Genomic DNA, 52,672 nt, shown 5'->3' with positions numbered 1-52,672 from the left:
CCCCCCCGCCCGTGCGCCACCCGCGCCTCTGGCGCCGCCCCTCACCGAGCGCGCGTGTGGCAGCGCGAGCGCGCGTGGAGTGCGGCACGCGCACACGTCGGGAGACGCGCGCTCGCTGCTCGCGCCGCGCGGTCACCGGCCGTACAGATACCTGGCACGCTCGCCGCTCGCGTCCCGCCGTCGCCGGCGGCTTGGGTGCTTGCCGTACTGCACTCGTCGAGCGCGCGTGCTGCGGCGCGAGCGCGCGCGGTGTGCGGTACGCGCCCGCGTCGGGACACGCGCGCTCGGGCATCGGCTGGGCGCCCGCCGGCCCGGTAGGGCCAGGCTCTGGCTCGAGGCGGGGGCAGCGGTGTCCCGTGGGGCGGCGCGTGTGCGGGGGGCGCGTGCTGGTGCCGGCGGCCCGTGGATGGCGGCGAGGGTGCCGGGGCCCGCGCTGGCAGGGTGCGCGGATGGACGACGACGCGATGGCGACTCTGGTACGTCGGGGCGTGATGCGCGCGCGGAACGCACGGGACGCCGGGATCGACCCGAGGATCCTGCGCGAAGCCGCGCGTCAGGGGAGAGCGGTGCGCGTCCGTCGGGATGCCTATGTCGACGCGGGCGCATGGGAAGCGCTGCCGGCGGCGGACCGGTACCGCCTGACCGTGCTCGCGTCGGACGAGCGGTTGGGCGGCCGGCCGTTCTCGCATCTCTCGGCCGCAGCCGTCTGGCGGCCCCCGCTCATCGGGTCGTGGCCGAGTGAGGTCCACGTCGTCGTCGGCCCTCGCACAGGCGGCCGGTCGTGGCCAGGCGTCGTCCGGCACTGCACCGACCTGACGCCGTCGATCGTGGTCCGCGACGGCGTGCCCGTGACGGACGTGGCGACGACCGTCGTCGATGTCGCCAGGTCGGCACCGTTCGTCACGGCCCTCGCGATGGCGGATCACGCGCTCGCTCACGGCCTCGTGACGGCCGTGGACCTGGAGCGCGCGGCCGCGCGAGTGGTCGCACGCCGCGGGAGCAGGGCAGCCGCGCGGGTCGTGGCGATGGCCGACGGACGCGCTGAGTCCGTGGGGGAGTCGCTGAGCAGGGGACGGATGATAGAGCTCGCGGCGCCCCGGCCGGAGTTGCAGCACGAGGTGCGTGATGCCGCGGGTCTCGTCGGGCGCTGCGACTTCTTCTGGCCAGAGCTGCGGCTCGTCGGGGAGTTCGACGGGCGGTTGAAGTACCGGGCGGACGGCGTCGCGTCGGGGCACGCGCTCGAGGAACGGGTGTGGGCGGAGAAGGTGCGGGAGGATCGGCTGCGGGCGACAGGCCTGCGGGTGCTGCGATGGACCTGGTCGACCGCGCTTTCACCGGAGCGCTTCGCGGCGCTCCTGCGTGAGGCGGCCGTCCTGTGATGCCGAGCGCGCGTGTGCCGACGCGAGCGCGCGCGTGCCGACGCGAGCGCCCGTCGCGCGACACCCGCGCTCGCCGCGGGATACGCGCGCTCGCAGCGGTGGCGCGCGAGAGCAGCGGTGGCGCACCGCGGGTCGTCGTGAGAGGTCACGAGAGGGTGCCGGGCGGGGCGGCGCGTGCGGGGGCGGGACGTAGGTCCTGGTCCTGCGGGTGCTGTGGGGGAGATCACCGTCGTGACCAGCGTCGGGATCGTCCACGGGGATTGGTCTTTGCTCCGCGCGTCTGGCACACTGTTCAGGTTGCCCGCTACGGGTGTGCGTTCGCGCGCGCCCCCCGCTGGGCTGACAGACGTGGCGAGTGCTCGGACCCCGGGGTCGACCCGGCGGTGAGCGCTCGACGACAACCACCGACCTCGTACCGGCAAAGGTATGCAGTGCAACGGTGTGACGCGCTTCGCGACACGCCCGAGTGCGGGGGTCGGACGGACCGGTTCGAAGAGAGAGATTGAGACGACGCCATGGCGGGACAGAAGATCCGCATCAGGCTCAAGTCCTACGACCACGAGGTCATCGACAGCTCGGCGCGCAAGATCGTCGACACGGTGACCCGCGCTGGTGCGTCGGTCGTGGGTCCGGTGCCGCTGCCGACGGAGAAGAACGTCTTCTGCGTCATCCGGTCGCCCCACAAGTACAAGGACAGCCGCGAGCACTTCGAGATGCGCACGCACAAGCGGCTCATCGACATCATCGATCCCACGCCGAAGGCCGTCGACTCGCTCATGCGTCTCGACCTGCCCGCGGACGTGAACATCGAGATCAAGCTCTGACGCTGGGAAGGAACTGATCTTCATGGTTACCCAGCAGAACGAGCGCCCCGTGACGGCGCTGCTCGGCCGCAAGCTCGGCATGACCCAGCTCTGGGACGAGGCCGGTCGCCTCGTCCCGGTGACGGTCGTCGAGGTCGGCACGAACGTCGTCACCCAGGTGCGCTCCGCTGAGACCGACGGCTACGCCGCCGTCCAGCTGGCCTACGGCCAGGTGGACCCGCGCAAGGTCACCAAGCCGCTCAAGGGCCACTTCGAGAAGGCCGGCGTCACGCCGCGCCGGCACGTGGCCGAGATCCGCACGTCCGACTCCTCCGAGTTCTCGCTCGGCCAGGAGCTGTCCGCCACGGTCTTCGAGGCCGGCCAGGTGGTCGACGTGATCGGTACGACCAAGGGCAAGGGCACCGCAGGTGTCATGAAGCGTCACGGCTTCAAGGGCGTCAGCGCCTCCCACGGTTCGCACCGCAACCACCGCAAGCCCGGCTCGATCGGTGGCGCGTCGACGCCGTCGCGAGTCTTCAAGGGACTGCGGATGGCCGGTCGGATGGGCCACGCCCGTCAGACCACCCAGAACCTGACCGTGCACGCGGTCGACGCCGAGCGGGGCCTCCTGCTCGTCAAGGGTGCCGTCCCCGGCCCCAAGGGTGGCGTCGTCGTCGTGCGTTCCGCTGCGAAGGGTGCGTGAACGCGATGAGTGACACGCTGACCGTCGACGTCCTCGACGCGAAGGGTGCGAAGGCCGGCCAGGCCGAGCTGCCCGCCGACGTCTTCGACGTGCAGACGAACGTCCCGCTGATCCACCAGGTCGTCGTCGCGCAGCTTGCTGCGGCGCGCCAGGGCACGCACGACACCAAGTCGCGCGGCGAGGTCCGCGGTGGCGGCAAGAAGCCGTACAAGCAGAAGGGCACCGGTCGCGCCCGCCAGGGTTCGACCCGTGCGCCGCAGTTCGCCGGCGGTGGCGTCGTGCATGGCCCGACGCCGCGCGACTACAGCCAGCGCACCCCGAAGAAGATGAAGGCCGCGGCGCTCCGCGGTGCTCTCTCGGACCGCGCCCGCGCCGGCCGCGTGCACGTCGTCTCGGGCTTCGCGCCCGGTACCGCGCCCTCGACGAAGTCCGCTCTCGCGGTGCTCGAGAACCTCTCGGGTCGCAAGAACGTGCTCGTCGTCGTCGAGCGCTCCGACGAGATCACGTGGAAGTCGCTGCGCAACGTCGAGCGGGTCCACCTGCTCGTCGCCGACCAGCTCAACACCTACGACGTCCTCATCTCGGACGACGTGGTCTTCACGCAGGGCGCGCTCGACGCGTTCCTCGCCGGCCCCGCCAAGGGTGCCAAGGCCACGGCGACCTCCACCGAGGCCGAGGCGCAGGAGGAGACCAAGTGACCGCCGTCGGTAAGGACCCGCGCGACATCCTGCTCGCGCCGGTCGTCTCGGAGAAGAGCTACGGCCTGCTGGACGAGGGGAAGTACACCTTCCTCGTCGACCCGCGCGCCAACAAGACCGAGATCAAGATCGCCGTCGAGCAGGTCTTCGGCGTCAAGGTCGACTCGGTCAACACCGCGAACCGTCAGGGCAAGGCCCGTCGGACCCGTTTCGGCACCGGCCGCCGCAAGGACACGAAGCGTGCGATCGTCACCCTCCGCGAGGGCACGATCGACATCTTCGGCGGTCCGGTCGGCTGATCGAAGGACTGAGAACTCATGGGAATCCGTAAGTACAAGCCGACGACCCCGGGCCGCCGTGGCTCGTCGGTCGCCGACTTCGTCGAGATCACGCGCTCCACGCCGGAGAAGTCGCTGGTCCGTCCGCTGCACAAGACGGGTGGCCGCAACTCCACCGGTCGTGTGACCACGCGCCACCAGGGTGGCGGTCACAAGCGTGCGTACCGCGTCATCGACTTCCGTCGTCACGACAAGGACGGCGTGCCGGCCAAGGTCGCTCACATCGAGTACGACCCGAACCGCACGGCCCGCATCGCGCTCCTGCACTACGCGGACGGCGAGAAGCGCTACATCATCGCGCCGAACAAGCTGTCGCAGGGCGACGTGATCGAGAACGGTCCGGCCGCCGACATCAAGCCCGGCAACAACCTGCCGCTGCGCAACATCCCGACCGGTACGGTCATCCACGCCATCGAGCTCAAGCCCGGTGGCGGCGCGAAGATCGCCCGTTCGGCCGGTGCCTCCGTGCAGCTCGTCGCGAAGGACGGCCCGTACGCGCAGCTGCGCATGCCGTCCGGCGAGATCCGCAACGTCGACCTGCGCTGCCGCGCGACGATCGGCGAGGTCGGCAACGCCGAGCAGTCGAACATCAACTGGGGCAAGGCCGGCCGCATGCGCTGGAAGGGCAAGCGCCCGACCGTCCGCGGTGTCGCGATGAACCCGATCGACCACCCGCACGGTGGTGGTGAGGGCAAGACCTCCGGTGGTCGCCACCCGGTCAGCCCGTGGGGTCAGCCCGAGGGTCGTACCCGTCGTCCGAACAAGCCGAGCGACAAGCTCATCGTGCGCCGTCGGCGCACCGGCAAGAAGCGCTGATAGGAGCCCGAGAGAATGCCTCGCAGCCTCAAGAAGGGCCCGTTCGTCGACGGCCACCTGCAGAAGAAGGTCGACGTCCAGAACGAGGCCGGTACCAAGAACGTCATCAAGACGTGGTCCCGCCGTTCGGTGATCACGCCCGACTTCCTGGGCCACACGTTCGCCGTGCACGACGGCCGCAAGCACACCCCGGTGTTCGTCACCGAGGCGATGGTCGGCCACAAGCTCGGCGAGTTCGCCCCCACGCGGACGTTCCGCGGCCACGAGAAGGACGACCGGAAGGGCCGTCGCCGCTGACCCCCGGTCAGCTGGTGACGCCCTGACGGCAGAGACAAGAAGGCAGGACAGCAATGGAAGCCAAGGCGAAGGCGCGGTTCGTCCGCGTCACGCCCCAGAAGGCCCGGCGCGTCGTCGACCTCATCCGTGGCAAGCAGGCCGGCGAGGCCGTCGCGGTGCTGAAGTTCGCGCCGCAGTCGGCCGCGGAGCCCGTCCTCAAGACGGTGCAGTCGGCGATCGCGAACGCGGTCGAGGGGGCCAAGCGCAACAGCCAGCGTCTGGACGAGGCGAACCTCTACATCTCGGAGGTCTTCGTCGACGAGGGCCCGACGCTCAAGCGGTTCCGTCCGCGGGCGCAGGGCCGTGCCAGCCAGATCCTCAAGCGCACGAGCCACATCACCGTGGTCGTCGCTGAGCGTGAGCAGAAGGGACGGGCCCGATAGTGGGACAGAAGGTCAACCCGCTCGGGTACCGCCTGGGCATCACGACGGACCACCGTTCGCGCTGGTTCGCGGACTCGACGAAGCCGGGTCAGCGCTACCGCGACTACGTCCGCGAGGACGTGCAGATCCGCAAGCTCATGAGCACGGGTCTCGAGCGCGCCGGCATCGCGAAGGTGGAGATCGAGCGCACGCGTGACCGCGTCCGCGTCGACATCCACACCGCGCGTCCGGGCATCGTCATCGGTCGCCGTGGCGCCGAGGCGGACCGCATCCGTGGCGAGCTGGAGAAGCTCACGGGCAAGCAGGTCCAGCTGAACATCCTCGAGGTCAAGAACGCTGAGATCGAGGCCCAGCTGGTCGCCCAGGGCATCGCCGAGCAGCTCGCGAGCCGCGTGTCGTTCCGTCGCGCCATGCGCAAGGGCATCCAGTCGGCCCAGCGCGCCGGTGCCAAGGGCATCCGCGTGCAGGTCTCCGGCCGCCTCGGTGGCGCGGAGATGAGCCGCACGGAGTTCTACCGCGAGGGTCGTGTGCCCCTGCACACGCTCCGCGCGAACATCGACTACGGGTTCTTCGAGGCTCGCACCACCTTCGGGCGCATCGGCGTCAAGGTGTGGGTCTACAAGGGCGACATGACCGAGAAGGAGTTCGCCCGCGAGCAGGCGACGCAGGCCCCGCGCCAGCAGCGCGGCCCGCGTGGCGACCGCGGTGACCGCGGCGACCGTGGCCCCCGTCAGGGCGGCGCGCGTCGTGAGCGCGAGCAGCAGGCTCCCGAGGCCGTCGAGGTCAACCCCGAGGCGACCCCCGAGACCGGAACGGAGGCCTGAGCCGTGCTGATCCCGCGCAGGCTGAAGCACCGCAAGCAGCACCACCCCGGGCGCTCCGGCGCCGCCACGGGTGGCACCAAGATCTCGTTCGGTGAGTACGGCATCCAGGCTCTCGAGCCGGCCTACGTCACGAACCGGCAGATCGAGGCTGCTCGTATCGCCATGACCCGCCACATCAAGCGTGGAGGGAAGGTCTGGATCAACATCTACCCGGACCGTCCCCTCACCAAGAAGCCCGCCGAGACCCGCATGGGTTCCGGCAAGGGCTCGCCCGAGTGGTGGATCGCCAACGTCAAGCCGGGTCGAGTGATGTTCGAGCTCGCCGGCGTCCCGGAGGAGCTTGCTCGCGAGGCCATGCGCCGCGCGCAGCACAAGCTCCCGATGAAGACCCGTTTCGTGGTTCGCGAGGGTGGTAACTGATGGCTATCGGAACCAAGGACCTGGCTCCCAGCGAGCTGGACGCGTTCGACGACGACAAGCTGGTCGCCGAGCTGAAGAAGTCCAAGGAGGAGCTGTTCAACCTCCGCTTCCAGTCCGCCACCGGTCAGCTCGAGAGCCACGGGCGCCTGAAGGCCGTGCGCCGCGACATCGCCCGGATCTACACGATCCTGCGCGAGCGTGAGCTCGGCATCCGTACCGCTCCGACCGCGAGCGAGTGAGGCAGAGATGAGCGAGAAGCACACCACCGCCACGGCCGAGCACCGCGCGTACCGCAAGACGCGCCGCGGCTACGTCGTGAGCGACAAGATGGACAAGACCGTCGTGGTCGAGGTCGAGGACCGGGTCAAGCACCCGCTCTACGGCAAGGTCATCCGGCGCACCAGCAAGGTCAAGGCGCACGACGAGCAGGGCTCGGCGGGCATCGGCGACCTCGTCCTGATCATGGAGACCCGCCCGCTCAGCGCGACCAAGCGCTGGCGCCTGGTGGAGATCCTCGAGAAGGCCAAGTAGCACCAGCACCACCCCAAGTTGCCCACGGGCGGCGGGGGAGCTCCTCGGAGGACCCCCGCCGCGACGTGTGCATCACGGCAACTATCCGTTCGGCCAGGCTCGTACGGGCAACCCGGCACGAGAACCCGCCAGACGACAGGAGTAGGTAGATGATCCAGCAGGAGACGCGGCTGCGCGTCGCCGACAACACGGGTGCCAAGGAGATTCTCTGCATCCGTGTTCTCGGTGGCTCGGGCCGCCGCTACGCCGGCATCGGCGACATCATCGTCGCCACCGTCAAGGACGCGATCCCCGGCGGCAACGTGAAGAAGGGCGACGTCGTCAAGGCGGTCGTCGTGCGCACCCGCAAGGAGCGCCGCCGCCCGGACGGCTCGTACATCAAGTTCGACGAGAACGCGGCCGTGATCCTCAAGAACGACGGGGAGCCCCGCGGCACCCGCATCTTCGGCCCCGTGGGCCGCGAGCTGCGCGACAAGAAGTTCATGAAGATCATCTCGCTGGCTCCGGAGGTGCTCTGACCATGGCGAAGATCAAGAAGGGCGACCTGGTGGTCGTCATCTCGGGTCGTGACAAGGGCCAGCAGGGCCGCGTCCTCGAGGTCCTGACCGAGACGCAGCGCGTCGTCGTCGAGGGCGTCCAGCGCGTGCAGAAGCACGTCAAGGCCGGCCAGACGCAGCGCGGCTCGCGCACCGGTGGCATCGAGACCGTCGAGGCCCCGATCCACATCAGCAACGTCATGCTGGTGGACCCGGAGACCAAGAAGGGCACGCGCGTCGGCTACCGCACCGAGCAGATCGAGCGCGACGGCCGTCTCCGTACGGTCCGCGTCCGCGTGGCCAAGCGCTCGGGGAAGGACGTCTGATGAGCGAGACGACTCTCGAGGCCCCGGCTCAGCCGCGCCTCAAGACCAAGTACAACGACGAGATCAAGCCGGCGCTGTTCAAGGACTTCGGTCACGAGAACATCAACCAGGTCGCGCGTCTCGTCAAGGTCGTCGTGAACATGGGTGTCGGTGACGCCGCCAAGGACTCGAAGCTGATCGAGGGCGCGATCCGCGACCTCACCCAGATCACGGGCCAGAAGCCGCAGGTCACCAAGGCCCGCAAGTCGATCGCCCAGTTCAAGCTGCGTGAGGGCATGCCGATCGGCGCGCACGTCACGCTGCGTGGCGACCGCGCCTGGGAGTTCCTGGACCGTCTGCTGTCGACCGCGCTCCCGCGCATCCGCGACTTCCGCGGCCTGTCGCCCAAGCAGTTCGACGGCCACGGCAACTACACGTTCGGCCTCACGGAGCAGTCGATGTTCCACGAGATCGACCAGGACAAGATCGACCGCGTGCGTGGCATGGACATCACTGTCGTGACCACGGCCGGCACCGACGACGAGGGTCGCGCTTTCCTCAAGCTCCTCGGCTTCCCGTTCAAGGAGAACTGACCATGGCGAAGACCGCCCTCAAGAACAAGGCTGCCGCTAAGCCGAAGTTCGCGGTGCGTGGCTACACGCGCTGCCAGCGCTGCGGCCGTCCGCACTCGGTGTACCGCAAGTTCGGCCTGTGCCGGATCTGCGTGCGGGAGATGGCCCACCGCGGCGAGCTCCCCGGCGTCACCAAGAGCAGCTGGTAACACTCAGTAGGAACGAACGTCGGTAGGTCCCGCTCTGCTCGAGCGACTGCGCGAGCAGAGCGGGATACCCCGGCGAGGAAGGGCAGAAGCCCCCATGACCATGACCGACCCGATCGCAGACTTCCTGACGCGTCTGCGCAACGCGAACTCGGCGCACCACGACACGGTGTCGATCCCGTTCTCGAAGCTCAAGTCGCACATCGCGGAGATCCTGCAGGCCGAGGGTTACATCCAGGGCTGGAAGGTCGAGGACGCCACCGTTGGCCAGAACCTCGTCGTCGAGCTCAAGTACGGCCCCAACCGCGAGCGTGCGCTCGCCGGCGTGAAGCGCGTGTCCAAGCCGGGCCTGCGCGTGTACGCCAAGTCGACCAACCTGCCGAAGGTGCTCGGCGGCCTGGGCGTGGCGATCCTGTCCACGTCCTCCGGCCTCCTGACCGACAAGCAGGCCGCCACGAAGGGCGTGGGTGGGGAAGTCCTCGCCTACGTCTGGTAACAGAGACCCGGAAGGAGAACAGCCATGTCTCGTATCGGCAGAATCCCCGTCCAGGTCCCGGCCGGCGTGGACGTCAACATCAACGGCGCGGTCGTCACCGTGAAGGGCCCGAAGGGCACCCTCACGCACACGGTGGCCGCCCCCATCACGGTCGAGCAGCAGGACGGCACCCTCGTGGTGCAGCGTCCCGACGACGAGCGCTCGTCGCGCTCGCTGCACGGCCTGACCCGCACGCTCCTGGCCAACCTGGTCACGGGCGTCACCGAGGGCTACGTCAAGAAGCTCGAGATCGTCGGCACGGGTTACCGCGTCACGGCCAAGGGCTCGGACCTCGAGTTCGCGCTCGGCTTCAGCCACCCGGTCGTCGTCACGCCGCCCGAGGGCATCACGTTCGTCGTCGAGGCCCCGACGCGCTTCTCGGTGCAGGGCATCGACAAGCAGCAGGTGGGCGAGGTCGCCGCGAACATCCGCAAGATCCGCAAGCCCGAGCCGTACAAGGGCAAGGGTGTGCGCTACGCGGGCGAGAACGTGCGCCGCAAGGTCGGAAAGGCTGGGAAGTAAGCCATGGCGATCAAGATCATCGGCAAGGGCAAGGCGAAGGCGCGTCAGCGTCGCCACCTGCGTCTGCGCAAGAAGGTCGTGGGCAGCCCCGCTCGCCCGCGCCTCGTCGTGACCCGCTCGGCGCGTCACATCACCGCCCAGGTCGTGGACGACACGATCGGCCAGACCGTGGCGTCGGCCTCCACGCTCGAGGCCGGCCTGCGCGCCGGCGACGGCGACAAGACCGCCAAGGCGAAGAAGGTCGGCGAGCTCGTCGCCGAGCGCGCCAAGGCTGCCGGCGTCGACGCGGTCGTGTTCGACCGCGGCGGCAACAAGTACCACGGCCGTGTGGCCGCGGTGGCCGACGGTGCCCGCGAGGGTGGTCTGGCGCTGTGACGACGACGAACCGGAAGAAGAGGACTCACTGATGGCTGCTCCTGTGCGCAGCAACACCGGTGCTCAGGGCACCGGCGGCGACCGCCGCGACGGCGGCCGTCGTGACGGCGGCGGGCGTCGTGGAGACGCCCCCGAGAAGAGCGCGTTCCTCGAGCGCGTCGTGACGATCAACCGCGTGGCCAAGGTCGTCAAGGGTGGTCGTCGGTTCAGCTTCACCGCGCTGGTCGTGGTGGGCGACGGCGACGGCACCGTGGGTGTCGGCTACGGCAAGGCCAAGGAGGTGCCCGCGGCGATCGCCAAGGGTGTCGAGGAGGCGAAGAAGAACTTCTTCCGCGTCCCCCGCATCCAGGGCACCATCCCGCACCCCGTCCAGGGTGAGGCCGCCGCGGGTGTCGTCTTCCTGCGTCCCGCGTCGCCGGGTACCGGTGTGATCGCCGGTGGTCCGGTGCGTGCGGTGCTCGAGTGCGCCGGCATCCACGACGTCCTGAGCAAGTCGCTCGGCTCGTCGAACTCCATCAACATCGTGCACGCCACGGTGGCGGCCCTGCGTGGCCTGGAGCAGCCGGAGGCCGTGGCCGCGCGCCGTGGCCTGCCCGTCGAGCACGTCGTGCCCGCCGCGCTGCTGCGCGCGCAGGCCGAGGGCCGTGCCAAGGCTGCCGAGAAGGTGGGTGCGTGATGGCCCGTCTCAAGGTGACGCAGAAGAAGTCCGGCATCGGCGGCAAGCAGAACCAGCGCGACACCCTGCGCACGCTGGGCCTGAAGCGGATCGGCGACGTCGTCGTCAAGGAGGACCGTCCGGAGATCCGCGGCATGGTCCGCACCGTGCAGCACCTCGTCGCGGTCGAGGAGGTCGAGTGACGATGGCTGACGACAAGAAGGCCACCGAGGAGCAGGCGGACAAGGCCCCCAAGGCCGCCGCCAAGAAGGCTCCTGCGAAGAAGGCGGAGACCACGGAGGCTGCTGCCCCCAAGGCGACCGCGAAGAAGGCTCCGGCGAAGGCCGCGACCGCGAAGGCCGATTCGGCCGAGGCGGCGGCGGAGAAGCCGGCTGCGAAGAAGGCCCCGGCCAAGGCGGCTGCCGCGAAGGCGGCTCCGGCCAAGGCCAAGGCTGCCCCCAAGGCGGAGAAGTCGGACGCGGCCAAGGCCGCTGCCGAGGCCGCCGCCCAGCCCGGCAACGGTGGCACCCTCAAGGTGCACCACCTGCGTCCGGCCCCCGGCGCCAAGACCGCCAAGACCCGCGTGGGTCGTGGTGAGGCGTCGAAGGGCAAGACGGCCGGCCGTGGCACCAAGGGCACCAAGGCCCGCTACCAGGTCCCGGACCGCTTCGAGGGCGGGCAGATGCCGCTGCACATGCGGCTGCCCAAGCTCCGCGGCTTCAAGAACCCGTTCCGCGTCGAGTACCAGGTCGTCAACCTGGACAAGCTCTCGGCGCTGTACCCGGACGGCGGCGACGTGACGGTCGCCGACCTGGTCGCCAAGGGTGCGGTCCGCAAGGGCCAGCCCGTCAAGGTGCTCGGCACCGGTGAGCTGACGGTCAAGGTCTCCGTCGCGGTGGACGCCCTCTCGGCGTCGGCCAAGGAGAAGATCGTCGCTGCCGGCGGCAGCGTCTCGCAGGACTGAACGACCGGACGAGGCCGGTGGGTGTTCCACGCCCACCGGCCTCGTTCCGTATCCCCGTGGGCATCGGTTAGGGTTCCCCGGGTGCCCGCGGACTGAGGCGGGCGATCGCGGCCGGGACGGACCGGTCGCAGACGATGCCGCTGCAGCGGTACAGGAGGACAGGTGCTAGGCGCATTCGTGCGGGCGTTCCGGACGCCCGACCTGCGGCGGAAGCTGCTCTTCACGATCGGGATCATGGTCGTGTTCCGCATCGGCTCCTTCCTGCCCACGCCCGGGGTCTCGTACCCCAACGTGCAGAAGTGCATCGATGCGACGGCCGACAACGGCCTGCTCGGGCTCGTGAACCTCTTCAGCGGCGGGGCGCTCCTGCAGCTGTCGGTGTTCGCGCTCGGGATCATGCCGTACATCACCGCGAGCATCATCATCCAGCTGCTCCGTGTGGTGATCCCTCGGTTCGAGGAGCTCCACAAGGAGGGCCAGTCCGGCACCGCGAAGCTCACGCAGTACACGCGGTACCTGACGATCGGCCTGGCGATCCTGCAGTCGACGACGATCATCACGATCGCGCGCAGCGGGCAGCTGTTCAGCGGCTGCTCGTACGACGTGATCCCCAACGACAGCTGGGTCACGCTGCTCATCATGGTCATCACGATGACCGCGGGCACCGGCCTGATCATGTGGCTCGGCGAGCTCATCACCGAGCGCGGTGTCGGCAACGGCATGTCGCTGCTCATCTTCACGTCGATCGCCGCGAGCTTCCCGGGCTCGATGTGGTCGATCGTCGGTGGTTCGAACGGCCCGACGAAGTTCGTCGTGGTGCTCGCGATCATCGTGCTCGTCATCGGCCTGGTCGTGTTCGTCGAGCAGAGCCAGCGCCGCATCCCGGTGCAGTACGCGAAGCGCATGGTCGGCCGTCGCATGTACGGCGGGTCGAGCACGTACATCCCGATCAAGATCAACATGGCCGGCGTCATCCCGGTGATCTTCGCGTCGTCGCTGCTCGCCATCCCCGGCCTGATCGCGCAGTTCGGCGACCAGACCGCCGGCTGGGTCAAGTGGATCTCGCTGCACCTCGCGTCGCAGAGCGCCCCGCTGCACCTCGCGCTGTACGTCGTGCTGATCATCTTCTTCTGCTACTTCTACACGGCCATCACGTTCAACCCGGACGAGGTCGCCGACAACATGAAGAAGTACGGCGGCTTCATCCCGGGCATCCGCGCGGGGCGTCCCACGGCGGACTACCTCAACTACGTGATCTCCCGGATCACGGCTCCTGGCTCGATCTACCTCGCCGTGGTCGCGCTGATCCCCACGGTCGCCTTCGTGATGCTCGGCATCACGACGCGCATCCCGTTCGGTGGCTCGTCGATCCTCATCGTCGTCGGCGTCGGGCTCGAGACCGTCAAGCAGATCCAGTCGCAGCTCGAGCAGCGGCACTACGAAGGGTTCCTGCGATGAGCGCGCGCCTTGTCCTGCTCGGCCCGCCCGGAGCGGGCAAGGGCACGCAGGCCGCGCGGCTCGCAGAGCGGCTCGGCGTTCCCGCGATCTCGACGGGCGACATCTTCCGCGCCAACATCAAGGGCGGCACAGAGCTCGGCCGGCTCGCGCAGGAGTACTCGTCGCGTGGCGCCCTCGTCCCGGACGAGGTCACCAACGCGATGGTGCGCGACCGCCTCGCGGCCGACGACACCGCGGAGGGCTTCCTGCTCGACGGGTACCCCCGCAACGTCGCACAGGTCGCCGAGCTCGACGCGATCCTCGCGGACTCGGGTCTCGCCCTCGACCGCGCGGTCGAGATCACCGCGGACCCCGAGGTCGTGACCGAGCGCCTGCTCAAGCGCGCGCAGATCGAGGGCCGCGAGGACGACACGGCTGACGTCATCCGTCACCGGCTCGACGTCTACGCGAGCGAGACCGCGCCGATCTCCGACCTCTACGCGCAGCGTGGCCTGCTGTCGCAGGTCGACGGGATCGGCGGGGTCGACGAGGTCACCGAGCGTCTGCTCGGAGCGATCGGCGCTCCCGCGTCCTGACGCGGCCCGCACATGTTCGGCCGCGAGCGGATCGAGTACAAGACGCCTGAGCAGATCCTGCTCATGCGACGCGCAGGTCTGGTCGTCGCCGGTGCGCTGGACGCAGTCCGTGCGAGCGTGCGGGCAGGGGTGAGCACCGCAGAGCTCGACGCCGTCGCCGCGAGCGTCATCGAAGGAGCGGGCGCCACGCCGTCCTTCCTCGGCTACCACGGGTACCCCGCGACCCTGTGCGTGTCGGTGAACGACGAGATCGTCCACGGCATCCCCGGGACGCGCGTGCTCGAGCCGGGCGACGTGGTCTCGGTCGACTGCGGCGCGATCGTCGACGGGTGGCACGGCGACTCGGCGTTCTCCACCGTCGTCGACGCGGGTCCCGACGCCGCCGCGGCGCTCGACACCCAGCTCGACATCCAGCTCGTCGAGACGACGCGGCAGGCCATGTGGGCCGGCATCGCGGCGCTCGCGACGGGTGAGCGGCTCGGTGACGTCGGCGAGGCAGTCGAGGACGTCGTGGCCGCGGCTGCGGATCGCAACGGCGGGCGCCCGCTGGGCATCGTCGAGGACTACGTGGGGCACGGGATCGGCAGCCAGATGCACCTCGCCCCCGACGTGCCCAACTTCCGCACGCGTGAACGCGGCCCGCGCCTGCGTGCAGGTCTGTGCGTCGCGATCGAGCCGATGCTCGTACGTGGGGACCAGGCGAACCGCGAGCTCGAGGACGGCTGGACCGTGGTGACGCTCGACGGGTCGCGTGCCGCGCACTGGGAGCACACGGTCGCGATCCACGACGGCGGCATCTGGGTGCTGACCGCGACCGACGGGGGAGCGACGGAGCTCGCGGCACGCGGCGTCGAGGTCGCCCCGCTCGGCTGACGCCCCGGCGCTTCCTCGGCGACCGGTCGCAGGCACGGTCATGAGGCACGGTGGTGCAGCACGGTCGTGACGCCTCGTCATCAGGCACCTTGTGAGACACGCCTCGTGAGACACCGTGGTCGCCGTGTCCCGCACGTCACGTCGGGACGGTTTCGCGGCTCCCACCTGATGGCGTAAGGTTGTCCGTTGGGTGTGTGCGCCCTGTCAGTCATCACGGAGCCTGTCCGGTTCCCGGCCGACGGCACCAGCACGTGCTCTCCACGATCGTCGAGGACGGTCGGCCTGCGCGCCGGTCGATCCGGGCCGTCGTGGGCGTTCCAGAAGACCGACAGTTAGCGGAGGACATGGCGAAGAAGGACGGCGTCATCGAGATCGAGGGCAGTGTCGTCGAGGCGCTCCCCAACGCGATGTTCCGTGTGGAGCTCAGCAATGGCCACAAGGTTCTCGCACACATCTCGGGCAAGATGCGTCAGCACTACATCCGGATCCTGCCTGAGGACCGTGTGGTGGTGGAGCTCAGCCCGTACGACCTGTCCCGCGGTCGCATCGTCTACCGCTACAAGTAACCACTCGAACACGCCGTCATCCGGGAGACCGGGCACACGGCGGCGGAGGAACACGCGATGAAGGTCAAGCCCAGCGTCAAGAAGATCTGCGACAAGTGCAAGGTGATCCGCCGGCACGGTCGCGTCCAGGTGATCTGCGAGAACCTGCGCCACAAGCAGCGCCAGGGCTGATGCCCTGACGGCGCCTCGGCGCCAGCAGGCCGGACGAGAGCCCGGCAGCAGCACCGCCAGCACGACGGTCCAGCAGGACCGGCAAGCGCACCACCACCTCGGTGAAGCTCCCGTGAGGGAGTCATCGTCGAACCCCCGGCTCGGAGGCCGGGGCCCGCAGCACGCGGGACGGTGGTGCGGAAGACCTCCGAAGCAGTACAGGAGCCACCAAGCACATGGCACGTCTCATCGGCGTCGACCTCCCCCGCGAGAAGCGGCTCGAGATCGCGCTCACCTACATCTACGGCGTCGGCCGTACCCGCGCCAAGGAGACCCTTGCCGCGACCGGCATCTCCGGCGACCTGCGCGTGAAGGACCTCGGTGACACCGAGCTCGTCGCGCTCCGCGACCACCTCGAGGCCTCCTACAAGCTCGAGGGTGACCTCCGCCGTGAGGTCGCCGCGGACATCCGCCGCAAGGTCGAGATCGGCTGCTACGAGGGCCTGCGTCACCGCCGCGGTCTCCCGGTCCGCGGTCAGCGCACCAAGACCAACGCGCGTACCCGCAAGGGCCCCAAGCGCACCGTGGCCGGCAAGAAGAAGGCCGGGCGCAAGTAGCCCTCGTCCGCCGCGCCGCCGTCACCGGCCCGAGCGCAGCGCGACCCACTCGACCCGTAGAGAGAAGAAGAGATGCCTCCCAAGTCCCGCACCGCCGTGCGCAAGCCGCGCCGCAAGGAGAAGAAGAACGTCTCCCACGGCCAGGCGCACATCAAGAGCACGTTCAACAACACGATCATCTCGATCACCGACCCCTCGGGCGCCGTGATCTCGTCCGCCTCGTCGGGCCAGGTCGGCTTCAAGGGCTCGCGCAAGTCGACGCCGTTCGCCGCGCAGCTCGCGGCCGAGGCCGCCGCTCGTCGTGCGCAGGAGCACGGCATGCGCAAGGTCGACGTGTTCGTCAAGGGCCCCGGCTCGGGCCGTGAGACCGCGATCCGCTCGCTGCAGGCCGCCGGCCTCGAGGTGGGCTCGATCCAGGACGTCACGCCCCAGGCGCACAACGGCTGCCGCCCCCCGAAGCGTCGCCGCGTCTGATCCTCACCCCGTGGTCCGCCGCGTCGGCTCGTGCCGAGCGCCGGTGGGCCACGGGGTCCTCCTCGTCCTTCTGACCAGGTGGACCGAGACCTGGCCAGCCCGTAGTACCTGCGGCGTGTCATATGGCGGACGCCCGCTGAGAGGAAACCCACCGTGCTGATCGCACAGCGCCCCACCCTGACCGAAGAGGTCATCTCGGAGAACCGTTCGCGGTTCTCCATCGAGCCGCTCGAGCCCGGCTTCGGCTACACGCTCGGCAACTCGCTGCGCCGGACGCTGCTGTCCTCCATCCCCGGCGCCGCCGTGACGTCCATCCGGATCGACGGCGTGCTGCACGAGTTCTCCACCGTGCCCGGGGTCAAGGAGGATGTCACCGAGATCATCCTCAACATCAAGAACCTCGTGGTCTCCTCGGAGAACGACGAGCCCGTCGTGATGTACCTGCGCAAGCAGGGCTCGGGCGACGTCACCGGTGCGGACATCGTCCCGCCGGCGGGCGTCGAGGTGCACAACCCCGACCTGCACATCGCGACGCTCAACGACAAGGGCAAGCTCGAGATCGAGCTGACCGTCGAGCGCGGCCGCGGCTACGTGTCGGCCAACCAGAACAAGGCGTTCGACGCCGAGATCGGCCGCATCCCGGTCGACTCGATCTACTCGCCGGTCCTCAAGGTGACCTACAAGGTCGAGGCCACGCGTGTCGAGCAGCGCACCGACTTCGACAAGCTCGTCGTCGACGTCGAGACGAAGGCGGCGATCAGCCCGCGCGACGCGCTCGCGTCGGCCGGCAAGACGCTCGTCGAGCTGTTCGGACTCGCGCGGGAGCTGAACGTCGAGGCCGAGGGCATCGAGATCGGCCCGTCGCCGACGGACGCCGCGCTCGCCGCGGACCTGGCGCTGCCGATCGAGGACCTGCAGCTCACCATCCGGTCGTACAACTGCCTCAAGCGTGAGGGCATCCACTCGGTGGGCGAGCTCGTCGCGCGCTCCGAGGCCGACCTGCTGGACATCCGCAACTTCGGTGCGAAGTCGATCACCGAGGTCAAGGAGAAGCTCGCGGAGCTCGGCCTGTCCCTCAAGGACAGCCCGCTCGACTTCGACCCGACCGCGGCCGCCTACTACGACGGCGACGAGGGCGACTTCGTCGAGGACGAGCAGTACTGACGCCGGGGAGCGCGCCCGCGTGACGCGGGCGCGCCGCCCACCATTGGAACTCAAGGAGACAGACCATGCCTACGCCCACCAAGGGTCCCCGGCTCGGTGGCGGACCGGCGCACGAGCGGCTGATCCTCGCGAACCTCGCGACCCAGCTGTTCGAGCACGGGCGCATCACGACGACGGAGACGAAGGCCAAGCGCCTTCGCCCGCTCGCCGAGCGCCTCATCACCTTCGCCAAGCGCGGTGACCTGCACGCCCGTCGTCGCGTCATGACGGTCGTCAAGGACAAGAGCGTCGTGCACGTGCTCTTCACCGAGATCGCCCCGGCCATGGCCGAGCGGGAGGGTGGCTACACGCGCATCACGAAGATCGGCCCCCGCAAGGGCGACAACGCGCCGATGGCCGTGATCGAGCTCGTCCGCGAGCCGGTCTCGCCGAAGCAGGCCGTCGTCAAGGAGGCCACGAAGGCCGCGCAGAAGGCCGCCAAGAAGAGCGAGCCCAAGGCGGAGACCGTCGAGGAGACGCCGGTCGTCGAGGAGGCCGTCGTGGCCGACGAGACCCCGGTCGCCGACGAGGCGCCCGCCGCCGAGAGCACCGAGGCCGACAAGGCCTGACGCCTCCCGCAGCACGCGCGAAGGCCCGGCCCCTCGAAGGGGGCCGGGCCTTCGCCGTCGCCGCCGGGAGCGTGCATGACGAGGGGCCCCGCACCGTGTGGTGCGGGGCCCCTGGTCGTACGGGGTCGCAGGTCATGCCGTGCGGCGGCGGCTCCATCCGAGCGCCGCGGCGCCCCCGACGAGCATCGCGAGCGCAAGGCCGGCCGCGGGGCCCGCGTCCGTACCCGTCGTCGCCAGCCCGGCAGCGGCCGTCACGCGCAGCGTCGCGGTCCCCTCGGTGCCGTCGGCGCCGCGCACGATGATCGTGTGGGTGCCGGCCTCGGTGGCCACCGGGATGTGCGCGACGAGGCTCACGGCGCCGGTGCTGTCGGCGGTGGCCCGCGTGAGGAGCACGGGCGTCGAGTGGAGCCATACCGTGAGCTGCTCCCCGTCGGACAGACCCGTCGCGGAGACGCGGATCGTCCCACCCGCGCGGACGGTCGTCGCGGAGAGGCTCACGTGCACCGTGGAGGACGCGGTGCCGGGGTCGGTGCCAGGATCCGTGCCCGGGTCGGTGCCGGGACCCGTGCCGGGGTCGGTGCCGGGACCCGTGCCGGGGTCGGTGCCAGGACCCGTGCCGGGATCCGTGCCCGGGTCGGTCCCCGGATCCGTGCCCGGGTCTGTCGACGCCTTGGTCACGACGACCAGCACCGAAGCCCGCGCCGGGCTCTGCACGCCGTTGTCCGCCGTGAGCGAGATGGTCCAGCGTCCGGCTGCGGTCGGTGTGCCGGTGAGCGTGCCGCCGTCGGCGGTGGCCGTCCACACGACCCCGTCGGGCAGCCCCGTCGCGGTCACGGTCGGGGCGGGGAAGCCGCCCGTGGTGACGTCGACGTCGACCGCGTGGCCGAGCACGACGTCGACCTGGGCGGGCGCGGACACCACCGCGGGGGCGTCGACCTCCACGGTCCACGGGACGAGCGTCACCGGTCCGGTCCGGTTCTCGAGGGACAGCGTCACGTCGTGCAGGCCGAGCGCGGTGCTGGACCCGACGAGGTGCACGCCGTCGCCGACGACGTCGAGCGACAGCCCCTGGGGCATCCCCGTGGCCGTGACGACGGGTGCGGGGTAGCCGTGCACCGTCGTCAGCAGCACGTCGACGTCGTCGCCCGCGAGCACCTTCGTCGTCCCCTCCGTGTCGTCGGCGACGGGGGGCATGGTCACGGCGATGCGGAGCACGGTCGTGGCGCTGCCGGTCGAGTTGGTCGCGGTGACGGTCACGGGGTCCGCGGCGCCCGCGTCGGCTGCGGCCGGGCGACCGCTGAACGTGCCGGTCGCGGCGTCGAACGTCAGCCACGCCGGGAGGGCGCTCGTCGTGAGCGTCGGAGCGGGGTAGCCGTGGGCGGCGACGACGAACGAGGTGTCCTCGCCGACGGGGAAGTCGGTGTCCTCGTCGGCGTGCTCGAACGCCGCGGGGGAGCGGACGTCGACCACGAGCTGCACGTGCGCCGAGGCGCCGATGCCGTTGTCGGCCGTGAGCGTCGCGGTGAACGCGCCGTCCACGGTCGGCGTGCCGACGACCGTGACGGCAGTGCCGTCGTCGAGCACGGACAGGCCGTCGGGCAGCCCCGTCGCGGTGACGGTGGGGCGCGGGAAGCCGGTGACGTCGACCGCGACGGGCGTGACCGCCGAGCCCAGGTCCGCCGTGACGTGCGGCGTCACGTCGATCGCCGCCGGGTCCTCGACGTCGACCTGCCAGTCGCGCTCGACCGCGGTGCCGACGCCGTTCGACAGCGTGAGGTGCACGGACGAGCGTCCCGGTGCGGTCGGGGTGCCGGTGAGCCGGTACGTGTTGCCGTCGGCGACCAGCGCGAGGCCTGCGGGCATGCCGGCCGCGACGAGGGTCGGAGTCGGGTAGCCCGTGACCGCGAGCACCGGGGTGTCGACCGGGTCGCCGAGCCGCACGTGAGCAGATGCGGGCGCGGTCGTGAACGCCGCGTCGTCGACGACCGTGACCACGACGCCGGCGTACGCCGATCCGGCCGTGTTCGTCGCTGTCACGAGGACCAGGGACGTGCCGGTCGCGGTCGGGGTGCCGGAGACGTGACCTGCGGCGTCGATCGTGATGCCGTCGGGCGTGCCGATCGAGCTGACCTGCGGTGCGGGGTAGCCCGACAGCAGGAGCTGCTCGTCGGCGGCCTGGCCCACGTGCAACGTGAGCGCCACCGGGCCGAGCACGCGCGGGGTCGCGCGCACCTGAAGGCCGAAGCCGGCCGTGTCGTCGGCGCCGACACCGTTGGACGCGTGCAGCGTGACGACGACGTCCTGGCCGTCGGCGCTCGTCGAGCCCGTGAGGCGCAGCGTCCCGTCCGGGTCGATCACGAGCGAGAGCCCGGCGGGCAGGCCGTCGGCCGTGACGGTGGGCGCGGGGAAGCCGTCGACCGAGCCGAGGACCGTCGGGGTGCCGGCGGCGCCGCTGACACGGACCTCGCCGACGGTCGTCAGCGTGAGGCGCGGCGTGGAGGTCACGCGGACCACGACGGTCGTCGACGCCGAGCCCGCGGCGTTGGTCGCGGTCAGGTCGAACGAGGACTCGCCGGCATCGGTGCGGGCCGGCGTGCCGCTGAACGTGCCGGTCGCGGCGTCGAACGAGAGCCACCCGGGCAGGGAGCCGTCGACCGCGAGCGTGGGCCGCTCGTAGCCGCCCGCGACGACCGACGCGCTGCCTGCCTCGCCCGCGACGAACGTGAGCGTGGTCGTCGACGACGGGAACGTCGGGGCGAGTCGCACCGTGACGGTCACGTCGCGCGTGACGGACGCGCCCACGCCGTTGTCGGCGCTGAGGTGCAGCGTCGTCGTACCGGTGCTGCTCGGGGTGCCGAGCAGGCGCACGCGGCCGGGGACCGACGTGTCGAGCGTCAGCCCGTGCAGGTCGTCGGCGGTGGCCGTGAGCTGCGGTGTCGGGTAGCCGTCGGCGACGAACGTCGTCGTCGGGACCGCGGTGCCCAGGGTCGCGACGACGCTGCCGGCCGCGGTGAGTACCGGCGCGGCGGACACGGTCCACGGCCAGCTCACCGCTGCGCCGTCACCGAGCGCGTTCGACGGGACGAGGTGCGACGTGCCGGTTCCCGCGGCGGAGCGCTGCGGGGTGCCGCTGATCGTCGTGACGCCGGACGCGGTGGACACGGTCAGGCCGGCGGGCAGGTCGGCCGACGAGACCGTCGCCTGCGGGTCGCCGTGGGTCGAGAGCGTGATCGTCGTGGGGGTCCCGGCGACGAGCGCACCGGGGGCGGGCGTGTCGAGCGATGCGGGCACGCCGACGCGTACGTCGAAGCTCGTGGTGGCGGTCCCGACCCCGTTGCCGACGGTCACGGACGCCTGCGTCGTGCCGGAGGTCGTCGGCGTGCCCGTGATCCGCAGCGTCGTGCCGTCGACGGCGGCGGACAGGCCGTCGGGAAGCGTCGCCGAGGAGACGGTCGGCGCGGGGTAGCCGGTCAGCGGGACCGTGATCGGCGTGATGGCTGCCCCACGGGCGAGCAGCTGTGCCGGGACGCTGCCGAGCGTCGGCACCGACCTGACGGTCACGGGGATCGTCGCCGAGGCGGTGCGGTACCCGTTGTCGAGCGTGACGCCGACGACGTACGCGCCGGCCGCCGTCGGCGCGCCCGCGAGCCGCAGCGTCGTTCCGGACAGGACGAGCGACGTGCCCGGGGGCAGGCCCGTGCCGGCCGAGACCGTCGCATCGGGGACGGAGGACACCGTGCCGAGGTCCACCGGGCCCGCGGCGCCCAGCGTCGTCGTGACGCCGGAAGCGGGCGCGAACGTCACGGGTGAGGGCACCAGCACGGTGAGGTCGCGGTCGGCCGTGAGCGAGCTCGCGACGTCGGCGTGCACGTGCAGGGTCGTCGTCCCGTAGCTCGTGCCGGGGTTGCCGGAGAGCGTCACGGTCGTCGCGTGCGACGCCTTGGCCGTGCTCACCGTCATCCACGACGGCTTGCCCGTCACGGTGACGTCGGGCTCGGGGAAGCCCGCGACGGAGAACGTCGCGGACCCCTGCTGGCCGGCCGTGAACACGTGCGTGCCCGGTCCGCCGACCGTCGGCTGCTCGTAGCTCGGGTCGCCGCTGTTGAAGCCGAGGCCCTCGAACGTCACGGCCGTCGGGGTCGACCACACGGGCGTCGAGACCGTGAGCGTCACCGTCTCGACGTGCGCCCAGTCGAAGCCGGCCTGCGCCTTGAGGTAGGAGACGTCGCCCTCGTAGCGGGGTGCGTACGCGATCGCGAGCATGTCGCCCGCGGCGCCGCCGTTGCGCGAGAGCCCGGCGACCGAGGCGCTGCGGCCCGCCGTGTCGACCGCACGGATCCCGAACGTGATCGCGCTCGGCTGGTCGGGGACGACGTCGCGGTACTTCAGCAGGATGCGGTCGGCGCCGTCGGACTTGATGTCGACCGACGTGGGCGCGGTCCAGCGCACCTGCGCGCCGTTGGTGTGGCAGCCGCGCGAGTCCATGGACGTCAGGTCGATCTTGAGCGTCCCCGCGCCGGCGACGAGCCGTGCCGCGTCGGACAGGTCGCAGGACATCCCCGAACCCTTGATGAGCTCGTAGGGGCCCATCGAGTGGCCGGCGAAGTCGTCGATCGTGAACGAGCCGGTGACGTCGACGTCCGCCGCGACCGCGGTGCCGGCGACGCCGAGGAGGGCGAGGCCGGCCGCAGTGAGGGCGGCGACGAGACGGCGGGCGGGGGCTGCAGTGCGCACAGGTGTCCTCGGTCCGGGGGAGGGGGAGCGTCCCGACGCTACGGGGCCGTGCGTGGCGTCGGTGCAGGTGGACCGGGTGAGGTCACGTTCGTCCAGGTATGTGCTGAGCCGATCGGGTGATCGCGTAGCGTCGTCGGCATGGCCGCTCGGGTGGTGCTGCTGCACGGGCTGAGGACGTCGCGGACGATGTGGCGCGAGCAGGAGCGAGCGCTGCGCGCCGCGGGTCACGTGACGAGGTCGGTGGACCTGCCGGGTCACGGCGAGCACGTGCGCGAGCCGTTCATGCTCGCGTCGGCGGACGTCGCGGTCGACTCCGCCGTCGACGAGCTCGGCGGGCCGGTGCTGCTCGTCGGGCTGTCGCTGGGCGGGTACGTCGCGATCCGGTACGCGGCACGCCACCCGGACGCGGTGGCCGGGCTCGTCGCGGCCGGGTGCAGCACGCGGCCGCGCGCGGCGCTGGTACGGCCGTGGGAAGCGGCGGCCCGGGCGATCGGGCTGCTGCCTGACCGCGGCGAGAGGCTCAACGCGTTCGTCGTGCGCCGGACCGTGCCCGCGTCCGGGGCCCTCGACCTCGCCGCGGGCGGGTGGGCGCTCGACGCGACCGTCCCCGTGCTGCGCGCCCTGAGCGGCACCGACCCGGTCGCGGACCTGCGACGCGTGCGGGCGCCCGTCTGGCTCGTGAACGGGCGCTACGACCACTTCCGCGGTGAGGAGCGCCGGTTCCTGGCGGCGACGCGCGACGGCCGGCTCGTCGTCGTGCCGCGTGCGACGCACCTGGTGAGCGTCACGGCGCCGGTCGCCTTCACGCGTGTGCTGCTGCGGGCCGCCGACGAGGTCGACGCGCACGCCTGAGCGCGGGTACGGGCCGACGTCACGAACCCCGCGAGTCGCTCACCCGCGCGGAAGGCTCCACGCGCGCACGCCACCGACGATCCCCGCCTGGTTGGGCACGACCACGACCGAGTCGCCCAGCCGGTCGAGAACCGAGGGGCTCACGAGCCTCGCGTTGCCGCCGCCCAGGTACAGCCGGTCCCAGTGCAGGACCGGCCGCAGCCCCTCGACGGCCCGCAGGACACGCCGCGACCACAGCGCGTTGCCCAGCCGTCGGCGCTCGATCTGGCCGATGTACGTGTCGTACGTGAGCCCGTGGCGCGCGGGTGCGTGCGAGAGCTCGAGGTGCGGTGCGAGCACGCCGCCGTCGAAGATCGCGGACCCGAGACCCGTCCCGAGCGTCAGCACGACCTCGAGCCCGACGCCGGTGACGACGCCGGCCCCGTGCACCTCGGCGTCGTTGAGCACGATCGTCGGCAGCCCCGTGCCGGACTCGACGAGCGCGCGGACGTCGCACCCGTGCCACGCCTCGACGAGCTGGGGGTCCACCGACGTGCGGGGACCGCTGCGGCGGACGTAGTGCGGCGTGGCGACGACGACTCCGTGCCGGATCATGCCGGGCATCCCGACCGTGACGCGGTCCGCACGCGGCAGGCCGGCGGCGATCCCACGGATCGTCTCGACGAGGAGCGCCGGCGCGAGCGGGTAGGGCGTGGGCACCCGGACCGCCGGGGCGTGCAGCGTGCCGCCCGCGTCGAGCACGGACGCCTTGATGCCGCCTCCGCCGCAGTCGACGGCGAGCGTGAACGGTGCATGCGCGGGCACGGTGACACGGTAGCGGCAGGCGCGCCGCGGCCACGGGCATCGCAGCGGCTAGCGTGGGCGCGTGACCCGCCTGCGCCTGGACCTCGCCTACGACGGCGGCGACTTCGCGGGATGGGCGCGGCAGCCTGCCCTGCGCACCGTGCAGGGCACGCTCGAGGACGCGCTCGCGACCGTGCTGCGCACGGGTCCTCGCGGGGTGCCGGGCCCGCGGCTCGTCGTGGCGGGGCGCACGGACGCCGGCGTGCACGCGCGCGGCCAGGTGGCGCACGTGGACGTGGACGACGAGGGCCTCGCGGCGGCTCGCGGCCGCAGCGAGCGCGACCCCCTCGACGCGCTCACGACGCGCCTGGCGGGCGTGCTGCCCGCGGACCTCGTGGTGCACCGCGTGTCCCGGGCGCCCGACGGGTTCGACGCGCGGTTCGCGGCGCTGCGCCGCCGCTACACGTACCGCGTGTGCGACGACCCTGCGGCCCGCGACCCGCTGACCCGCTCGCACGTGCTGTGGCACGCGCGCCCGCTCGACGTCGACGCGATGGCCGCAGCCGCCGCGCCGCTGGTCGGGCTGCACGACTTCGCGGCGTACTGCAAGCCGCGCCCCGACGCGACGACGATCCGCACGCTCGAGCACTTCACGTGGGCGCGTCCCGAGGACGGACCGGACGCAGGGCTCGTGGTCGCGAGCGTGCAGGCCGACGCGTTCTGCCACTCGATGGTGCGCTCGCTCGTCGGCGCGAGCCTGGCCGTCGGAGAAGGAAGGCGCGGTGGGGGATGGCCGGCCGAGCTGCTCGCGGCGCGTCGACGCGACGCCGCGGCGCACGTGGTCGCCGCGCACGGGCTGACGCTCGAGGAGGTCGAGTACCCCGACGACGACGCGCTCGCCGCACGGACGGAGCAGACGCGCGCGCGACGTCAGGCCGACGAGGCATCCGCCGCGGACGTCGCGCCGGCCGCCGGGTGCTGCGGCTGAGGCAGGGCCTTCGCCCTGGTCATCGGACCTCGATCGGGGCCAGTCTGGGCACCGGGACATCGACTCGCCCGACCCGCTCGTCCAGGAGGCACACCGCATGACCGTCACGTCCGGCCCGGCACCGACAGCCGTGCTCGCGTTCGCCGAGCCGCCCGAGGCGGTGCTCGACGCGTTCGGCAGCACCCCGCAGGGGCTGTCGCAGGACCGGGCGGCACGCAGGCTCGTCGAGGTCGGGCAAAACCGCCTGCCGGACCCGCCGCGACGCAACCCGGTGCTGCGGTTCCTCGCGCACTTCGACGACGTGCTCATCTACATCCTGCTGGCCGCCGCGGTGCTCAAGGCGATCCTCGGCGAGTGGGTGGACTTCACGGTCATCCTCGTGGTCGCGGTGGCGAACGCGGTCGTCGGCTTCGTCCAGGAGGGGCGTGCGGACAAGGCGCTCGCGGGGATCGCGACGATGCTCTCGCCCGATGCCGACGTCCGGCGGGACGGGCAGTGGCGCACGGTGCCGGCCGACGAGCTGGTGCCCGGTGACGTCGTGCGCGTCGGACCCGGCGCGCGCGTCCCGGCGGACCTGCGCCTGCTGTCCGCCGCCGCGCTGCAGGTCGAGGAGGCCGCGCTCACGGGCGAGTCGGTGCCTGCGCACAAGGCGGTCGAGGCCGTCGGCACGGACGCCGGCGTCGGTGACCGGTCGTCGATGCTGTTCTCGGGCACGATCGTCACCGCGGGCCGGGGTGAGGGCGTGGTCACCTCGACGGGGTCGGGCACCGAGATCGGGCGCATCCAGACGCTCGTCGCGGAGGTCGACGAGCTCGACACGCCCCTGACGCGCCAGCTCGCGCACCTCGGCAAGCAGCTGAGCCTCCTCATCCTCGTGATGGCCGCCGTGATGCTGGTGATCGGGCGGTTGATCCACAGCTTCGCGCTCGACGAGCTCGTGTCGGCGGCGATCGGCTTCGCGGTCGCCGCGGTCCCGGAGGGCCTGCCCGCCCTCGTCACGGTGACGCTCGCGCTCGGCGTGCAGCAGATGGCCCGCCGCAACGCGATCACGCGCAGGCTCACGTCGGTCGAGGGTCTGGGGTCGGTCACCACGATCTGCTCCGACAAGACCGGGACGCTCACGCGCAACGAGATGACGGCCCGCACGGTCGTCACGGCGTCGGGCCGCTACTCCGTCGAGGGCCTCGGGTACGAGCCGACGGGCGCGGTGCGCGGCTCCGACGGCTCCGACGCCGACCTCGCGTCGCACCTCGACCTGGCGGCGTTCGTCACCGCCGGGGCGCTGTGCAACGACGCGCGCGTCGTGCAGGACGACGGCCGCTGGGGCATCGTCGGCCAGCCCACGGAGGCCGCCCTCACGGTCCTCGCCCTCAAGGCGGGCGCCGCGCCCGACGCGCAGCGGATCGCCCAGGTGCCGTTCGACTCGGCGACGAAGTTCTCCGCGACGCTCGACGAGGCGGCGGACGGCGCGCGTCACGTGCACGCGCTCGGGGCCCCCGACCGGCTGCTCGACCGCTGCACGCGGCAGCGCACCGACGAGGGCAGCGTCCCCCTGGACCGGGCGTGGTGGGACGCGGTCGTCGACGAGCTCGGCGCGCAGGGCCTGCGCGTGCTCGCCGCCGCGCACCGCGCCGAGCCGGACGCGACCGGTCTCGCGGGGGACGACGTCCACGACCTCGAGCTGCTGGGCGTCGTCGGGATCGTCGACCCGCCGCGGCCCGAGGCCGTCACGGCGATCGCCGACTGCCACCGCGCGGGCATCCGCGTCAAGATGATCACGGGCGACCACGCGGGCACCGCTCTCGCGATCGCGCGCGAGCTCGGCATCGTCGCCGGTGACGGGCCGCAGAGCGACGACGAGGTCGAGGTGCTGACCGGCGGCGAGCTCGAGGCCATGACCAACGAGCAGCTGCGTCGCCGGGTGCGGTCGGTCGACGTGTACGCGCGGACCTCGCCCGAGCACAAGATCCGCATCGTGCGCGCGCTGCAGGCGCACGGCGAGGTCGTCGCGATGACGGGCGACGGCGTCAACGACGCACCCGCGCTGACCCGCGCGGACATCGGCATCGCGATGGGCATCAAGGGCACGGAGGCCACCAAGGAGGCCGCCGACATCGTGCTCGCCGACGACAACTTCGCGACCATCGAGCGCGCCGTCGAGGAGGGGCGGCGGATCTACGACAACATCCGCAAGTCGGTGGCGTTCCTGCTGCCGACGAACGGCGCGCAGTCGCTCGTCATCCTGGTCGCGGTCCTCGCAGGGCTGTCGCTGCCGCTCACCCCGGTGCAGATCCTGTGGGTCAACCTGGTCACCGCGATCACGCTGTCCCTCGCGCTCGCGGGCGAGCCCGCGGAGCGCGGGATCATGACGCGCGCGCCGCGCTCACCCCGTGAGCACGTGCTCTCCCCGAGCGCCCTCGTGCTCGTGCTGTTCGCGTCGGTCGTCATCGGCGCCGCGACGCTCGGGGTCTACGTGCTCGAGCGCGACCACCTGGGCTCGGACGACGCGCGCGCCCAGACCTCGGCGGTGGCGATGCTGGCCCTGGCACAGCTCGCGTACCTGTTCAGCTGCCGGTTCCTCGGGTCGACGAGCCTCACGTGGCGCGTGCTCGTCGGCAACCGGCTGGTGTGGGTCGCCGCGGGTGCGCTCGTCGTGCTGCAGCTGGTGTTCACCTACGCGCCGTTCATGCACGACTGGTTCGACTCCGCCGCGATCGGCGCGCGCGACTGGGCGATCACCGTCGGTGGAGCGGCGGGCGTGTTCCTGCTCGTCGAGGCGGCGAAGGCGGTGATCCGGCGGTCGGTGCGCGGCTGAGCCGGGCCCTACTCCTCGTCGTCGTCCGCGTACGCGTCCTCGTCGACGTACTCCTCCTCGACGAGGTGCACCGCGGCCTCCTCGGCGCTCGCGGCTCCGCCCGAGACGCCCGCGTCGAGCGCGAACGAGTCGGTGCCGCCCGCATCGACGGCGTCGTCGTCCTCGACCAGCCGGCCCGCGCGCAGCTCCTCGCGGTCGCCGTCGACTCGAGGCCGGCGCTCCCAGACCTCGGGCTCCTCCTGCTGGTGGCGCTGGTCGATCGTCTCGCGGTGGCGCTCCTCCCACGGCGTCTCGCCGTAGTGCGCGCGTGTGTCCCGCTCGGGCGGGCTGTAGCCCTCGTCGAGCAGGTCGTCGACGCCGCGGTCGACCAGGGTGTCCTCGCGCGGCAGCTGGTCGGTGTCGCCCTCGCTGCCCAGCTCGGCGTCGGTCGTCGTCCCGGGGGTGTCCTCGCTCATGGCTCGACCTTCGCACCACGCGCGCCCGGCCGCCACGCGACCGCTGCACGACCGACCGCACGACCGACCGCACGACACGACCGCACGACCGACCGAGCGCGCGGTGCTCACCGCTCGCAGGCGATGCCGTCCTTGTCGCGGTCGAGCTTCTTGTTCGCCGCGTACAGCGCCGCGCTCACCTTGGGCGCGTACCGGGACGACGCGCGGACCTTCTTGCCGTGCGAGGTCTTGGTGTTGTGCACCTTGGAGCTCTTGGCGACACCGCCCGCGTAGGCCTTGTGGAGCGCGGTGCAGCTCTTGTACGTCTTGGCGGCCTTCGCCTTGACCGCGGCGTGCGACGTCGTCGTGCTCGTGGCACCCGGGGGGTCGCACGCGAGCGCGGGAGCGGCAGTACCTGCGAGCAGCGCCACGGCGACGACGGCGGTGACGAACGGACGGCGCACGGCGGACCTCCAGCGGCTCGGGTACCGGTGACATCGACGGCCGGGCCGTGCGGCTTGAGCCCCGCGTGGGTGACATATGCGTTTCGGGTCCGGGACGTCGACGGTCCACACTCGTCGCCGTGGGACACATCGACATCGGGGGCGTGGGCTACGTCCTTTCCGACGGGCGGCCGCTGCTGGACGACGTCACCTTCCGGGTGGGCGACGGGGCGCGCGTCGCGCTCGTCGGTCCGAACGGCGCGGGCAAGTCGACCCTGCTGCGGATCGTCGCGGGGGACGAGCAGCCGCACGAGGGGTCGGTCGTCCGCAGCGGCGGCCTGGGGGTGATGCGTCAGGACATCGGCCGCGTCGACGACGACCGCTCGATCCGCGACCTGCTCGCGTCGCTCGCGTCCCCCGCGGTCCGGGACGCGGCCGCCGAGCTCACGGCGGCGGAGCTCGGCATCATGACGGTCGACGACGAGCCTGCGCAGATGCGGTACGCGCAGGCGCTCGTCGACTGGGCGGACGTCGGTGGCTACGAGGCCGAGGCGGGCTGGGACCGCGTGACCGATGCGGTCCTGTCGATCCCGTTCGAGCGGGCGCAGGACCGCGAGGTCCGCACGCTGTCCGGAGGAGAGCAGAAGCGGCTCGTGCTCGAGGCGCTGCTGCGAGGCCCCGACGAGGTCCTGCTGCTCGACGAGCCGGACAACGCGCTCGACGTCCCGACCAAGCGCTGGCTCGAGGAGCGGCTCGTCGGCTGCGACAAGACGATCCTGTTCGTGAGCCACGACCGTGAGCTGCTGGCTCGCGTCGCGACGCAGGTCGCGACGCTCGAGCCGACCGCCGTGGGCGCGTCCGTGTGGGTGCACGGGGGCGGGTTCGCCACGTACCACGCTGCGCGCGACGAGCGGCGCTCGCGGCTCGAGGAGCTGCTGCGGCGCTGGGACGAGGAGCACGCCAAGCTCAAGGAGCTCGTCTTCACGCTCAAGAACAAGGCTGCCTTCAACGACGGGCTGGCCTCGCGCTACCAGGCCGCGCAGACGCGCCTGCGCAAGTTCGAGGAGGCCGGACCGCCCGCGGTGCTGGCCCGCGAGCAACAGGTCCGGGTGCGCCTGCGCGGCGGTCGGACCGCCAAGCGTGCGGTCGTCGCCGAGGGGCTCGAGCTCACCGGGCTCATGCGGCCGTTCGACCTCGAGGTGTGGTTCGGTGAGCGCGTCGCGGTGCTGGGCTCCAACGGTTCGGGCAAGTCGCACTTCCTGCGGCTGCTCGCCGCGGGCGGCAGCGACCCGGGGCCCGAGCACGAGCCCGCGGGCGAGACGCCCGTCGCGGCCGTGCGCCACACCGGGCGCGTGGTCCTGGGCTCTCGCGTGCGCCCCGGCTGGTTCGCGCAGAACCACGCGCACCCCGAGCTCGTCGGCCGCACGCTGCTCGAGATCCTGCACCGCGGTGACACCCACCGCGCCGGGATGGGGCGCGAGCAGGCGAGCAAGGCGCTCGACCGGTACGAGCTCGTCGAGGCGGCCGAGCAGCGCTACGAGACGCTCTCGGGCGGTCAGCAGGCGCGCCTGCAGATCCTGCTGCTCGAGCTGGGCGGCGCGACGCTGCTGCTGCTCGACGAGCCGACCGACAACCTCGACCTGCACTCCGCCGAGGCGCTCGAGGCCGGGCTCGCGGCGTTCGAGGGGACCGTGCTCGCGGTCACGCACGACCGGTGGTTCACGCGCACGTTCGACAGGTTCCTCGTGTTCGGGGCGGACGGCTCCGTCGTCGAGACGCCCGAACCCGTGTGGGACGTCGCGCGCGTGCAGCGCGTGCGCTGAGCCGTCGGGCGCCGGGTACGGCTTCCGGTGGGGCTATGCGGCGACGAGCGACACCGCCGCCGCGAGCATCACGAGCGCGACGAACCCGTCGAGCACCCGCCAGGAGACCGGGCGCGCGAAGAGCGGTGCGAGCCGGGTGGCGCCGAACCCGAGCGCGGTGAACCAGGTCGCGCTCGCGGCGGCCGCGCCCGCCCAGAAGCCCCACGCCGCGGGGTGCTGGTGCGCGAGCGACCCCACGAGCACGACGGTGTCGAGGTAGACGTGCGGGTTGAGGAACGTCACGCCGGCGAGCGTGAGGACGACCGTGCGCAGCGACGCGCCGACGCCCTCGGCGGGGACGAGCCGTTCCGCGCGGGACGCGCGCCGCGCCGCGGCGACCGCGAGCACGAGCAGGTAGGCGGCGCCGGCCCATCGCGTCACGGTGACCACGGCCGGGGCGTGCTCGAGCACGGCACCGAGGCCGCCGACCCCGACCGCCATGAGCACCGCGTCCGACGCCGCGCAGATCGCGACGACGACGCCGACGTGCTCGCGCCGCACGCCCTGCCTCAGCACGAAGGCGTTCTGGGCGCCTATCACGACGATGAGGCCGAGCGACGTGAGGAAGCCGGCGACGAGGGAGGAGAGCACGGGCCGACCGTAGGGCGATCCGGCGGTGAAGTACAACGAATGTTCCTCATCGAGCATTAGAGTTGTTCAGGTGGATCCCGACCAGCTGCGCGCGCTCGCCGCCGTCGTCGCGGAGGGCAGCTTCGACGCCGCGGCGCTCGTCCTCGGCGTCACGCCCTCGGCGGTGAGCCAGCGGATCAAGGCGCTCGAGCAGTCGGTCGGCAGCGTCCTGGTGCGTCGCTCACGCCCGTGCGCGGCGACCGAGCCGGGTCAGGTGCTCGTGCGGCTCGCAGGTCAGCTCGACCTGCTCGAGCGGGACGCGCGAGCGGCGATCGGAGGCGCGAGCGCCGGCGGTCCGACGACGCTCCCCGTCGCGGTCAACGCCGACTCGCTCTCGACGTGGTTCCCGACGGCTCTCGAGCACCTGCCCGACGACGTGCTCGTCGACCTGTGGCGCGAGGACCAGGACCACTCAGCGCGCCTGCTGCGGGACGGCACGGTCATGGCGGCGGTCACGGCCGACAGCGCCGCGGTGCAGGGGTGCCGGGTGCTGCCGCTCGGGGCGATGCGGTACGTCGGCGTCGTGGCCCCGGATCGCTGGCAGGGCGCGCTCGACGCGGTCGGGCCGTCGTCCAGGAGGGCTTCCTCGGGCAGCCTCTCGTCCGGTTCTGCGCTCGCTCACGCGCTCGAGCGCGTGCCGGCCGTCGCCTTCAACCGCCAGGACGCGCTCCCGGACAGGTTCGCGCGGCTGCTCGTCGGGCGCCGGGTCCCGCTGCGCGCGCACCGGGTGCCGTCCAACGGTGCGTACGTCGCGACGATCGTCGCGGGCCTGGGGTGGGGCGTCGCGCCGCGCAGCGCGGTGCAGGACCTGCTCGCGACGGGCGCGCTCGTCGAGATCAGCCCCGGGACGCACCTCGACGTGCCGCTGCACTGGCAGCACTGGGCGCTGTCGACGCCGACGCTCGACGACCTCACGCGGCGCGTGCGTGCTGCGGCGGGGGTGGGGCTCGAGCAGGTGGGTGAGGAGGTTCTCGAGCGGGCGTGATCAAGGACCCGTGCGATCATCGGGCGATGGCCGGCGAGTGACCCGTCGCACGCGGTCCTGTTTTGACCACCGGCCGCGGCCGCGGCTACCCTGGTGAGTCGTTGTGCGTCCCCGCACGCGTGCCGGTGTACTCAGCACCCGCCGCTGCGGCAGGTCTGGTGTGGTCCCACTCGCCGGGTCGCGGATGCCACCGATCAGCCATCATCGGCCGTCACCGCAACTGCGCGGGACAGCCGTGACCACGACGCAACACCGAAACGAAGGCTCACCACCGTGCGCACGTACACCCCGAAGCCCGGCGACGTCGAGCGGACCTGGTACGTCATCGACGCGACCGATGTCGTCCTGGGCCGCCTGGCCACTCACGTGGCCACGCTGCTGCGCGGCAAGCACAAGGCGACCTACGCCCCCCACGTCGACGGCGGCGACTTCGTCATCGTCATCAACGCGGACAAGGTCGCCCTCACCGGCAACAAGCGCGAGACGAAGCTCGCCTACCGCCACTCCGGCTACCCGGGTGGTCTGCGGGCGACGACGTACTCCGACCTGCTGGACAAGCACCCGGAGCGGGCGATCGAGAAGGCCGTGCGGGGCATGATCCCCAAGACGAGCCTCGGCCGCCAGCAGCTCGGCAAGCTCAAGGTCTACGCGGGCGGCGAGCACCCGCACGCCGCGCAGCAGCCCAAGCCCTTCGAGATCACCCAGGTCGCGCAGCAGGCCTGAGGCCGCAGCGCGTAGAGACGGACAGGAAACCCCGTGGCAGAGACGACGGTCGACATCGACCTCGAGGGCGACGAGACCCCCACCAGCTACACCTCCGAGACGACGGCCCCCGCGGGCCGCGGCCAGAGCATCACCGCTCCGGGCCAGGCGCTCGGCCGCCGCAAGGAGGCCATCGCCCGCGTCCGCCTGGTGCCCGGCACCGGCGAGTGGAAGATCAACGGGCGCACGCTCGAGGACTACTTCCCGAACAAGGTCCACCAGCAGCTCGTGAACTCCCCGCTGAAGCTCGTGGACGTCGAGGGTCGCTTCGACGTCGTCGCGCGCATCACCGGCGGCGGCGTCTCCGGCCAGGCCGGCGCGCTGCGCCTGGGCATCGCGCGGGCGCTCAACGCGATCGACGCGGAGCACAACCGCCCGGCCCTCAAGAAGGCCGGCTTCCTCACGCGTGATGCGCGTGTGGTGGAGCGCAAGAAGGCCGGTCTCAAGAAGGCCCGCAAGGCTCCTCAGTACTCGAAGCGCTGATCCAGCGCTGCCGCCCGGTGGCCCCGTCGGTCTCACGACCTGCGGGGCCATCGGCGTCCCCGGGGGTTGCCGCCGGCCACGCGACCGACGCGGCCCCGGGCACCTCGCACGCACGACGACCGCGCGCTACGTTGCTGCGCGACGACGAAGGAGTCTGACCCATGGGACGACTGTTCGGGACCGACGGGGTCCGCGGGCTCGCCAACAAGGACGTGACCGCCGAGCTCGCGCTCGACCTGTCGGTCGCCGCGGCGCACGTGCTGGGGCAGACGGGCGCGTTCGAGGGCCACCGGCCGCGCGCGGTCGTCGGACGCGACTCGCGCGCGTCGGGCGAGTTCCTCGCCGCGGCCGTCAGCGCGGGTCTCGCCTCCGCCGGGGTGGACGTCAACAACGTCGGCGTGCTGCCGACGCCGGCGGTCGCGTACCTCACGGCGTCGACCGGCGTCGACATCGGCGTCGTGCTCTCCGCGTCGCACAACCCCATGCCCGACAACGGGATCAAGTTCCTCGCGCGTGGCGGGCACAAGCTCGACGACGAGCTCGAGGCCGCCATCGAGGCGCGGATCGGCGAGGACTGGGACCGTCCCGTCGGTGGCGCCGTGGGGCGCATCCGCGTCGACACCGGCAAGGCCGGTGAGCAGTACGTCGAGCACCTCGTCTCGACCATCTCCGTGCCGCTGGCGGGTCTGCGCATCGCGGTCGACTGCGCCAACGGGGCGGCGAGCGAGGTGGGCCCCGAGGCGCTGCGGGCGGCAGGCGCGGACGTGGTCGTCATCAACGCGTCGCCCGACGGGCGCAACATCAACGAGAAGTGCGGTTCGACGCACCCCGAGCAGCTCCAGGCGGCGGTCGTCGCCTCGGGAGCCGACCTGGGCGTGGCGTTCGACGGCGACGCGGACCGCTGCCTCGCGGTGGACCGGCACGGCGTGCTCGTCGACGGCGACCAGATCATGGGCGTGCTCGCGGTCGCGATGCGCGACGAGGGGCGGCTCGTGCAGGACACCCTCGTCACGACCGTGATGAGCAACCTGGGCCTGCGGCTCGCGATGCAGGGTGCAGGGATCGCGACGGTCGAGACCGCCGTCGGCGACCGGTACGTGCTCGAGGCGATGCGCGCGTCCGGCTTCTCCCTGGGGGGCGAGCAGTCGGGGCACATCATCATGGCCGAGCACGCGACGACGGGCGACGGCGTGCTCACGGCGCTGCAGCTCGCGGCGCGCGTCGCGGCCACGGGGTCGCCGCTCGACGAGCTCGCCGGGATCGTGCAGCGGCTGCCGCAGACGCTCGTGAACGTGAACGGGGTGGACAAGGACCGTACCGACGACGCCGCGCTCGCCGAGGCGGTGCGCGCCGCAGAGGGTCGGCTCGGATCGACCGGCCGCGTGCTGCTGCGCCCGTCGGGTACCGAGCCGCTCGTGCGCGTCATGGTCGAGGCCGCGACACAGGACGAGGCGGACGGCGTCGCGCACGCGCTGGCCGACGTGGTGCGCGACCGGCTCGCGCTGTGAGCTCGGCGGGGCAGCAGGACCGCGCGCTGCGCGAGCTCGCACTGCGGCTGCTCGACGCGGCCGGCGCCGGTCCGGCCCCGATCGTGCGCGCGGGACACCCCGCGCTGCGCGCCGTCGCGACGCCGTACGACGGTCAGCTCGAGCGCGACGAGCTCGACGGGCTGCTCGCGCTCATGCACCGCACGATGCGGGCCGCCCCCGGTGTCGGGCTCGCGGCGCCGCAGGTCGGGCTCGGGCTCGCGCTCGCTGTCGTGGAGGACCCGGGCGTCGCGTCCAAGGAGGTGGCACGCGTGCGCGAGCGCGAGCCGCTCGCCTACCGCGTGCTGGTGAACCCGGCGTACGAGCCCGTGGGCGACGAGCGGGTCGCGTTCTACGAGGGCTGCCTCAGCGTCCCCGCCTACCAGGCCGTCGTGCGCCGGCACCGATCGGTGCGGCTCACGGGATCCGATGCCGACGGGCGCGCGCTCGACGAGGTCGTCTCGGGGTGGCCCGCGCGCATCGTCCAGCACGAGACGGACCACCTGCACGGGTCGCTGTACCTCGACCATGCCGAGCTGCGATCGCTCGCGGCGGCCGACGAGGTGGGCGTGCGTTGGGCGGCCGAGCCGGAGCCGCGCGACGCGGCGCGGGTGCTCGGCTTCGAGCTTGCGTGACCGCGGCACCGGCTGGGGAACTCCCGGCAGGCACGTACCGTTGAGCGGTCGGACGAGGGGGAGGTGACGATGGGCCTGGAGACCTGGGCCGAGGGCATCGCATCCTCGCCGTGGATCTACCTCGTGATGTACCTGTTCGCCGCGGTGGACGGGTTCTTCCCGCCGCTGCCGAGCGAGTCGCTCGTCATCGCGCTCGCGGCGCTCGCGATGTCCACGGGGTCGCCGAACCTCGGCCTCATCCTGCTGGTCGCGGCCGCGGGTGCGTTCACGGGGGACCAGATCGCGTACACGATCGGCACCAAGGTGAAGGTGCGCGAGCTGCGGCTCATGCGGTCCGCGCGCGCGCAGGCGTCTCTCGACTGGGCCGAGCACGCGCTCGACCGCCGCGGTGCGTCGTTCATCATCGCTGCGCGCTACATCCCGGTCGGGCGTGTCGCGGTGAACCTCACCGCCGGCGCGCTGGGGTACCCGCGACGACGGTTCGTCGGGCTCACCGCGATCGCCGCCGTGACGTGGGCGGGGTACTCGATGCTCATCGGCATCGGGGCGGGCGCGTGGCTCAAGGGGCACACGCTCGCCGCCGTCGCGCTCGGGGTCGTCGGGGGTGTGCTCATCGGGCTCGCCGTCGACTGGGTGCTGCGCCGAGTGACGGGCGGGGAGCCGGAGGCGACGCACGAGGACGAGCCCTCGCGGCAGGGTGAGGCCGGCGTGTGACCTGCGCCACGCGCTCACCGTGCACCACCTGTGCATCCGGTCACGGCTCAGGCACGATCGGGCGACCCGGCTAACGATCCGGCATCGACCGGGGCGAACCGGGCGGGCGCCTCGTACCCTCGAACGAGGGACGGGCGCCGATGCTCTCCCTCCCCGTGCGTGACGACCCGAGTGGGTGTCGTCGGCGTGCGCGGGGAGCCGGCCCGCGCACGCCGCGGCGCGCACGGGACGGCATCGGACGATCGGCACCCGGGACCCCGGGGCGCTGGGAGCAGGGGGCAGTGTGCGTCGGCACGGGACGGAGACCGGGCGCCGGGGACGGACGCTCGTGCCGCTCGTCGCCGTGCTCGCGCTCGCCGGGTGCTCGTCGTCCGACGACGCGGCCTCCGACGCGTCGGCCGTCGTCTCCGCGGCTGCGGACGTGACCGGGACCGCGGACTGCCTGTCGCCCGAGGTGCTCGTCGCCCTCGGCCTGTCCGACGGGGCGTCCGGGCCGGTGTCGTCGTCGGCCACGCCGCACCCCGCGGCATCGCCCGCGGGCCCCGTGCCGGCGGACCTCGTCGTCGCGAGCGTGGTCGAGTGCACCCCCGGCGGGCCGCTCGTGGACACGGCAGGCACGTGGAGCTCGGTGCGCTCGCGGCGCCTCGAGGGGGACACGGCGCCGCTCGTCCACGCGCTCGGAGGTCCGCGGTCCGCAGCGAGCGCCACCGCCGGCGCGGGCGCCACGTCGTGCGCGTCGAGCGCGAGCGGCCAGGGTACGAGCGGGCAGGGCGCGAGCGGGCAGGGCGCGAGCGGGCAGGGCGCGACGGAACCCATGGACGTGTGGCTCGTCGACGCCCTCGGCCGCGCCGCGCGCGTGCAGGTCCCGACGGCGTGCGACGGCACGCCGCAGCCCGCCGTGACGCGCGCGCTCGCGGCGCTGCAGGTCACCGACGACGAGACGTACCCGGTCGTCCTCGTCGAGCCGAGCCCGAGCGCGACCGCGAAGCGCTGAGGGCGCCGGCGGGATCCGCGCTCCGATCGACGTCCGCGCTCAGATCTTGCGCAGCCGTACGCGCTCCACCGAGTGGTCGCGCCCCTTGGTGAGGATCAGGTCGGCCCGGCTGCGCGTCGGCAGGATGTTCTCGACCAGGTTCGGCTCGTTGATCGAGTACCAGATGCTCTCGGCGCGCTCGATCGCCGCGTCGTCGGACAACGACGCGTACCGGTGGAAGTACGAGGCGGGGTCGGCGAACGCGGTGCGCCGCAGGCGCAGGAAGCGGTCGACGTACCACTGCCGCACGTCGGGCGTGCGGGCGTCCACGTAGATCGAGAAGTCGAAGAAGTCGCTGACCGCGAGGTTGGACGTCCCCTCCGCGGTCGGACGGGCGGGCTGGAGCACGTTCAGGCCTTCGACGACGAGCACGTCGGGCTTGTTCACGACGATCTCGCGACCCGGCACGATGTCGTACGTCAGGTGGTCGTACACGGGCGCCCTGACCTCGGGTCGGCCGGCCTTGACCTTGGACACGAAGCGCAGCAGCGCGCGCCGGTCGTACGACTCGGGGAAGCCCTTGCGCTCCATGAGACCGCGGCGCTCGAGCTCTGCGTTGGGGTAGAGGAAGCCGTCGGTCGTGACGAGCTGCACGCGCGGGGTCGCGGGCCAGCGCGCGAGCAGCTCGCGCAGCAGGCGCGCGGTGGTGGACTTGCCGACCGCGACGGACCCGGCGACGCCGATGACGAAGGGCGTCGGCGTGATGTCCTCGCGCAGGAACGTGCTCGACGCGCGGTGCAGGCCGCGCGTCGCCTCCACGTACAGGTCGAGCAGGCGTGAGATCGGGCGGTAGATCGCGTCGACCTCGGCCAGGTCGATCGGGTCGCCCAGACCCGCGAGCCGGTCGACGTCCGCATCCGTGAGCGGCAGCGGGGTGGAGGCCGACAGCCGCTGCCACGCCTCGCGGTCCAGGTCCACGTACGGCGTGGACGGCGTCAGCGAGGTCGGCACGGGGACGATTGTGCCCGACGTGCGCGGGGCGGCGCCCGTCCGGAGGCGGCGTGGGCCGCGGATAGACTCGCCCGCATGTGCGGGATCGTCGGATACGTCGGGAGCAGCGAGCCGAGCGAACGTCCTCTGGACGTGGTGCTCGAGGGGCTGCGCAGGCTCGAGTACCGCGGGTACGACTCTGCCGGGGTCGCGCTCGTCGGCCCGGGGCACGGGCTCGAGACCGCGAAGAAGGCCGGCAAGCTGGCCAACCTCGTCGAGGAGCTCGACGCGCACCCGCTGGACCCCTCCACCGCGGCCATCGGCCACACGCGCTGGGCGACGCACGGCGGCCCCACCGACCTCAACGCGCACCCGCACGTCGCGGGCAGTCTCGCGGTGATCCACAACGGCATCGTCGAGAACTTCGCGACGCTCAAGGCGGGGCTGCTGGCCGAGGGCGTCGAGTTCGCGTCCGAGACGGACACCGAGGTCGCCGCGCAGCTGATCTCCCGCGCGTACGCGCAGACGGGTGACCTGACCTCCGCGATGGCGCAGGTCGCGCGCTCGCTGCACGGCACGTTCACGCTCCTGGCGGTGCACGCGGACGACCCGGGCACGGTCGTCGGCGCACGTCACGACTCGCCGCTCGTCGTCGGGATCGGCGACGGCGAGAACTTCCTGGGCTCTGACGTGGCCGCGTTCATCGCGCACACCAAGGAGGCGCTCGAGCTCGGCCAGGACCAGGTCGTCACGATCACGCCCGACGAGGTCCGGGTCACGGACTTCGACGGCAACGAGGCGCAGGGCCGCCGGTACACGGTCGACTGGGACGCCGCGGCGGCCGAGAAGGGCGGGTTCCGCTCCTTCATGGACAAGGAGATCCACGACCAGCCCCACGCCGTGGCAGACACGCTGCTGGGCCGTACCGATGCGCGCGGCCGGCTGGTGCTCGACGAGATCCGCATCGACGAGGGAGTGCTGCGGGCGGTCGACAAGATCGTCGTCGTCGCGTGCGGGACTGCCGCGTACGCGGGGCAGGTCGCGAAGTACGCGATCGAGCACTGGTGCCGCATCCCCGTCGAGGTCGAGCTCGCGCACGAGTTCCGCTACCGCGACCCCGTGCTCGACGAGCGCACGCTCGTCGTCGCCGTGTCGCAGTCGGGCGAGACGATGGACACGCTCATGGCGGTGCGGCACGCGCGCGAGCAGGGCGCGCAGACGCTCGCGATCGTCAACACGCACGGCTCGACGATCCCGCGCGAGTCCGACGCGGTCCTCTACACGCACGCGGGCCCGGAGATCGCGGTCGCGTCGACCAAGGCGTTCCTCGCGCAGATCACCGCGGCGTACCTGCTGGGGCTCTACCTCGCACAGCTGCGCGGCAACAAGTACGCCGACGAGGTCGCCGAGATCCTCGATGAGCTGCGGGCCATGCCGGACAAGATCCAGCAGGTGCTCGACCGCGCGGGCCGCGTGCGCGAGATCGCGCGGTGGATGGCGGACACGCAGTCGGTGCTGTTCCTCGGCCGGCACGTCGGGTTCCCGGTCGCGATGGAGGGCGCGCTCAAGCTCAAGGAGCTCGCGTACATCCACGCCGAGGGCTTCGCGGCGGGGGAGCTCAAGCACGGCCCGATCGCGCTCGTCGAGCCGGGCCAGCCCGTGTTCGTCGTCGTGCCGTCGCCGCGCGGGCGCGACTCGCTGCACTCGAAGGTGGTCTCCAACATCCAGGAGATCCGGGCTCGCGGTGCGCGCACGATCGTCATCGCCGAGGACGGCGACGACGCGGTGCGGCCGTACGCCGACGAGGTGTTCTACGTGCCGCAGTCGCCCACGCTGCTCGCCCCGCTGCTGGCCGTCGTGCCCCTGCAGGTGTTCGCGTGCGAGCTCGCGACCGCGAAGGGTCTCGACGTGGACCAGCCGCGCAACCTCGCCAAGTCCGTCACGGTCGAGTAGTGCAGATCGCGGCCGCCCAGCGCGAGATCGAGGTGATCTCGCGGGTCTACGGCCGCCTGTTCGGCGTGGACCGCACGGACGACTGGCTCGTGCTCAAGCTCCACGAGGAGGTCGGCGAGCTCACGCAGGCGTTCCTCACGCGGTCCGGCCGCACGCGCGACCGTGGGCTGTCCGCGCAGGAGGCCGACGACGCGGTGCGCGCCGAGCTCGCCGACGTCCTCGCGCACGTCCTGCTGATCGCGGAGCGGATGGGCGTGGACCTCGACGCCGCGCTCGAGGACAAGTGGTTCCGGTACCGGCACCTCGTCACGGACGCGGACCGGGCCGGTGCGGCGGCGGACGACGAGCGGGAGCGCGACGCATGATCGTGGGGGTCGGCATCGACGTGGTCGACGTCGCGCGGTTCGTCGACACCCTGCACCGGGTCCCGGCGCTGCGCGAGCGCCTGTTCACGCCCGACGAGCGCGAGATGCCCGAGACCTCGCTCGCCGCGCGGTTCGCCGCGAAGGAGGCGATCGCGAAGGCTCTCGGTGCGCCGCCCGGGATGTCGTGGCAGGACGCGACCGTGCGCCGGGTCGCTGGCGCGCAGCCCGTCGTGGAGGTGACCGGGACGGTGGCCGCGCGGGCCGACGAGCTCGGGGTGGCCCGGTTCCACCTGTCGATCTCGCACGACGCCGGGATCGCGTCGGCGGTGGTCGTCGCCGAGCGCGACTGACCTGCGACCGAACTGACCTGCGACCGAACTGACCTGCGACCGACGGGCGCGAGCGCCGGCTCCTCGGCGGCGCGTCAGCGCAGCTCCGGCACCACGGCGCGCTCGAACAGCTCCATGCTCGTGGTGTCGTAGGCGGCGTCGGCGAAGTACGTGATCGCGTAGCCCAGCCCCAGCCGGTCGAGGTGCTGCAGGGTCTCGACGACCTGCTCGGGCGTCCCGACGAGCGGTCCGCGGCGCAGGTCCTCCGCCATCTGCGGGGCGCGGTCCGGCAGCGTGAGCGAGTAGTGCTCCTCGAGCCACGCGAAGCGGTCGTCGACGTCTGCCTGGGTCTCGCCGATGACGACGTTGAAGTTGGCGGACCGCGTGATCTCGTCGAAGTCCCGCCCGATCGCGCGGCAGTGCTCGCGCAGCACCTCGGACTTGTGCACGAACTCGTCGGGGTCGCCCGAGAAGTTCGTGTACCGCGCGTGCTCGGCGGCGATCCGCAGCGTCTTGCGCTCGCCACCACCCGCCACCCACAGGGGCGGTCCGTCGACCTGCAGCGGCAGGGGAGCGAGCTGTGCGCCGTCCACCTGGTAGTGCTCGCCGTGCAGCGTCGCGATGCCGTCGGTCCACATCTGCCGCATGATCTGCACGCCCTCGTCGAGCATCGCGATCCGCTCGCCCGCACGCGGGAAGCCGTAGCCGTACGCGCGCCACTCGTGCTCGTACCAGCCCGCGCCGATCCCCATCTCGAGCCGACCGCCCGAGACGACGTCCACCGTCGCCGCGACCTTCGCGAGGTACGCGGGGTTGCGGTACGCCGTGCACGTGCACATCTGGCCCAGGCGCACGCGGCTCGTCGACGCCGCGAACGCGCTCATCAGGCTCCACGCCTCGTGCACCGCCTCGCCGTTGGGCTCGGGCACGGCGTGGAAGTGGTCGTACACCCAGATCGACTCCCACACGTCGCCGTCGTCGGCGCGGCGGGCGAGACCGCTCATCACCTCCCAGTGCTGCTGCGGCTCGATGCCGACGAGGTCCTGGCGCCAGCCCTGCGGAATGAACGTCCCGAATCGCATGGCGGGAACGTTACGCCGCTCGCGCGCGGCGGTCGCGACGACCAAGATGGCGGTGTGCAGCTCGCGTGGACGTCGTCGCAGGTGGGCCGGGCCGAGCAGCCGTTGCTCGAGGCCGGGGTGCCGCTCATGGAGCGGGCTGCGTTCGCCCTGGCCGTGCGCGTCGCGCGCGAGCTGCGCGGCCTGCGCGGCCGCGTCGGCGGCGCGCGGGTCGTGCTGCTCGTCGGGCCTGGCAACAACGGCGGCGACACCCTCTTCGCGGGTGCGCACCTGGCGCGGCGGGGAGCCGCGGTGCACGCGGTGACGGTCGACGAGCGCGTGCACGCGGCCGGGCTCGCGGCGCTCGTCGCGGCGGGTGGACGCCGGGTGGGCGCCGAGGTCGGCCGGACCGTGGACCGCGGTCTCGACGAGGTCGTCGCCCTGGTCGCGGCGGCCGACGTGGTGCTCGACGGGCTGCTCGGCATCGGCGCCCGCGGCGCGTTGCGCGGTCGTGCGGCCGAGGTCGTCGACGCCGTACGCCGGGCCGCACGGTTCGTGGTCGCGGTCGACGTGCCCTCGGGCGTGGGCGTCGACGACGGCACGATCACGGCGGGTGAGCACGGCACCACCCCGCTCGCGGCCGGCCTGACCGTGACGTTCGGCGCGGCCAAGCCGGCCCTGCTGCTTCCGCCCGCGGCGGGGCTCGCGGGCCGGCTCGACGTCGTCGACATCGGCCTGCCGCTCGGTGACACCGCGGTCGGTCCTGACCGCGCGCCAGCGGTCGCGCGGCTCGACGACCCCGACGTCGCCGACGTGTGGCCCGTCCCGGCGCCCGACGCGCACAAGTACACCCGCGGCGTCCTGGGCGTGGTCGCGGGCACGCGGCGCTACCCGGGCGCGGCGGTGCTGTGCACGAACGCCGCCGTGCTGGCGGGCGTCGGCATGGTCCGTTACCTGGGAGACGTCGCCGATCTCGTGGTGGCTCGGCGGCCCGAGGTCGTCGCCGGCGTCGGACGCGTCCAGGCATGGGTGCTGGGGCCGGGCGTCACGCCCGACGACGCGGCGCAGCGGCGGCGCATCGAGCACGCGTTCGACGGTGTGCGCGAGCGCGGCGAGGCTGCGGTCGTGGATGCCGGCGCGCTCGAGCTGCTGCCCGGACGCGTCGGCCCGCACGTGGTGCTGACGCCGCACGCCGGAGAGCTGGCGAGGCTCCTCGCGGCGCGTGGCGAGCGCGCCGGCCACGCGCTCGTCGAGCGTTCCGACGTCGAGCACGAGCCGCTGAGGTGGGCGCGCCGGGCGCACGAGCTCACGGGCGCCACGGTGCTGCTCAAGGGCGCGGTGACGCTCGTCGTCGGCGCCGACGGCGCGGTGTGGGCGCAGGCGGACGCGCCCGCGTGGCTCGCGACCGCCGGCGCGGGCGACGTCCTGGCGGGGCTGCTCGGCGCGATGCTCGCGGGCCGGGCCGACGACCTGCACGAGGACCCGTCGCTCGCGGCCGCGCTCGCGGCGGCTGCCGCTCTGGTGCACGGCCGCGCGGCGTACCGCGCGAACCCCGATGGGCCCGTCGCGGCGCGGGACGTCGCGCGGGCTCTGCCGGCGACGATCGCATCCCTGCTCGGCACCGGCACGGGTACCGGCGCCGGCACGGCCGCCGTGCCGGTGCCGGCCCCGTGAGCGGCCACGACGAGGCGCGGGCGACGCACACGCCCCCGCCCCCGCTCGTCCTCACGCCCGCGCTCGAGGAGCGTGCCCGGGCGCTCGCGCGTGCGCCGCGGCGTCTGCTCGGAGTCGCGGGTGCCCCGGGCGCGGGCAAGTCGACGCTCGCCGCGGAGCTCGTCGCGGCGCTCGGACCGCTCGCGGTCGTCGTGCCGATGGACGGGTTCCACCTCGCGCAGAGCGAGCTCGACCGGCTGGGGCGGGCGGACCGCAAGGGCGCGCCGGACACGTTCGACGCCGCGGGCTTCGTCGTGCTGCTGCGACGGCTGCGCGACGTGCGCGAAGGATCCGACGACGTCGTCTACGCACCCGAGTACCGGCGCGACCTGCGCAACGGCGTCGCGGGCGCGATCGCGGTGCCGCGCGACGTCCCGCTCGTGGTCGTCGAGGGCAACTACCTGCTGCTCGACCAGCACGGCTTCGCGCCGGTGCGCGCTCTGCTGGACGAGACGTGGTTCGTCGCGCCTGACGACACCGCACGACGCGAGCGGCTGGCAGCGCGGCACGTGGCGACCGGGAAGTCGCCCGCGGCTGCGCACGACTGGACGCACGGCCCCGACGAGCGCAACGCCGAGCTCGTCCGTGCGACGGCGGTGCGCGCGGACCTCGTCGTCCGGCCCGGATGAGCCTGGCACGTGCCTGGCACGGGCCGGCACGGGCCGGCACGGGCCCGGACGGGCCCGGCGCGGGACCCGGACGGGCCTGGACCGGACCGGACCAGCGCGGACGGGTCCCGGGCGCGCGGCCCGACGAGCGTCCGCCGGGTGCGAGACTGGCACCCGTGAGCTCGTACCCCGCCCGCGCCGTCGTCGACCTGGCGGCGATCCGCAGCAACGTCCGCAGCCTCGCCGCGCACGCACCGACCGCGCAGGTCATGGCGGTCGTCAAGGCCGACGCGTACGGCCACGGCCTGGTGCCGTGCGCGCAGGCGGCCGTGGAGGGCGGTGCGGCCTGGCTGGGCGCCGCGCAGGTCTCCGAGGCGCTCGAGCTGCGCCGCGCGGGTGTAGGTGCACGCATCCTGACGTGGCTCTACGCGCCGGGTGCGCCGCTCGCGGAGGCCGTCGTCGCGGACGTCGACATCGCGGTCGCCGCGCCCTGGGCGCTCGACGAGCTGGTGGCGGCGGCACGGTCTGTCAGCCGCACCGCGCGCGTGCACCTCAAGGTCGACACGGGTCTCGGCCGCAACGGCCTCACCCGGGACGCGCTCGCCGACGTGCTGGACGCGGCGCTGCGCGCCCAGGCGGAGGGCGTCGTCGAGCTCGTCGGCGTGATGTCCCACCTCGCGTTCGCGGACGAGCCGGACCACCCCACCGTGCGTGCGCAGGAGGAGGCGTTCCGCGAGGCGGTCGCACAGGTCGAGCGTGCCGGCGCACGCCTCGAGGTGCGCCACCTGGCGAACTCCGCCGCGACGCTGACCAACCCCGGTGCGCATCTCGATCTCGTGCGGCCGGGAATCGCCGTCTACGGCCTCTCGCCCGTGCCGCAGCTCGGCGGTCCGGGCGACTACGGGCTCGTGCCTGCGATGACGCTCGAGTCCGAGCTCGCGACCGTCAAGGACTGGCCGGCGGGCGGCGGCGTCTCGTACGCGCACCAGTACGTCACCCCCCGGGACACCGTGCTCGGCGTCGTGCCGATCGGGTACGCGGACGGCGTGCCGCGGCACGCGTCGGGCACGCAGGACCGGCCGGGCGGGCCCGTGCTCGTCGGCGGCCGTGTGCTGGGCGTCGCCGGGCGCGTGTGCATGGACCAGGTCGTCGTCGACCTCGGACCGGGCGCGCGCGACCGTGCCGGTGACCGCGTCGAGCTGTTCGGCACCGGGGCCGGTGGCGGCCCCACCGCGCAGGACTGGGCTGCCGCGGCCGGGACGATCTCGTACGAGATCGTCACCCGCGTCGGCGCGCGCGTGCCGCGTGCCTACGTCGGCACGGTCGACGGCACCGCACCCGGCGGCCACGAGGCCCTCGGCACCCACGAGCCCGCCCCGGCGGGGACCCAGGAGGTCGGCGCATGAACGAGACCGTCGTCCGGCTGCCCGACGCGGCGGCGACGCGCGGCTACGGCCGTGCGCTCGCGACGGTGCTGCGTGCAGGAGACCTGGTGGTGCTCACCGGCGACCTCGGAGCGGGCAAGACGACGCTCACGCAGGGTGTCGGCGCCGGGCTGCACGTGCGGGGGCAGGTGGCCTCGCCGACGTTCATCATCGCGCGCGTGCACCCGCCGCTGCCGCACGAGGACGGCTCGCTCGGCCCGTCGTTGGTGCACGTCGACGCGTACCGGCTCGGCTCGCTCGACGAGGTCGACGCGCTCGACCTGGACGCGAGCCTGGACGAGTCGGTGACGGTCGTCGAGTGGGGTGAGGGATGGGTCGAGGGGCTCGCCGCGGACCGGCTCGAGGTCTCGGTGCAGCGCTCGCGGGGTGCGTCGACCGACGGGTCGCAGCACGCGGACGACCTCGACGACGACGGCGGCGCGGGTGAGCGCGTCGTGTCCGTGCGCGCGGTCGGGCCGCGGTGGGACGGCGTCGTCGTGCCGCACGCCCCGGTCGACGAGGCGGATCCGGCCGACGACCCCGACGACGTGCACCGACGCTCCGGCGGCACGACGACCGTGGCAGGCTGACCCCGTGCCCGTCCTCAGCCTCGACACCTCCGGCGCGGTCGCGGTCGCACTGGTCGACGACTCGGGCGAGCTGCTCGCTCGCCGCTCCGACGACCAGCAGCGGCACCACGCCGAGCTCCTCGCGCCCATGGTCGACGCCGTCCTCGCCGAGGCGGGCGTCGCGCCGTCGGACCTCACCGCGGTCGTCGTCGGCACCGGCCCGGCTCCGTTCACGGGGCTGCGCGTGGGTCTCGTCACCGCGCGCACGCTGGGGCTTGCGCTCGGCGTGCCCGTGCTCGGCGTCCCGTCGCTCGACGCGATCGCGGTCGCCGCGGCGCGTCACGCCGCGGTCGGCACCCTCGTCCTCGTCGCGACCGACGCACGTCGACGCGAGGTCTACTCCTCGACGTACCGGGTCGACGCGCCCGGCGAGGTGACGGTCGTGGACGAGCCGCAGGTCGGGGCCGCGGCGCTGCTGGAGCCGGCTCCCGGCACGCTCGTCGTCGGCCGCGGCGCGCGGCTGTACGCGCACGACCTGGGCGACCCGCGGGTCACGGACGACCTGCTCGACCCCGACCCGGCGGATCTCGCGCGCCTTGCGATCACGCGTCGCTCCGCGGGTGCCGAGCAGGCGCCCGAGCCGCTGTACCTGCGCCGGCCCGACGCGGTGCCGTCCGCGGGCGCCAAGCGCGTCCTGGGGTGATCGTGGCGACGCTGCGGCCGCTCGTGGGCACGGACCTCCCCGTGCTCGAGCGCATGGAGCGCGAGCTGTTCGGAGCGGGCGCGTGGTCGCGCGCGATGCTCGCCGAGGAGCTCGACGGACCGGGCCGCTGGTACGTCGGCGCGGTCGAGGGCGACGTCCTCGTGGGGTATGCCGGGCTGTGGTTCGACGGCATCGACGCGCAGGTGATGACGATCGGCACGACGACCCACCGGCAGGGCGGGGGCGTGGGCCGGCTCATGCTCGGCGCCCTCGTGCAGCGTGCGCGCGACCTCGGTGCAGATGCGGTGCTGCTCGAGGTGCGGGTCGACAACGAGCCCGCGCTGCGGCTGTACGAGCGCGCCGGCTTCGAGCGCATGGGGCTGCGACGCGGGTACTACCAGCCCGAGAACAAGGACGCGTGGACCATGCGCCTGGCGCTCGCCGGCGTGACGACGGGCGGACGAGCGGACGGGAGAGACGCATGACGCACCACGACGACCTGGGTGGCCGGACGGACCCCGGGGACCCGCTCGGCAGCGGTGCGGACCCGCGCGGCGACGCCCCCGACGCACGCGGGCGCGTGCTCGTCGACGTCGCGACGCTCGCGACCCTGCTCGAGAGCGACGATCCGCCGACGCTGCTCGACGTCCGATGGGCGCTGGGCGTGACCGACGGCCGCGAGCAGTACCTGGCGGGGCACCTGCCGGGCGCCGCCTTCGTCGACCTCGAGCACGAGCTGGCGTCGTCCCCCTCGGCCTCCGACGGCCGCCACCCGTTGCCGGACGTGACGGCCCTCGAGCAGGCGGCTCGCGGCTGGGGCGTGCGCGAGGGATCCGCGGTCGTCGTCTACGACGCCGTCGGCGGCACCTCGGCCGCGCGTGCGTGGTGGCTGCTGCGTTGGGCCGGCGTGCGCGACGTGCGGTTGCTCGACGGCGGCCTTGCCGCGTGGGGTCGTACCGGGCGGTCGCTCGAGGCCGGCGCCGTCGAGCCCGAGCCGGGTGACGTGGTGCTCCGCCCCGGAGCGCTCGCGACGATCGACGCCGACACGGCCGCCTCCTTCGGCGGCCTGCTGCTCGACGCGCGCGCGGGCGAGCGGTTCCGCGGCGAGGTCGAGCCCGTCGACCCGCGTGCCGGGCACATCCCGGGCGCGGTGTCGGCGCCGACGGGCGGCAACCTCGCCGAGGACGGCACGTTCCTGCCGGGCGACGAGCTGCGCGAGCGGTTCCGCGCGCTCGGGGCTGCCGCGGGAGCACCCGTCGCGGTGTACTGCGGATCGGGCGTCACGGCGGCCCACGAGGTCGCCGCGCTCGCGACGATCGGCGTGGACGCCGCGCTGTACCCCGGGTCGTGGTCGCAGTGGTCGTCCGACCCGGGACGTCCCGTCGCCACGGGAGCGTGAGGACGCGCGCCCACCACGGGCCGCAGCGCGCGGACGACGAGGCCCGGCCGACATGGTGTCGGCCGGGCCTCGTCGTCGCAGTGGCGGTGTCAGACCGTCAGGGAGACCTGGTCGTAGCCCAGACGTGCGGCCCGGGGGTGACGCGTGCCCTCGCCCTCGCGGTGGCCCACGTTGACGATGAGCTGCGAACGCCAGCCGTTCTCGGCGAAGAACTCGGCGTCGACACCGGCGGTGTCGAGGCCGGCCATCGGGCCCGCGTCGAGCCCGGCGGCACGCAGCCCGACGATCAGGTAGCCGAGCTGGATGAGGGTGTTCATGCGGGCCATCTGCTCGCGCTGCTCGAGCTGGTCCTCGAGCGCGTCGGCGAGCGCCGACATGTGCGGCGCGAGCGTCGGGATGTGCTGGTGGAAGCCGGGGTCGGACGCGACGATCAGCGTCACGGGGGCGGCCAGCACGCGGTCGCGGTTGCCGTCGTTGACGTGCTTCGCGAGGCGCTCGCGCGCCTCCGCGCTGCGCACGACGAGCAGGCGCAGCGGGACGGTGTTGATCGCGGTGGGGCCCCACTTGATGAGGTCGTAGACGGCCGCGAGCTGCTCGTCGGTGACGGGCTCGTCGGTGAACGCACCGACGGTCCGTGCCTGACGGAAGAGCAGGTCGGCGACGTCGTCGCCGATCGCGTAGCCGGGGGTGGGGAAGTCCAGGTCCTCGAGGACGTTCGTCTCGGTGCTCATGTAGTCATTGAATCATCAACTAATCGAGATGCTTCCCGACCGCTCGGTGAGCCTGCTCACACGCATCGGTGGCGGCGAGCCGAGGCGGTCGCACGCGTGCGAGCGCGGCAGCCCACCGTCGTGCCTGCCGTGCGAGCGCGGCAGCTTGTCGTCGTGCCTGCTGCCGGGACGTGGCCCGTGCTCGCGGCCTCACGCAACTATGGTGGGCGCATGCCTGCGACCTCCACCGAGCCCTTGGTCCTGGGGATCGAGACCTCGTGCGACGAGACGGGCGTCGCGCTCGTGCGCGGGTACGACCTGCTCGTCGACGCGGTGGCCTCGTCCGTCGACGAGCACGCGCGGTTCGGCGGGATCATCCCCGAGATCGCGTCGCGTGCCCATCTCGAGGCGATGGTCCCGACGATCGAGCGGGCGCTCGCCACGGCCGACGTGTCGCTGGGGGACGTCGACGCGATCGCCGTGACCGCGGGTCCCGGGCTCGTGGGGCCGCTGACCGTCGGTGCGTCGGCGGCGAAGTCGCTCGCGCTCGCGCTCGGCAAGCCGCTCTACGGCGTGAACCACGTCATCGGGCACGCGGTGGTCGACGAGCTCGTCGACGGTCCGTTCCCCGAGCGGGTCATGGCGCTCGTGGTCTCCGGTGGGCACTCGTCGCTGCTGATGATCGACGACACCGTCGACGTGACCGAGCTCGGTTCGACGCTCGACGACGCGGCGGGGGAGGCGTTCGACAAGGTCGGCCGGCTCCTCGGGCTGCCGTACCCGGGTGGGCCGCACATCGACCGGCTCGCACGCGAGGGCGACCCCGAGGCGATCCGCTTCCCGCGCGGGCTCACCGCCGCGAAGGACCAGGCGAAGCACGCGACCGACTTCTCGTTCTCGGGGCTCAAGACCGCGGTGGCACGGTGGGTCGAGGGTCGGCAGGACGCCGGCCTCGAGATCCCGCTTCCGGACGTCGCCGCCTCGTTCGCGGCGGCGGTGGCCGACGTGCTCACGGCGAAGACGATAGCCGCCTGCCAGGCTCACGGGGTAGGCACGCTCGTGGTGGGGGGAGGGTTCTCCGCCAACTCGCAGCTGCGCGACATGGCCGCGAAGCGGTGCGCCGAGGCAGGCATCGACCTGCGGATCCCGCCGATCCGGTACTGCACCGACAACGGTGCGATGATCGCCGCGCTCGGCTCGGCGGTCATCCGCCGCGGCCTGCCGCCGTCGTCGCTGGACATCGGCGTCGACTCGTCGATGCCGCTCACGACCGTTCTCGTGTGAGCCGCCCGACCGTTCTAGTGTGAGCCGCCCGGCAGCTCGACTGTGAGCCGCCCGGCCGTTCTAGTGTGAGCCGCCCGGCAGCTCGCCACGGGCGGCCGATGGTCCCTGGTCGTCGTCCCCTCTGCCGCCGCTCCGAACGACGGCCCGCTCCCGTCACGCCGCGGCGCCTGGTCGTCGTGGTTCGTTGACGACGGTGCCGTCGCTGGTGCGTCGGAACGTGTAGGTCGCTCGTGGTCGGGCGAGCGGCGGGAGGTCCTCGGTGGGACGCTGCCTGCTGTCCTGCGCTGCCCCACGCTCGTCGATGGTTCCTCCCTGCGCGGTACCGGGTGAGCCGACCTGTCCACCGTGCTCGGCTCCGGGTCCCTCGGGCGGCCCACCGGGTCCAGGGCGGGGCGTGTCGGGCTGCCCACCGGGTCCAGGGCGGGGCGCGCCGGGGTTGCCGACCGACTCGTCGGGTGTGTCGCCGTTCTCGATGCGTGGCCGTCGCCTGCCGGGTGCTGGTTTGGGGGGTGGTTGGTGGCGTTCGATGGTGAGGTTGTGTTCGTGGACGCGGTGGTGGTGGTAGTCGCAGAGCATCACGGCGTTCTCGAGGGAGGTTTCGCCGTTGTCGCGGTCCCACCAGCGGATGTGGTGGATCTCGGTGAACCGGGCGGGTGTTTCGCACCCGTTCCAGGCGCATCCTTGGTCCCGCACGGTCACGGCCCGCCGGTGTGCACCGGTGTAGACCCTCGCGGTCCTGCCGAGGTCGACGGGCACGTTGTCGGCGGTGATGGCGATCCTTGTGATGTCGCAGTCGCACAACGCCCGCGCCAGTTCCGAGAGCGCCACCGGTGTCCCGTCCTCCAGGGTCGGTGCGGGCACCCCCGCGAGCCCGGCAGCCAGGTGCCCCGCAGCCGAGCGGGTGGTGATGAGCTCACCGTCGGCGGTGCGCGGACCGGGCAGGTCGGACAACAGCGTGTCGGTGTCGCTGGCCCCATCGCGGCTACCGCTGTCGACGTTCTCGCTGCGGCGGGCGTGGTGGATGCGACCGGCCTCTCCGGCCAGGCCCGCACGGTGCAACTCGACCATCGTTTCGGCCGGCACGATCAACGAGATATGCGGGCGGTTACGCACCCCGGACAACCCGCCCGACCGACCGCGCGACCCGCTCCCCGCGCCCGTGGCGCCGTTCCTCGCCGCGCCACCGACCGCACCTGGAGTCTCGCCCGGACCCGCGACACCTCCGGCGGCTACCCCATGCGCACCGCCCGCCAGCGAGCCCGTCCCGGCCCCGTCGCTGCCGCATCCGAGTGCGTGGGCTGCGATGGTGCCCAACGCGTCGGCGCGGCGTTGCTGCCCGGTGCGTTCGTCCCCCTCGACCCGCGGTGAGGCCGCCTCCAGGGCGAGGCGTAGCGCGTGCCCGGTGGTGGCGTCCAGGAACCCGGTGACCTTGACCCCCGTGCCGTGACCGGACAGGTTGAAGTACCGGTCCCGCCGGGCCTGGTCGTGCTCGTCCTGCACCCGGCCCGGGTCGAAGACAGCCGCGTACTCCAGGATCGTCCTGCGGGTCTGCACCGGTGGCA

The 52,672-nt window shown here is 72.7% G+C and carries 62 protein-coding genes; 53 read left to right on the top strand and 9 right to left on the bottom strand.

What is annotated here, in order from left to right:
• Positions 1–566 precede the first annotated feature (566 nt).
• The 31 genes from AW16_RS17170 to rplQ all read left to right on the top strand — a co-directional run bounded on the left by AW16_RS17170 (position 567) and on the right by rplQ (position 18,386).
• A complete protein-coding gene (locus tag AW16_RS17170; RefSeq protein ID WP_156044153.1) occupies positions 567–1,379 on the top strand; it encodes a hypothetical protein in 813 nt (270 codons plus the stop codon).
• A 515-nt stretch (positions 1,380–1,894) separates the two neighbouring features.
• Complete coding sequence (gene rpsJ / locus AW16_RS0111925) at positions 1,895–2,203, top strand: 30S ribosomal protein S10 (protein ID WP_013117879.1); 309 nt, start codon at positions 1,895–1,897, stop codon at positions 2,201–2,203.
• A gap of 22 nt (positions 2,204–2,225) precedes the next feature.
• Positions 2,226–2,885: a 50S ribosomal protein L3 gene (gene rplC / locus AW16_RS0111920; RefSeq protein ID WP_029290653.1), complete on the top strand. Its 660-nt coding sequence runs from the start codon at positions 2,226–2,228 to the stop codon at positions 2,883–2,885.
• A 5-nt stretch (positions 2,886–2,890) separates the two neighbouring features.
• Positions 2,891–3,583, top strand: coding sequence for a 50S ribosomal protein L4 (rplD, locus tag AW16_RS0111915; RefSeq protein ID WP_029290650.1), 693 nt, complete (start codon positions 2,891–2,893; stop codon positions 3,581–3,583).
• The gene (rplW, locus tag AW16_RS0111910) at positions 3,580–3,882 is read left to right on the top strand and encodes a 50S ribosomal protein L23 (protein WP_029290648.1); all 303 of its coding nucleotides are present in this window, start codon (positions 3,580–3,582) and stop codon (positions 3,880–3,882) included. Before rplD ends, rplW begins: the two co-directional genes overlap by 4 nt.
• A gap of 18 nt (positions 3,883–3,900) precedes the next feature.
• Entirely contained in the window at positions 3,901–4,737 is an 837-nt protein-coding gene (gene rplB / locus AW16_RS0111905; protein WP_029290646.1) for a 50S ribosomal protein L2, read from the top strand.
• A 15-nt stretch (positions 4,738–4,752) separates the two neighbouring features.
• The gene (gene rpsS, locus AW16_RS0111900) at positions 4,753–5,034 is read left to right on the top strand and encodes a 30S ribosomal protein S19 (protein WP_013882860.1); all 282 of its coding nucleotides are present in this window, start codon (positions 4,753–4,755) and stop codon (positions 5,032–5,034) included.
• Positions 5,035–5,087: 53 nt separating this feature from the next.
• A complete protein-coding gene (rplV, locus tag AW16_RS0111895; RefSeq protein ID WP_029290643.1) occupies positions 5,088–5,456 on the top strand; it encodes a 50S ribosomal protein L22 in 369 nt (122 codons plus the stop codon).
• Complete coding sequence (gene rpsC / locus AW16_RS0111890; RefSeq protein WP_029290642.1) at positions 5,456–6,280, top strand: 30S ribosomal protein S3; 825 nt, start codon at positions 5,456–5,458, stop codon at positions 6,278–6,280. The genes rplV and rpsC overlap by 1 nt, the downstream gene beginning before the upstream one ends.
• Positions 6,281–6,283: 3 nt before the next feature.
• On the top strand, positions 6,284–6,700 hold the full coding sequence (rplP, locus tag AW16_RS0111885) for a 50S ribosomal protein L16 (RefSeq protein ID WP_029290640.1): 417 nt from the start codon (positions 6,284–6,286) through the stop codon (positions 6,698–6,700).
• Positions 6,700–6,939: a 50S ribosomal protein L29 gene (gene rpmC, locus AW16_RS0111880; protein ID WP_029290638.1), complete on the top strand. Its 240-nt coding sequence runs from the start codon at positions 6,700–6,702 to the stop codon at positions 6,937–6,939. The genes rplP and rpmC overlap by 1 nt, the downstream gene beginning before the upstream one ends.
• 7 nt (positions 6,940–6,946) lie before the next feature.
• The gene (rpsQ, locus tag AW16_RS0111875) at positions 6,947–7,231 is read left to right on the top strand and encodes a 30S ribosomal protein S17 (RefSeq protein ID WP_029290637.1); all 285 of its coding nucleotides are present in this window, start codon (positions 6,947–6,949) and stop codon (positions 7,229–7,231) included.
• A gap of 149 nt (positions 7,232–7,380) precedes the next feature.
• Entirely contained in the window at positions 7,381–7,749 is a 369-nt protein-coding gene (gene rplN, locus AW16_RS0111870) for a 50S ribosomal protein L14 (protein WP_029290636.1), read from the top strand.
• A 2-nt stretch (positions 7,750–7,751) separates the two neighbouring features.
• The gene (gene rplX, locus AW16_RS0111865; protein WP_029290634.1) at positions 7,752–8,093 is read left to right on the top strand and encodes a 50S ribosomal protein L24; all 342 of its coding nucleotides are present in this window, start codon (positions 7,752–7,754) and stop codon (positions 8,091–8,093) included.
• Positions 8,093–8,665, top strand: a complete 573-nt coding sequence (gene rplE / locus AW16_RS0111860; RefSeq protein ID WP_029290632.1) for a 50S ribosomal protein L5 — start codon at positions 8,093–8,095, stop codon at positions 8,663–8,665. The genes rplX and rplE overlap by 1 nt, the downstream gene beginning before the upstream one ends.
• Positions 8,666–8,667: 2 nt before the next feature.
• Complete coding sequence (locus AW16_RS0111855) at positions 8,668–8,853, top strand: type Z 30S ribosomal protein S14 (protein WP_028045055.1); 186 nt, start codon at positions 8,668–8,670, stop codon at positions 8,851–8,853.
• Positions 8,854–8,947: 94 nt separating this feature from the next.
• Entirely contained in the window at positions 8,948–9,346 is a 399-nt protein-coding gene (rpsH, locus tag AW16_RS0111850; RefSeq protein WP_029290630.1) for a 30S ribosomal protein S8, read from the top strand.
• A gap of 24 nt (positions 9,347–9,370) precedes the next feature.
• A complete protein-coding gene (rplF, locus tag AW16_RS0111845; protein WP_029290628.1) occupies positions 9,371–9,907 on the top strand; it encodes a 50S ribosomal protein L6 in 537 nt (178 codons plus the stop codon).
• A gap of 3 nt (positions 9,908–9,910) precedes the next feature.
• Entirely contained in the window at positions 9,911–10,282 is a 372-nt protein-coding gene (gene rplR, locus AW16_RS0111840; RefSeq protein WP_029290626.1) for a 50S ribosomal protein L18, read from the top strand.
• Between the two features lie 31 nt (positions 10,283–10,313).
• Positions 10,314–10,958 carry a 30S ribosomal protein S5 gene (rpsE, locus tag AW16_RS0111835; protein ID WP_029290625.1) on the top strand — a complete coding sequence of 215 codons (645 nt, stop codon included), beginning with the start codon at positions 10,314–10,316 and terminating at the stop codon, positions 10,956–10,958.
• Positions 10,958–11,140 (top strand): 50S ribosomal protein L30, encoded by a 183-nt coding sequence (gene rpmD, locus AW16_RS0111830; RefSeq protein WP_029290623.1) that lies wholly within the window; start codon positions 10,958–10,960, stop codon positions 11,138–11,140. Before rpsE ends, rpmD begins: the two co-directional genes overlap by 1 nt.
• 2 nt (positions 11,141–11,142) lie before the next feature.
• Positions 11,143–11,901, top strand: a complete 759-nt coding sequence (gene rplO, locus AW16_RS18150; RefSeq protein ID WP_081861628.1) for a 50S ribosomal protein L15 — start codon at positions 11,143–11,145, stop codon at positions 11,899–11,901.
• Positions 11,902–12,063: 162 nt separating this feature from the next.
• Complete coding sequence (gene secY, locus AW16_RS0111820; protein ID WP_029290619.1) at positions 12,064–13,359, top strand: preprotein translocase subunit SecY; 1,296 nt, start codon at positions 12,064–12,066, stop codon at positions 13,357–13,359.
• Positions 13,356–13,934, top strand: coding sequence for an adenylate kinase (locus AW16_RS0111815; RefSeq protein ID WP_029290617.1), 579 nt, complete (start codon positions 13,356–13,358; stop codon positions 13,932–13,934). Before secY ends, AW16_RS0111815 begins: the two co-directional genes overlap by 4 nt.
• 12 nt (positions 13,935–13,946) lie before the next feature.
• The gene (gene map, locus AW16_RS0111810) at positions 13,947–14,807 is read left to right on the top strand and encodes a type I methionyl aminopeptidase (RefSeq protein WP_029290615.1); all 861 of its coding nucleotides are present in this window, start codon (positions 13,947–13,949) and stop codon (positions 14,805–14,807) included.
• A 344-nt stretch (positions 14,808–15,151) separates the two neighbouring features.
• Positions 15,152–15,373 carry a translation initiation factor IF-1 gene (gene infA / locus AW16_RS0111805; RefSeq protein WP_029290613.1) on the top strand — a complete coding sequence of 74 codons (222 nt, stop codon included), beginning with the start codon at positions 15,152–15,154 and terminating at the stop codon, positions 15,371–15,373.
• Between the two features lie 57 nt (positions 15,374–15,430).
• Positions 15,431–15,544 (top strand): 50S ribosomal protein L36, encoded by a 114-nt coding sequence (gene rpmJ / locus AW16_RS0111800; RefSeq protein WP_013117849.1) that lies wholly within the window; start codon positions 15,431–15,433, stop codon positions 15,542–15,544.
• A 215-nt stretch (positions 15,545–15,759) separates the two neighbouring features.
• Positions 15,760–16,140: a 30S ribosomal protein S13 gene (gene rpsM, locus AW16_RS0111795; protein WP_029290605.1), complete on the top strand. Its 381-nt coding sequence runs from the start codon at positions 15,760–15,762 to the stop codon at positions 16,138–16,140.
• 72 nt (positions 16,141–16,212) lie between these two features.
• Positions 16,213–16,614: a 30S ribosomal protein S11 gene (rpsK, locus tag AW16_RS0111790; RefSeq protein ID WP_019136350.1), complete on the top strand. Its 402-nt coding sequence runs from the start codon at positions 16,213–16,215 to the stop codon at positions 16,612–16,614.
• Between the two features lie 153 nt (positions 16,615–16,767).
• On the top strand, positions 16,768–17,778 hold the full coding sequence (locus AW16_RS0111785) for a DNA-directed RNA polymerase subunit alpha (protein WP_029290600.1): 1,011 nt from the start codon (positions 16,768–16,770) through the stop codon (positions 17,776–17,778).
• A gap of 65 nt (positions 17,779–17,843) precedes the next feature.
• Entirely contained in the window at positions 17,844–18,386 is a 543-nt protein-coding gene (gene rplQ / locus AW16_RS0111780) for a 50S ribosomal protein L17 (protein ID WP_029290598.1), read from the top strand.
• A gap of 132 nt (positions 18,387–18,518) precedes the next feature.
• Here the strand turns inward: rplQ and AW16_RS0111775 are convergent, their stop codons facing one another.
• The gene (locus AW16_RS0111775; RefSeq protein WP_029290596.1) at positions 18,519–23,120 is read right to left on the bottom strand and encodes an S-layer family protein; all 4,602 of its coding nucleotides are present in this window, start codon (positions 23,118–23,120) and stop codon (positions 18,519–18,521) included.
• 138 nt (positions 23,121–23,258) lie between these two features.
• Between AW16_RS0111775 and AW16_RS0111770 the strand changes: the two genes are divergently transcribed.
• The gene (locus AW16_RS0111770; protein WP_029290594.1) at positions 23,259–23,972 is read left to right on the top strand and encodes an alpha/beta fold hydrolase; all 714 of its coding nucleotides are present in this window, start codon (positions 23,259–23,261) and stop codon (positions 23,970–23,972) included.
• Between the two features lie 39 nt (positions 23,973–24,011).
• Here the strand turns inward: AW16_RS0111770 and AW16_RS0111765 are convergent, their stop codons facing one another.
• Positions 24,012–24,776, bottom strand: coding sequence for an ROK family protein (locus AW16_RS0111765; protein WP_029290592.1), 765 nt, complete (start codon positions 24,774–24,776; stop codon positions 24,012–24,014).
• 61 nt (positions 24,777–24,837) lie between these two features.
• On the opposite strand from AW16_RS0111765, the gene AW16_RS0111760 reads away from it, so the two are divergent.
• Both AW16_RS0111760 and AW16_RS0111755 read left to right on the top strand, forming a co-directional pair.
• Positions 24,838–25,743, top strand: coding sequence for a tRNA pseudouridine(38-40) synthase TruA (locus tag AW16_RS0111760; protein ID WP_051681895.1), 906 nt, complete (start codon positions 24,838–24,840; stop codon positions 25,741–25,743).
• A 97-nt stretch (positions 25,744–25,840) separates the two neighbouring features.
• Positions 25,841–28,558, top strand: coding sequence for an HAD-IC family P-type ATPase (locus AW16_RS0111755; protein ID WP_029290588.1), 2,718 nt, complete (start codon positions 25,841–25,843; stop codon positions 28,556–28,558).
• An 8-nt stretch (positions 28,559–28,566) separates the two neighbouring features.
• On the opposite strand, the gene AW16_RS0111750 is transcribed toward AW16_RS0111755, so the two are convergent.
• A complete protein-coding gene (locus AW16_RS0111750) occupies positions 28,567–29,013 on the bottom strand; it encodes a DUF5709 domain-containing protein (protein WP_029290586.1) in 447 nt (148 codons plus the stop codon).
• Between the two features lie 107 nt (positions 29,014–29,120).
• The gene (locus AW16_RS0111745; protein WP_029290584.1) at positions 29,121–29,456 is read right to left on the bottom strand and encodes an excalibur calcium-binding domain-containing protein; all 336 of its coding nucleotides are present in this window, start codon (positions 29,454–29,456) and stop codon (positions 29,121–29,123) included.
• A gap of 119 nt (positions 29,457–29,575) precedes the next feature.
• Between AW16_RS0111745 and AW16_RS0111740 the strand changes: the two genes are divergently transcribed.
• Complete coding sequence (locus tag AW16_RS0111740; RefSeq protein ID WP_029290582.1) at positions 29,576–31,258, top strand: ABC-F family ATP-binding cassette domain-containing protein; 1,683 nt, start codon at positions 29,576–29,578, stop codon at positions 31,256–31,258.
• 33 nt (positions 31,259–31,291) lie between these two features.
• Here the strand turns inward: AW16_RS0111740 and AW16_RS0111735 are convergent, their stop codons facing one another.
• Complete coding sequence (locus AW16_RS0111735) at positions 31,292–31,888, bottom strand: LysE/ArgO family amino acid transporter (protein ID WP_029290580.1); 597 nt, start codon at positions 31,886–31,888, stop codon at positions 31,292–31,294.
• A 70-nt stretch (positions 31,889–31,958) separates the two neighbouring features.
• Here AW16_RS0111735 and AW16_RS0111730 point away from each other — a divergent pair, with 70 nt between their 5' ends.
• The 7 genes from AW16_RS0111730 (at position 31,959) to AW16_RS0111700 (ending at position 38,026) form a co-directional block, all read left to right on the top strand.
• The gene (locus AW16_RS0111730) at positions 31,959–32,912 is read left to right on the top strand and encodes a LysR family transcriptional regulator ArgP (protein ID WP_197021614.1); all 954 of its coding nucleotides are present in this window, start codon (positions 31,959–31,961) and stop codon (positions 32,910–32,912) included.
• A 273-nt stretch (positions 32,913–33,185) separates the two neighbouring features.
• The gene (gene rplM / locus AW16_RS0111725) at positions 33,186–33,635 is read left to right on the top strand and encodes a 50S ribosomal protein L13 (protein ID WP_029290576.1); all 450 of its coding nucleotides are present in this window, start codon (positions 33,186–33,188) and stop codon (positions 33,633–33,635) included.
• A gap of 33 nt (positions 33,636–33,668) precedes the next feature.
• Positions 33,669–34,157 (top strand): 30S ribosomal protein S9, encoded by a 489-nt coding sequence (gene rpsI, locus AW16_RS0111720; protein WP_034648939.1) that lies wholly within the window; start codon positions 33,669–33,671, stop codon positions 34,155–34,157.
• Between the two features lie 161 nt (positions 34,158–34,318).
• A complete protein-coding gene (gene glmM, locus AW16_RS0111715; protein ID WP_029290572.1) occupies positions 34,319–35,665 on the top strand; it encodes a phosphoglucosamine mutase in 1,347 nt (448 codons plus the stop codon).
• On the top strand, positions 35,662–36,318 hold the full coding sequence (locus tag AW16_RS0111710; RefSeq protein ID WP_029290571.1) for a peptide deformylase: 657 nt from the start codon (positions 35,662–35,664) through the stop codon (positions 36,316–36,318). The genes glmM and AW16_RS0111710 overlap by 4 nt, the downstream gene beginning before the upstream one ends.
• A 69-nt stretch (positions 36,319–36,387) precedes the next feature.
• Complete coding sequence (locus AW16_RS0111705; RefSeq protein ID WP_081861631.1) at positions 36,388–37,032, top strand: DedA family protein; 645 nt, start codon at positions 36,388–36,390, stop codon at positions 37,030–37,032.
• A 328-nt stretch (positions 37,033–37,360) separates the two neighbouring features.
• Entirely contained in the window at positions 37,361–38,026 is a 666-nt protein-coding gene (locus AW16_RS0111700) for a hypothetical protein (RefSeq protein ID WP_156044152.1), read from the top strand.
• A 39-nt stretch (positions 38,027–38,065) separates the two neighbouring features.
• On the opposite strand, the gene coaA is transcribed toward AW16_RS0111700, so the two are convergent.
• Positions 38,066–39,016: a type I pantothenate kinase gene (coaA, locus tag AW16_RS0111695; RefSeq protein ID WP_029290565.1), complete on the bottom strand. Its 951-nt coding sequence runs from the start codon at positions 39,014–39,016 to the stop codon at positions 38,066–38,068.
• Positions 39,017–39,091: 75 nt separating this feature from the next.
• Here coaA and glmS point away from each other — a divergent pair, with 75 nt between their 5' ends.
• From glmS to AW16_RS0111680, 3 genes are read left to right on the top strand one after another with little or no spacing between them, the layout of a single operon-like run.
• The gene (gene glmS, locus AW16_RS0111690) at positions 39,092–40,948 is read left to right on the top strand and encodes a glutamine--fructose-6-phosphate transaminase (isomerizing) (protein ID WP_029290563.1); all 1,857 of its coding nucleotides are present in this window, start codon (positions 39,092–39,094) and stop codon (positions 40,946–40,948) included.
• Entirely contained in the window at positions 40,948–41,313 is a 366-nt protein-coding gene (locus AW16_RS17165) for a MazG nucleotide pyrophosphohydrolase domain-containing protein (protein WP_081861627.1), read from the top strand. The genes glmS and AW16_RS17165 overlap by 1 nt, the downstream gene beginning before the upstream one ends.
• Complete coding sequence (locus AW16_RS0111680; RefSeq protein ID WP_029290560.1) at positions 41,310–41,663, top strand: holo-ACP synthase; 354 nt, start codon at positions 41,310–41,312, stop codon at positions 41,661–41,663. The genes AW16_RS17165 and AW16_RS0111680 overlap by 4 nt, the downstream gene beginning before the upstream one ends.
• A 74-nt stretch (positions 41,664–41,737) precedes the next feature.
• Here the strand turns inward: AW16_RS0111680 and AW16_RS0111675 are convergent, their stop codons facing one another.
• Positions 41,738–42,724: an LLM class F420-dependent oxidoreductase gene (locus AW16_RS0111675; protein WP_029290558.1), complete on the bottom strand. Its 987-nt coding sequence runs from the start codon at positions 42,722–42,724 to the stop codon at positions 41,738–41,740.
• A gap of 54 nt (positions 42,725–42,778) precedes the next feature.
• Here AW16_RS0111675 and AW16_RS0111670 point away from each other — a divergent pair, with 54 nt between their 5' ends.
• From AW16_RS0111670 to AW16_RS0111640, 7 genes are all read left to right on the top strand, one after another.
• Positions 42,779–44,374 (top strand): NAD(P)H-hydrate epimerase, encoded by a 1,596-nt coding sequence (locus AW16_RS0111670; RefSeq protein WP_029290557.1) that lies wholly within the window; start codon positions 42,779–42,781, stop codon positions 44,372–44,374.
• Positions 44,371–45,042 carry a nucleoside/nucleotide kinase family protein gene (locus AW16_RS0111665; RefSeq protein ID WP_156044151.1) on the top strand — a complete coding sequence of 224 codons (672 nt, stop codon included), beginning with the start codon at positions 44,371–44,373 and terminating at the stop codon, positions 45,040–45,042. Before AW16_RS0111670 ends, AW16_RS0111665 begins: the two co-directional genes overlap by 4 nt.
• Positions 45,043–45,197: 155 nt before the next feature.
• Positions 45,198–46,427 carry an alanine racemase gene (alr, locus tag AW16_RS0111660; protein ID WP_029290553.1) on the top strand — a complete coding sequence of 410 codons (1,230 nt, stop codon included), beginning with the start codon at positions 45,198–45,200 and terminating at the stop codon, positions 46,425–46,427.
• Positions 46,424–47,035, top strand: coding sequence for a tRNA (adenosine(37)-N6)-threonylcarbamoyltransferase complex ATPase subunit type 1 TsaE (gene tsaE / locus AW16_RS0111655; RefSeq protein ID WP_051681894.1), 612 nt, complete (start codon positions 46,424–46,426; stop codon positions 47,033–47,035). Before alr ends, tsaE begins: the two co-directional genes overlap by 4 nt.
• A gap of 4 nt (positions 47,036–47,039) precedes the next feature.
• Positions 47,040–47,717 (top strand): tRNA (adenosine(37)-N6)-threonylcarbamoyltransferase complex dimerization subunit type 1 TsaB, encoded by a 678-nt coding sequence (gene tsaB / locus AW16_RS0111650; RefSeq protein ID WP_029290550.1) that lies wholly within the window; start codon positions 47,040–47,042, stop codon positions 47,715–47,717.
• A gap of 2 nt (positions 47,718–47,719) precedes the next feature.
• Entirely contained in the window at positions 47,720–48,202 is a 483-nt protein-coding gene (gene rimI, locus AW16_RS0111645) for a ribosomal protein S18-alanine N-acetyltransferase (protein WP_369794789.1), read from the top strand.
• The gene (locus tag AW16_RS0111640) at positions 48,199–49,116 is read left to right on the top strand and encodes a sulfurtransferase (protein WP_081861626.1); all 918 of its coding nucleotides are present in this window, start codon (positions 48,199–48,201) and stop codon (positions 49,114–49,116) included. Before rimI ends, AW16_RS0111640 begins: the two co-directional genes overlap by 4 nt.
• A gap of 89 nt (positions 49,117–49,205) precedes the next feature.
• Here AW16_RS0111640 and AW16_RS0111635 read toward each other — a convergent pair whose 3' ends face one another.
• On the bottom strand, positions 49,206–49,847 hold the full coding sequence (locus tag AW16_RS0111635) for a malonic semialdehyde reductase (protein WP_029290544.1): 642 nt from the start codon (positions 49,845–49,847) through the stop codon (positions 49,206–49,208).
• Positions 49,848–50,057: 210 nt separating this feature from the next.
• On the opposite strand from AW16_RS0111635, the gene tsaD reads away from it, so the two are divergent.
• A complete protein-coding gene (gene tsaD, locus AW16_RS0111630; RefSeq protein ID WP_029290542.1) occupies positions 50,058–51,110 on the top strand; it encodes a tRNA (adenosine(37)-N6)-threonylcarbamoyltransferase complex transferase subunit TsaD in 1,053 nt (350 codons plus the stop codon).
• A 153-nt stretch (positions 51,111–51,263) separates the two neighbouring features.
• Here the strand turns inward: tsaD and AW16_RS0111625 are convergent.
• Positions 51,264–52,672, bottom strand: a 1,409-nt coding sequence (locus AW16_RS0111625) for an HNH endonuclease signature motif containing protein (protein WP_156044149.1), incomplete at its 5' end; no start/stop codon positions are given.

The organism is Cellulomonas sp. HZM (assembly GCF_000708885.1).
Taxonomy (GTDB): Bacteria; Actinomycetota; Actinomycetes; order Actinomycetales; family Cellulomonadaceae; genus Cellulomonas.
This window is presented reverse-complemented; position numbering and strand designations above follow the sequence as displayed.

Bases quoted from the DNA above. Each gene is read 5' to 3' on its own strand.
- rpsJ (WP_013117879.1), top strand. From the start codon at position 1,895: ATGGCGGGACAGAAGATCCGCATCAGGCTCAAGTCCTACGACCACGAG.
- rplB (WP_029290646.1), top strand. From the start codon at position 3,901: ATGGGAATCCGTAAGTACAAGCCGACGACCCCGGGCCGCCGTGGCTCG.
- rplQ (WP_029290598.1), top strand. From the start codon at position 17,844: ATGCCTACGCCCACCAAGGGTCCCCGGCTCGGTGGCGGACCGGCGCAC.
- map (WP_029290615.1), top strand. From the start codon at position 13,947: ATGTTCGGCCGCGAGCGGATCGAGTACAAGACGCCTGAGCAGATCCTG.
- infA (WP_029290613.1), top strand. From the start codon at position 15,152: ATGGCGAAGAAGGACGGCGTCATCGAGATCGAGGGCAGTGTCGTCGAG.
- rpsQ (WP_029290637.1), top strand. From the start codon at position 6,947: ATGAGCGAGAAGCACACCACCGCCACGGCCGAGCACCGCGCGTACCGC.
- rplE (WP_029290632.1), top strand. From the start codon at position 8,093: ATGAGCGAGACGACTCTCGAGGCCCCGGCTCAGCCGCGCCTCAAGACC.
- rplD (WP_029290650.1), top strand. From the start codon at position 2,891: ATGAGTGACACGCTGACCGTCGACGTCCTCGACGCGAAGGGTGCGAAG.
- glmS (WP_029290563.1), top strand. From the start codon at position 39,092: ATGTGCGGGATCGTCGGATACGTCGGGAGCAGCGAGCCGAGCGAACGT.
- rplC (WP_029290653.1), top strand. From the start codon at position 2,226: ATGGTTACCCAGCAGAACGAGCGCCCCGTGACGGCGCTGCTCGGCCGC.
- AW16_RS0111705 (WP_081861631.1), top strand. From the start codon at position 36,388: ATGGGCCTGGAGACCTGGGCCGAGGGCATCGCATCCTCGCCGTGGATC.
- rplX (WP_029290634.1), top strand. From the start codon at position 7,752: ATGGCGAAGATCAAGAAGGGCGACCTGGTGGTCGTCATCTCGGGTCGT.
- AW16_RS0111675 (WP_029290558.1), bottom strand. From the start codon at position 42,724: ATGCGATTCGGGACGTTCATTCCGCAGGGCTGGCGCCAGGACCTCGTC.
- rpsS (WP_013882860.1), top strand. From the start codon at position 4,753: ATGCCTCGCAGCCTCAAGAAGGGCCCGTTCGTCGACGGCCACCTGCAG.
- rpsE (WP_029290625.1), top strand. From the start codon at position 10,314: ATGGCTGCTCCTGTGCGCAGCAACACCGGTGCTCAGGGCACCGGCGGC.
- rplF (WP_029290628.1), top strand. From the start codon at position 9,371: ATGTCTCGTATCGGCAGAATCCCCGTCCAGGTCCCGGCCGGCGTGGAC.
- AW16_RS0111635 (WP_029290544.1), bottom strand. From the start codon at position 49,847: ATGAGCACCGAGACGAACGTCCTCGAGGACCTGGACTTCCCCACCCCC.
- rpsK (WP_019136350.1), top strand. From the start codon at position 16,213: ATGCCTCCCAAGTCCCGCACCGCCGTGCGCAAGCCGCGCCGCAAGGAG.
- rplN (WP_029290636.1), top strand. From the start codon at position 7,381: ATGATCCAGCAGGAGACGCGGCTGCGCGTCGCCGACAACACGGGTGCC.
- tsaE (WP_051681894.1), top strand. From the start codon at position 46,424: ATGAACGAGACCGTCGTCCGGCTGCCCGACGCGGCGGCGACGCGCGGC.
- glmM (WP_029290572.1), top strand. From the start codon at position 34,319: ATGGGACGACTGTTCGGGACCGACGGGGTCCGCGGGCTCGCCAACAAG.
- AW16_RS0111815 (WP_029290617.1), top strand. From the start codon at position 13,356: ATGAGCGCGCGCCTTGTCCTGCTCGGCCCGCCCGGAGCGGGCAAGGGC.
- rpmJ (WP_013117849.1), top strand. From the start codon at position 15,431: ATGAAGGTCAAGCCCAGCGTCAAGAAGATCTGCGACAAGTGCAAGGTG.
- AW16_RS0111750 (WP_029290586.1), bottom strand. From the start codon at position 29,013: ATGAGCGAGGACACCCCCGGGACGACGACCGACGCCGAGCTGGGCAGC.
- rpmC (WP_029290638.1), top strand. From the start codon at position 6,700: ATGGCTATCGGAACCAAGGACCTGGCTCCCAGCGAGCTGGACGCGTTC.
- AW16_RS0111640 (WP_081861626.1), top strand. From the start codon at position 48,199: ATGACGCACCACGACGACCTGGGTGGCCGGACGGACCCCGGGGACCCG.
- AW16_RS0111680 (WP_029290560.1), top strand. From the start codon at position 41,310: ATGATCGTGGGGGTCGGCATCGACGTGGTCGACGTCGCGCGGTTCGTC.
- rplV (WP_029290643.1), top strand. From the start codon at position 5,088: ATGGAAGCCAAGGCGAAGGCGCGGTTCGTCCGCGTCACGCCCCAGAAG.
- rpsH (WP_029290630.1), top strand. From the start codon at position 8,948: ATGACCATGACCGACCCGATCGCAGACTTCCTGACGCGTCTGCGCAAC.
- rplR (WP_029290626.1), top strand. From the start codon at position 9,911: ATGGCGATCAAGATCATCGGCAAGGGCAAGGCGAAGGCGCGTCAGCGT.
- AW16_RS0111770 (WP_029290594.1), top strand. From the start codon at position 23,259: ATGGCCGCTCGGGTGGTGCTGCTGCACGGGCTGAGGACGTCGCGGACG.
- rplO (WP_081861628.1), top strand. From the start codon at position 11,143: ATGGCTGACGACAAGAAGGCCACCGAGGAGCAGGCGGACAAGGCCCCC.
- AW16_RS0111855 (WP_028045055.1), top strand. From the start codon at position 8,668: ATGGCGAAGACCGCCCTCAAGAACAAGGCTGCCGCTAAGCCGAAGTTC.
- tsaD (WP_029290542.1), top strand. From the start codon at position 50,058: ATGCCTGCGACCTCCACCGAGCCCTTGGTCCTGGGGATCGAGACCTCG.
- rpsM (WP_029290605.1), top strand. From the start codon at position 15,760: ATGGCACGTCTCATCGGCGTCGACCTCCCCCGCGAGAAGCGGCTCGAG.
- AW16_RS0111755 (WP_029290588.1), top strand. From the start codon at position 25,841: ATGACCGTCACGTCCGGCCCGGCACCGACAGCCGTGCTCGCGTTCGCC.
- rpmD (WP_029290623.1), top strand. From the start codon at position 10,958: ATGGCCCGTCTCAAGGTGACGCAGAAGAAGTCCGGCATCGGCGGCAAG.